At 71.2% G+C, this 55,874-nt stretch carries 48 protein-coding genes and 10 pseudogenes (1 of these 58 running past the window's edge); 21 read left to right on the plus strand and 37 right to left on the minus strand.

Annotated features, from left to right (window positions below; genetic code table 11):
• From K4G64_RS09115 to K4G64_RS09130, 4 genes are all read right to left on the minus strand, one after another.
• Window positions 1–1,101 (minus strand): hypothetical protein (locus K4G64_RS09115; RefSeq protein ID WP_260460222.1); only part of this gene is annotated, 1,101 nt, incomplete at its 3' end.
• Window positions 1,098–1,979: a branched-chain amino acid ABC transporter permease gene (locus K4G64_RS09120; protein WP_308122292.1), complete on the minus strand. Its 882-nt coding sequence runs from the start codon at window positions 1,977–1,979 to the stop codon at window positions 1,098–1,100. The genes K4G64_RS09120 and K4G64_RS09115, both read right to left, overlap by 4 nt.
• Window positions 1,976–2,794, minus strand: a complete 819-nt coding sequence (locus K4G64_RS09125; RefSeq protein WP_221755518.1) for an ABC transporter ATP-binding protein — start codon at window positions 2,792–2,794, stop codon at window positions 1,976–1,978. Before K4G64_RS09125 ends, K4G64_RS09120 begins: the two co-directional genes overlap by 4 nt.
• Window positions 2,791–3,549: an ABC transporter ATP-binding protein gene (locus K4G64_RS09130; RefSeq protein ID WP_260460223.1), complete on the minus strand. Its 759-nt coding sequence runs from the start codon at window positions 3,547–3,549 to the stop codon at window positions 2,791–2,793. Before K4G64_RS09130 ends, K4G64_RS09125 begins: the two co-directional genes overlap by 4 nt.
• A gap of 188 nt (window positions 3,550–3,737) precedes the next feature.
• On the opposite strand from K4G64_RS09130, the gene K4G64_RS09135 reads away from it, so the two are divergent.
• Window positions 3,738–5,033 carry a CdaR family transcriptional regulator gene (locus K4G64_RS09135; RefSeq protein ID WP_221755520.1) on the plus strand — a complete coding sequence of 432 codons (1,296 nt, stop codon included), beginning with the start codon at window positions 3,738–3,740 and terminating at the stop codon, window positions 5,031–5,033.
• On the plus strand, window positions 5,030–5,650 hold the full coding sequence (locus K4G64_RS09140) for a TetR/AcrR family transcriptional regulator (protein ID WP_221755521.1): 621 nt from the start codon (window positions 5,030–5,032) through the stop codon (window positions 5,648–5,650). Before K4G64_RS09135 ends, K4G64_RS09140 begins: the two co-directional genes overlap by 4 nt.
• A gap of 94 nt (window positions 5,651–5,744) precedes the next feature.
• Here the strand turns inward: K4G64_RS09140 and K4G64_RS09145 are convergent, their stop codons facing one another.
• The 11 genes from K4G64_RS09145 to K4G64_RS09195 all read right to left on the minus strand — a co-directional run bounded on the left by K4G64_RS09145 (window position 5,745) and on the right by K4G64_RS09195 (window position 15,254).
• Entirely contained in the window at window positions 5,745–6,629 is an 885-nt protein-coding gene (locus tag K4G64_RS09145; RefSeq protein ID WP_221755522.1) for an acyl-CoA thioesterase II, read from the minus strand.
• Between the two features lie 20 nt (window positions 6,630–6,649).
• Window positions 6,650–6,832: a hypothetical protein gene (locus K4G64_RS09150; RefSeq protein ID WP_221755523.1), complete on the minus strand. Its 183-nt coding sequence runs from the start codon at window positions 6,830–6,832 to the stop codon at window positions 6,650–6,652.
• Between the two features lie 39 nt (window positions 6,833–6,871).
• A complete protein-coding gene (locus K4G64_RS09155) occupies window positions 6,872–7,669 on the minus strand; it encodes an SDR family oxidoreductase (RefSeq protein WP_221755524.1) in 798 nt (265 codons plus the stop codon).
• Between the two features lie 132 nt (window positions 7,670–7,801).
• Window positions 7,802–8,836 carry a phosphotransferase family protein gene (locus K4G64_RS09160; protein WP_221755525.1) on the minus strand — a complete coding sequence of 345 codons (1,035 nt, stop codon included), beginning with the start codon at window positions 8,834–8,836 and terminating at the stop codon, window positions 7,802–7,804.
• Window positions 8,829–9,611, minus strand: coding sequence for an SDR family oxidoreductase (locus K4G64_RS09165; RefSeq protein ID WP_221755526.1), 783 nt, complete (start codon window positions 9,609–9,611; stop codon window positions 8,829–8,831). The genes K4G64_RS09160 and K4G64_RS09165 overlap by 8 nt, the downstream gene beginning before the upstream one ends.
• Before the next feature lie 2 nt (window positions 9,612–9,613).
• Complete coding sequence (locus K4G64_RS09170; protein ID WP_221755527.1) at window positions 9,614–10,837, minus strand: acyl-CoA dehydrogenase family protein; 1,224 nt, start codon at window positions 10,835–10,837, stop codon at window positions 9,614–9,616.
• The gene (locus tag K4G64_RS09175; RefSeq protein WP_221755528.1) at window positions 10,824–11,636 is read right to left on the minus strand and encodes an enoyl-CoA hydratase-related protein; all 813 of its coding nucleotides are present in this window, start codon (window positions 11,634–11,636) and stop codon (window positions 10,824–10,826) included. Before K4G64_RS09175 ends, K4G64_RS09170 begins: the two co-directional genes overlap by 14 nt.
• A complete protein-coding gene (locus K4G64_RS09180; RefSeq protein WP_221755529.1) occupies window positions 11,633–12,451 on the minus strand; it encodes an SDR family oxidoreductase in 819 nt (272 codons plus the stop codon). The genes K4G64_RS09175 and K4G64_RS09180 overlap by 4 nt, the downstream gene beginning before the upstream one ends.
• Before the next feature lie 142 nt (window positions 12,452–12,593).
• Window positions 12,594–13,286, minus strand: a complete 693-nt coding sequence (locus tag K4G64_RS09185) for a TetR/AcrR family transcriptional regulator (RefSeq protein ID WP_221755530.1) — start codon at window positions 13,284–13,286, stop codon at window positions 12,594–12,596.
• A gap of 118 nt (window positions 13,287–13,404) precedes the next feature.
• Window positions 13,405–14,052, minus strand: a complete 648-nt coding sequence (locus K4G64_RS09190; protein WP_221755531.1) for an HAD family phosphatase — start codon at window positions 14,050–14,052, stop codon at window positions 13,405–13,407.
• A 2-nt stretch (window positions 14,053–14,054) separates the two neighbouring features.
• Entirely contained in the window at window positions 14,055–15,254 is a 1,200-nt protein-coding gene (locus K4G64_RS09195) for an acetyl-CoA C-acyltransferase (protein WP_221755532.1), read from the minus strand.
• Between the two features lie 138 nt (window positions 15,255–15,392).
• Here K4G64_RS09195 and K4G64_RS09200 point away from each other — a divergent pair, with 138 nt between their 5' ends.
• A complete protein-coding gene (locus tag K4G64_RS09200) occupies window positions 15,393–16,274 on the plus strand; it encodes an alpha/beta hydrolase (RefSeq protein WP_308122294.1) in 882 nt (293 codons plus the stop codon).
• Here the strand turns inward: K4G64_RS09200 and K4G64_RS41000 are convergent.
• On the minus strand, window positions 16,262–16,765 hold the full coding sequence (locus tag K4G64_RS41000) for a universal stress protein (RefSeq protein ID WP_308122295.1): 504 nt from the start codon (window positions 16,763–16,765) through the stop codon (window positions 16,262–16,264). The genes K4G64_RS09200 and K4G64_RS41000 overlap by 13 nt on opposite strands.
• Before the next feature lie 206 nt (window positions 16,766–16,971).
• Between K4G64_RS41000 and K4G64_RS09210 the strand changes: the two are divergent.
• Window positions 16,972–17,180: pseudogene (locus K4G64_RS09210) on the plus strand (hypothetical protein); the annotation flags it as partial.
• Window positions 17,181–17,371: 191 nt separating this feature from the next.
• Here K4G64_RS09210 and K4G64_RS09215 read toward each other — a convergent pair.
• Window positions 17,372–18,292 (minus strand): universal stress protein, encoded by a 921-nt coding sequence (locus K4G64_RS09215; RefSeq protein ID WP_221755533.1) that lies wholly within the window; start codon window positions 18,290–18,292, stop codon window positions 17,372–17,374.
• A gap of 338 nt (window positions 18,293–18,630) precedes the next feature.
• Here K4G64_RS09215 and K4G64_RS09220 point away from each other — a divergent pair, with 338 nt between their 5' ends.
• The 3 genes and pseudogenes from K4G64_RS09220 to K4G64_RS41005 all read left to right on the plus strand — a co-directional run.
• Window positions 18,631–20,313 carry an NAD(P)H-dependent oxidoreductase subunit E gene (locus K4G64_RS09220; RefSeq protein WP_221755534.1) on the plus strand — a complete coding sequence of 561 codons (1,683 nt, stop codon included), beginning with the start codon at window positions 18,631–18,633 and terminating at the stop codon, window positions 20,311–20,313.
• Entirely contained in the window at window positions 20,310–22,997 is a 2,688-nt protein-coding gene (gene fdhF / locus K4G64_RS09225; RefSeq protein WP_221755535.1) for a formate dehydrogenase subunit alpha, read from the plus strand. The genes K4G64_RS09220 and fdhF overlap by 4 nt, the downstream gene beginning before the upstream one ends.
• 104 nt (window positions 22,998–23,101) lie before the next feature.
• Window positions 23,102–23,242 (plus strand): annotated as a pseudogene (locus K4G64_RS41005) (cation-transporting P-type ATPase); the annotation flags it as partial.
• An 80-nt stretch (window positions 23,243–23,322) separates the two neighbouring features.
• Here the strand turns inward: K4G64_RS41005 and K4G64_RS41345 are convergent.
• From K4G64_RS41345 to K4G64_RS09250, 5 genes and pseudogenes are all read right to left on the minus strand, one after another.
• Window positions 23,323–23,787: a hypothetical protein gene (locus K4G64_RS41345; protein ID WP_374206390.1), complete on the minus strand. Its 465-nt coding sequence runs from the start codon at window positions 23,785–23,787 to the stop codon at window positions 23,323–23,325.
• A gap of 165 nt (window positions 23,788–23,952) precedes the next feature.
• Window positions 23,953–24,071: pseudogene (locus tag K4G64_RS41350) on the minus strand (cation-transporting P-type ATPase); the annotation flags it as partial.
• Window positions 24,072–24,358: 287 nt separating this feature from the next.
• Window positions 24,359–25,084, minus strand: a complete 726-nt coding sequence (locus K4G64_RS09240) for a hypothetical protein (RefSeq protein ID WP_221755536.1) — start codon at window positions 25,082–25,084, stop codon at window positions 24,359–24,361.
• Between the two features lie 65 nt (window positions 25,085–25,149).
• Window positions 25,150–27,532, minus strand: a pseudogene (locus tag K4G64_RS09245) (glycoside hydrolase family 65 protein).
• Between the two features lie 62 nt (window positions 27,533–27,594).
• Complete coding sequence (locus K4G64_RS09250) at window positions 27,595–28,470, minus strand: universal stress protein (RefSeq protein ID WP_221755537.1); 876 nt, start codon at window positions 28,468–28,470, stop codon at window positions 27,595–27,597.
• A gap of 248 nt (window positions 28,471–28,718) precedes the next feature.
• Here K4G64_RS09250 and K4G64_RS09255 point away from each other — a divergent pair, with 248 nt between their 5' ends.
• Window positions 28,719–29,177, plus strand: coding sequence for a Crp/Fnr family transcriptional regulator (locus tag K4G64_RS09255; RefSeq protein WP_031105774.1), 459 nt, complete (start codon window positions 28,719–28,721; stop codon window positions 29,175–29,177).
• On the opposite strand, the pseudogene K4G64_RS09260 reads toward K4G64_RS09255, so the two are convergent.
• The 3 genes and pseudogenes from K4G64_RS09260 to K4G64_RS09270 form a co-directional block, all read right to left on the minus strand.
• Window positions 29,113–30,387 (minus strand): annotated as a pseudogene (locus tag K4G64_RS09260) (nicotinate phosphoribosyltransferase). The gene K4G64_RS09255 and the pseudogene K4G64_RS09260 sit on opposite strands and share 65 nt — an antisense overlap.
• A 52-nt stretch (window positions 30,388–30,439) precedes the next feature.
• On the minus strand, window positions 30,440–30,955 hold the full coding sequence (locus K4G64_RS09265) for a hypothetical protein (protein ID WP_308122297.1): 516 nt from the start codon (window positions 30,953–30,955) through the stop codon (window positions 30,440–30,442).
• Window positions 30,956–31,203: 248 nt separating this feature from the next.
• On the minus strand, window positions 31,204–32,022 hold the full coding sequence (locus K4G64_RS09270) for a universal stress protein (protein ID WP_221755539.1): 819 nt from the start codon (window positions 32,020–32,022) through the stop codon (window positions 31,204–31,206).
• A gap of 182 nt (window positions 32,023–32,204) precedes the next feature.
• Between K4G64_RS09270 and K4G64_RS09275 the strand changes: the two genes are divergently transcribed.
• Both K4G64_RS09275 and K4G64_RS09280 read left to right on the plus strand, forming a co-directional pair.
• Complete coding sequence (locus K4G64_RS09275; RefSeq protein WP_221755540.1) at window positions 32,205–33,080, plus strand: universal stress protein; 876 nt, start codon at window positions 32,205–32,207, stop codon at window positions 33,078–33,080.
• Window positions 33,081–33,159: 79 nt separating this feature from the next.
• Entirely contained in the window at window positions 33,160–34,635 is a 1,476-nt protein-coding gene (locus tag K4G64_RS09280; protein WP_308122298.1) for an AAA family ATPase, read from the plus strand.
• Here K4G64_RS09280 and K4G64_RS09285 read toward each other — a convergent pair.
• Window positions 34,632–35,087 (minus strand): annotated as a pseudogene (locus tag K4G64_RS09285) (integrase core domain-containing protein); the annotation flags it as partial. The gene K4G64_RS09280 and the pseudogene K4G64_RS09285 overlap by 4 nt on opposite strands.
• Window positions 35,088–35,983: 896 nt before the next feature.
• Here K4G64_RS09285 and K4G64_RS09290 point away from each other — a divergent pair.
• Window positions 35,984–36,283: pseudogene (locus K4G64_RS09290) on the plus strand (hypothetical protein); the annotation flags it as partial.
• Between the two features lie 195 nt (window positions 36,284–36,478).
• Here the strand turns inward: K4G64_RS09290 and K4G64_RS09295 are convergent.
• The gene (locus K4G64_RS09295; RefSeq protein WP_221755542.1) at window positions 36,479–36,745 is read right to left on the minus strand and encodes a hypothetical protein; all 267 of its coding nucleotides are present in this window, start codon (window positions 36,743–36,745) and stop codon (window positions 36,479–36,481) included.
• A 278-nt stretch (window positions 36,746–37,023) separates the two neighbouring features.
• Between K4G64_RS09295 and K4G64_RS09300 the strand changes: the two genes are divergently transcribed.
• Entirely contained in the window at window positions 37,024–37,230 is a 207-nt protein-coding gene (locus K4G64_RS09300) for a DUF5133 domain-containing protein (RefSeq protein WP_221755543.1), read from the plus strand.
• Between the two features lie 204 nt (window positions 37,231–37,434).
• On the opposite strand, the gene K4G64_RS09305 is transcribed toward K4G64_RS09300, so the two are convergent.
• The 3 genes from K4G64_RS09305 to K4G64_RS09315 all read right to left on the minus strand — a co-directional run bounded on the left by K4G64_RS09305 (window position 37,435) and on the right by K4G64_RS09315 (window position 39,864).
• Window positions 37,435–38,853, minus strand: a complete 1,419-nt coding sequence (locus K4G64_RS09305; protein ID WP_221755544.1) for a DUF2252 domain-containing protein — start codon at window positions 38,851–38,853, stop codon at window positions 37,435–37,437.
• Between the two features lie 153 nt (window positions 38,854–39,006).
• Window positions 39,007–39,420 carry an SHOCT domain-containing protein gene (locus tag K4G64_RS09310; RefSeq protein ID WP_221755545.1) on the minus strand — a complete coding sequence of 138 codons (414 nt, stop codon included), beginning with the start codon at window positions 39,418–39,420 and terminating at the stop codon, window positions 39,007–39,009.
• 99 nt (window positions 39,421–39,519) lie between these two features.
• Window positions 39,520–39,864, minus strand: a complete 345-nt coding sequence (locus K4G64_RS09315) for a carboxymuconolactone decarboxylase family protein (RefSeq protein ID WP_221755546.1) — start codon at window positions 39,862–39,864, stop codon at window positions 39,520–39,522.
• Between the two features lie 189 nt (window positions 39,865–40,053).
• On the opposite strand from K4G64_RS09315, the pseudogene K4G64_RS09320 reads away from it, so the two are divergent.
• From K4G64_RS09320 to K4G64_RS09330, 3 genes and pseudogenes are all read left to right on the plus strand, one after another.
• Window positions 40,054–41,306: pseudogene (locus K4G64_RS09320) on the plus strand (diacylglycerol kinase family protein).
• Entirely contained in the window at window positions 41,303–41,833 is a 531-nt protein-coding gene (locus K4G64_RS09325; protein WP_221755547.1) for a potassium channel family protein, read from the plus strand. The pseudogene K4G64_RS09320 and the gene K4G64_RS09325 overlap by 4 nt, the downstream one beginning before the upstream one ends.
• 149 nt (window positions 41,834–41,982) lie before the next feature.
• A pseudogene (locus K4G64_RS09330) lies at window positions 41,983–42,624 on the plus strand (class II glutamine amidotransferase); the annotation flags it as partial.
• Window positions 42,625–42,860: 236 nt separating this feature from the next.
• Here the strand turns inward: K4G64_RS09330 and K4G64_RS09335 are convergent.
• Both K4G64_RS09335 and K4G64_RS09340 read right to left on the minus strand, forming a co-directional pair.
• The gene (locus K4G64_RS09335) at window positions 42,861–44,477 is read right to left on the minus strand and encodes an MFS transporter (RefSeq protein ID WP_221755548.1); all 1,617 of its coding nucleotides are present in this window, start codon (window positions 44,475–44,477) and stop codon (window positions 42,861–42,863) included.
• Window positions 44,478–44,963: 486 nt separating this feature from the next.
• Window positions 44,964–45,929 (minus strand): pirin family protein, encoded by a 966-nt coding sequence (locus tag K4G64_RS09340; RefSeq protein WP_221755549.1) that lies wholly within the window; start codon window positions 45,927–45,929, stop codon window positions 44,964–44,966.
• A 157-nt stretch (window positions 45,930–46,086) separates the two neighbouring features.
• Between K4G64_RS09340 and K4G64_RS09345 the strand changes: the two genes are divergently transcribed.
• From K4G64_RS09345 to K4G64_RS09355, 3 genes are all read left to right on the plus strand, one after another.
• Window positions 46,087–46,569: a MarR family winged helix-turn-helix transcriptional regulator gene (locus tag K4G64_RS09345; RefSeq protein WP_221755550.1), complete on the plus strand. Its 483-nt coding sequence runs from the start codon at window positions 46,087–46,089 to the stop codon at window positions 46,567–46,569.
• Window positions 46,566–47,012 carry a MarR family winged helix-turn-helix transcriptional regulator gene (locus K4G64_RS09350; RefSeq protein ID WP_221755551.1) on the plus strand — a complete coding sequence of 149 codons (447 nt, stop codon included), beginning with the start codon at window positions 46,566–46,568 and terminating at the stop codon, window positions 47,010–47,012. The genes K4G64_RS09345 and K4G64_RS09350 overlap by 4 nt, the downstream gene beginning before the upstream one ends.
• A gap of 98 nt (window positions 47,013–47,110) precedes the next feature.
• A complete protein-coding gene (locus K4G64_RS09355; protein ID WP_308122299.1) occupies window positions 47,111–47,470 on the plus strand; it encodes a tetratricopeptide repeat protein in 360 nt (119 codons plus the stop codon).
• Window positions 47,471–47,534: 64 nt separating this feature from the next.
• Here the strand turns inward: K4G64_RS09355 and K4G64_RS09360 are convergent, their stop codons facing one another.
• Entirely contained in the window at window positions 47,535–48,938 is a 1,404-nt protein-coding gene (locus K4G64_RS09360) for a PepSY domain-containing protein (protein ID WP_221755552.1), read from the minus strand.
• A 153-nt stretch (window positions 48,939–49,091) separates the two neighbouring features.
• On the opposite strand from K4G64_RS09360, the gene K4G64_RS09365 reads away from it, so the two are divergent.
• Window positions 49,092–49,736, plus strand: a complete 645-nt coding sequence (locus K4G64_RS09365) for a peptide deformylase (RefSeq protein ID WP_221755553.1) — start codon at window positions 49,092–49,094, stop codon at window positions 49,734–49,736.
• Between the two features lie 27 nt (window positions 49,737–49,763).
• Window positions 49,764–50,235: pseudogene (locus K4G64_RS09370) on the plus strand (ATP-binding cassette domain-containing protein); the annotation flags it as partial.
• 44 nt (window positions 50,236–50,279) lie between these two features.
• Here K4G64_RS09370 and K4G64_RS09375 read toward each other — a convergent pair.
• Window positions 50,280–51,710, minus strand: a complete 1,431-nt coding sequence (locus tag K4G64_RS09375; protein ID WP_221755554.1) for an NAD(P)/FAD-dependent oxidoreductase — start codon at window positions 51,708–51,710, stop codon at window positions 50,280–50,282.
• 119 nt (window positions 51,711–51,829) lie between these two features.
• Here K4G64_RS09375 and trxA point away from each other — a divergent pair, with 119 nt between their 5' ends.
• Entirely contained in the window at window positions 51,830–52,210 is a 381-nt protein-coding gene (trxA, locus tag K4G64_RS09380) for a thioredoxin (protein WP_221755555.1), read from the plus strand.
• A 65-nt stretch (window positions 52,211–52,275) separates the two neighbouring features.
• On the opposite strand, the gene K4G64_RS09385 is transcribed toward trxA, so the two are convergent.
• The 3 genes from K4G64_RS09385 to K4G64_RS09395 all read right to left on the minus strand — a co-directional run.
• Window positions 52,276–53,712 (minus strand): benzaldehyde dehydrogenase, encoded by a 1,437-nt coding sequence (locus K4G64_RS09385; RefSeq protein ID WP_221755556.1) that lies wholly within the window; start codon window positions 53,710–53,712, stop codon window positions 52,276–52,278.
• A gap of 508 nt (window positions 53,713–54,220) precedes the next feature.
• On the minus strand, window positions 54,221–55,258 hold the full coding sequence (locus K4G64_RS09390) for a LacI family DNA-binding transcriptional regulator (RefSeq protein WP_221755557.1): 1,038 nt from the start codon (window positions 55,256–55,258) through the stop codon (window positions 54,221–54,223).
• Window positions 55,259–55,349: 91 nt separating this feature from the next.
• A protein-coding gene (locus K4G64_RS09395; RefSeq protein WP_221755558.1) for a TetR/AcrR family transcriptional regulator crosses the window boundary here: on the minus strand, window positions 55,350–55,874 show its 3' portion. The gene runs 147 nt beyond the window's last position; the window shows 525 of its 672 coding nt (coding positions 148–672); the start codon falls outside the window, past its right edge — the gene reads right to left on this strand; the stop codon is at window positions 55,350–55,352.

The raw sequence follows: 55,874 nt of genomic DNA on the forward strand, positions 1-55,874 counted from the left end.
GTGCATGGTCGGGATCTCGACACCGCCCACGGTGTTCGCGGTGTTCGCCAGCACCATGCCGATCACGGCGATCGACACCGAGATGCCGATGGAACGCATCAGGGTGTTGAGGCCGTTGGCCGCGCCCGTCTCCGACGCCGGGACCGCGCGCACGATCAGCGCGGGCAGCGAGGAGTACGCGAGGCCGCTGCCCGCGATGATCAGCAGGCCGAACACCACACCGGGTGCCGCCTCGCTGATGTCCTGGGCGACGCTCGGGACGTACATCACGAAGGCCGCTCCCAGCAGCGGTCCGTACAGCGAGGCGAGCCCTCCGACCACCAGGCCGGCCAGCAGGGTGATGGACAGGACGAAGCTGAACGAGTCGGGTGAGACGAAGCCGATCACCCAGGTGTAGACGCACCCGGCGACACCCGCGAACAGCGCGCTCCATGCGAAGGCGAGGGTCTTGTGCAGCGACAGCCGTACGCCCATGACCTCCGCGGCGCTCTCGTTGTCCCGCACGGCGAGCAGTGCCCGGCCGACCCGGGACCGCAGCAGGTTGCGGGCGAGCAGCAGGGACACCGCTGTGACCGCGAGGACGACGAAGTACGTCCACTGGTCCTCGGCCATCCCGCTCCACGCGGGCGGTTGCAGTTTGTCCACGGTCAGACCCATGGAGCCGCCCGTCACCGGTTCGAGCCGTTTGAGCAGCGGCGGCAGGAACACCGCGAACGCGAGGGTGACGAGCGCCAGGTACAGTCCGCGCAGTCGCAGGGCGGGCACGCCGAAACCGAGGCCCAGCAGGAAGCATCCGGCGGCCGCGGCCGGCAGCGTGGCCAGGTGACCGGTGTCGTACCGGTCGAGCATGACCGCCGCCGTGTAGGCCCCTGCCGCGAAGAACGCGCCGTGCCCGAGCGAGATCTGCCCGCCGAATCCGACCAGCAGGTTCAGTCCGGCCAGCGCCACCGCGTACAGCAGCACCATGGTCAGCTGGAAGACCTGGAAGGGGGCGAAGTAGAACGGTGCGGTGACGGCGACGGCCGCCACGAGCAGCGCGGTGAGCGCGGCCCGCAGACGCCGGGCGCGGTCGGTGGCGAGTGTCGCGACGATCGTGCTCATGCGCGTTCCACCGCCGCCCGTCCGAACAGGCCCTGGGGCCGCACCAACAGCACCGCCAGGATGATCACCAGGGGTACGCCCACCTTCAGATCGGCGCCGACGACGTCCACGTACGCCCCGGCCAGCGTCTCGGCGACGCCCACGCACAGGCCGCCGACGACCGCGCCGACCGGGCTGTCGAAGCCTCCGAGGGTGGCCGCGGCGAACGCGTAGATCAGCACCCCGCCCATCATGTTGGGCTCGAGGAAAAGCAGCGGGGCGACGAGCACGCCCGACACGGCGCCGACTGTCGCGGCCAGCCCCCAGCCGAGCATCAGCACCCGGCCCACCCTGATGCCCGACAGCCGGGCGGATGCGGGGTTGCAGGCGACCGCCCGCATCACCAGACCGCTGGAGGTGTGCTGGAACAGCAGGTACAGCAGCCCCATCACGCCGGCCACCACCGCGATGATCCCGAGTGTCGACCAGTCCACGCGTACCCCGGCCAGGTCGATCCCGCCGTCGGGGAACGGCTGCGGGAAGTCCTTCACGGTGAACGACCAGATGAGACCGGCCATCGCGTTGACGAAGATGAACAGGCCCACGGTGACGATGACCGTCGTCAGTTCGGGCGCATTCTGCACGGGACGGATGACGATCCGCTCGACCAGCATGCCGCCGGCGAACGACACCGCCAGGGTGACCGGCAGCGCGAGCCAGAAGGACATCCCGGACGCCACGAGCTGCCACGCCACGTACGTGGAGATCATGGCGAGCTCGCCCTGGGCGAAGTTCACGATGCCGGTGAACCGGTGGATCAGCACCAGGGCCAGCGCCAGGCTGGCATAGACAGCGCCGGAGCCGACCCCTTCCACCACTTGCTGGAGCAGTTCGGTCACGGCGCTTCCCCGTCCTTCGCGGAGCGGACGGAGACACCGAGGTAGACCTCGGCGACCTGCCCGTCCTCGCGGATCTCCCGGGACGGCCCGGACAGCAACAGGCGGCCGGCCTCCAGTACGTGCGCCCGGTGCGCGACATCCAGCGCGAGCTGGGCGTTCTGTTCGACGACGACCACGGTGGTGCGTTCCTCCTCGTTGACGGCACGGACGATTTCGAACAGCTCGCGCGTGACCAGCGGCGCGAGCCCCAGCGACGGCTCGTCCAGGAGCAGCAGGGCGGGCCGCAGCATCAGCGCCCTGCCGATGGCGAGCATCTGCTGTTCGCCGCCGCTGAGGCTGCCGGCGGCCTGGCGGGACCGCTGGCGAAGCTTGGGGAAGTAGCCGTAGATCCGTTCCAGGTCGGCCGCCACGGCCACGCGTTCGGCGCTGCCCCGCCGCCACTGGCCGGTGCGCACGTGGGCGCCGATGCGCAGGTTCTCCTCGACGGTCAGGTCGTTGAAGGTGCCCCGGCCCTCGGGCACGTGCGCCACGCCGAGACGGGCGGTCTGCTCGGGCGAGCGGCCCAGCAGCTCCGTGCCGTTCAACGTCACCGAGCCGCGTCCGCGGACCATGCCGCACAGGGCCCGCAGTGTCGTTGTCTTGCCCGCGCCGTTGGGGCCGAGGATCGCGCACACCTCGCCGCGTGCGACGGAGAAGTCAAGCCCCTGGAGCACGCGGACCTGACCGTATCCGGCATGCAGCCCGGTGACCTTCAGGAAGTCCGGCTCCGCGTTCACCTGTCCGGCTTCGGTGCTGTCGGTGGTGGGTTCCGTCATGCCGCCACCCCCAGGTACGCCTCGATGACCGCCGGGTCGCGCTGGATCTCCTCCGGTGAGCCTTCGGCGATCTTGCGCCCGAAGTCGAGGCAGACCACCTTGTCGCACAGGCCCATCACGAACCCCATGTGGTGTTCGACCACCAGGAGCGTCAGGTCGAAGTCCTCGCGCACCGAGCGGACCAGATCCGCGAACTGGTCCACCTCGCCGTGGCTGAGCCCGTTGACGGGTTCGTCGAGCAACAGCAGCCGGGGCCGTACCGCGAGCGCCCGGGCGAGTTCGACGCGTTTGAGCGTGCCGAACGGCAGCCCGGAGGCGGGGTGGTCGGCGACCTCCGCCAGGCTGAGACGCCGTAGCAAGTCGTCCGCCCGGTCACGTAGTTCCCTCTCCTCCCGCCGGACGCGGGGCAGCCGGAGCGCCGCGGCGAGGTGTCCCGTGCGCCCCTGGCCGTGGGCGCCGACCATGACGTTCTCCCGGACCGTGAGCAGCGGGAACAGACCCAGGTTCTGGAAGGTGCGGGCGATGCCGCGCCCGGCCACGGAGTGCGGCGGGAGGGCGAGCAGGTCCTCGTCCTCGAATCGCACCGTCCCCGCATCGGGGGTGCAGCGCCTGGTGAGGCAGTTGAACAAGGTGGTCTTGCCGGCTCCGTTCGGTCCGATGAGCCCCACGGCGGTGCCCGGCTCGACGGCGAACGCGACACCGTCCAGTGCCGTGATCCCGCCGAAGCGCACGCTGATACCGTCGACCGCGAGCATGAGTGACGCCCCTTCCGAGGTGCTGGGGGGTGGGCGAACGTCACAGTAGGTGGGGGCCTTCCGAGCGCACATTGGGTACGAGCACCCAAGTTCGTGGCCACCGACTTGTGCGCCGCGCCCAGCTCCCCCGGTAGGCCGCCCGCCGGGCCTGTTGACGGGACACGAGGAGGGCAGCGACGATCGGCGCCATGTCTCGCGGACCCGCACTGGGCGCCCCCGCACTCTCCGACCCGCTCAGCCGGGAGCGGCACCGGATCCTGCACGCCGTCCAGGACCGGCTCGAGGAGGTGGCGAAGACCGCTGTCGCGGTCATGCGCACGGAGATCCCGTCGTACGCGCTGCAGGACGAGCGGTTCTTCGACGACGTACGGGACCAGGTCCTCACGCACTACCGGATGCAGCTGGCGGCACTGGCCGGCGGCCGGGACATCGCCCCCGAGGACCTGGTCTTCAGCCGCGCGGCGGCCATGCGCAGAGCACGCGCGGGGTTCGCCCTCGAGGACTGGATCAGTGCCTTCCGGGTCGGCCGGCAGGTGTTGTGGGACGTGCTGCTGGACTGCGCGGGCACGTCTGCAGAGGCACAGCAGGCCGCGCTGTCCCTCGTCACACCGCTGATGCGGTACGTCGACTTCGCCAGCACGCATGCCGCGCAGGCCTATGTCGAGTACCAGCAACACGTGGTCGCCGACGCGGACCGGGAGCGCCGGGACCTCCTGGACCAGCTCCTGGCCGGCGCGGCACCGGCGCGCGGTCCGCTGCTCGCCGCGGCGCAGGCGTACGGCATAGGGCCGCACTCGCCGATGATGGCGGTCGTGGCGGTGTGCGTCGACGACACCCGCACCGGCGACCTCACCTCGGCCGAGCACGGATACGCGACCAGCGCGTCCATCGGTATCGCCGGGCCCTGGGCCGGCCGGACCCTGGTCGTCGTGCGCCACGGCGAGGTGGTGGCCGTGCCGGTGGTCCGCACCGGCATGGACGCGGAGGACATCTGCAGCCACTTCGAGGCGGTGCAGCGGCGGCTCGCGCGCGAGGGAACCATGCTCTCCATGGGCATCAGCACGGTCGCCGAGGGCGCCGGCGAACTGCCACGCGCCTACGAGGAGGCACGCGCCGCCCTCGACCTCGTACCGAGCGGGGGCGGGGTGGCGGCACTGCCGCGCCTGTCCCCCTTCGACTACCTGGCGCTGCGCGCCGACGACCTCGCCCGCCAGCTGGTCGATCCCCGCGTGCGTGCGCTGCTGGAGGACGACCGCAGACGTGGCGACACGCTGGCGGCCACCGTACAGGCCTTCGCGGAGGCCGACCTCAACCTGCGGCTGGCCGCCGACCGGCTGCGGATACACCACAACACGGCGCACTACCGGTTGCGCCGGATCGAGGAACGCACCGGGCGCAATCCGCGCCGGATCGCCGACCTCCTGGAACTGCTGGTCGCCCTCGCCATCCGCGACGGGGCCGGGGAAGGTGGGGATCACCAGTGAGCGGCATCATGGAGTTCGCGGGGACCGAGGAGGCACCCACCGGGCAGAACCGAACGGTCCGGAGTGCGCTTCTGGACGCCGCGCTGGCGGTGTTCACCGAGCGCGGCTATGCCGACGCCGGTCTCGCCGAGATCGCGGCGCGCTCCGGCATGCCGGTGGGCAGCCTCTTCCAGCACTACGGCGGAAAGCGAGGGCTCTACCTCGCTCTGTGGGAGGAGTTCCGGGAGGCACAGGAGCGCCGGACCGCGGCCACGCTGACCGCCGAGCGAGGCCGCGGCGTGGACGACCCCATCGCCCTTTTCGTGGCGGGAGCCAGGGCGTACCTGGAGGGCGCCTGGGACAACCGGCGGTTCGGCAGACTCCTCGTGGAGGATGACGGCCCCACGGGCTTCGACGCGCTGCGCCGCCAGTGGGACCGCGCGTGGGTACGGCGCAACGCCCGGCTGCTGGAGGTGGACGAGAAGCGACGCGCCGGCCGGGTGCGGGTGAGAGTGCTCACCACCGTGATCGGCGGGGCGGCACGCGAGCTGGGCGACTGCGGTGACGAGACGGAGGCCCAGGAGATCGTCGACGAGGTGTGCGGCATCCTGATCCATCTGTCGGCACCGCCCGGCTGAAACGCGTGGCGCCTGCGTGCCGCGGTGCGAGCCCCGTCGCCGCGCCGGGCACCGCGCCCGCCACGGCGACAGCCGTTGCTTGACGAATCGGTGGTCAACGCGGGTCGGGGACAGCTGAAGCAGGGGGTGACAGGGAGATTTCCCTGTCACCGCCCTTCGTCGGACGTGGCCGGTCGAAGCGCATGAGTCCCTCCTGCGCGACGGCGGCCACCAGACGCCCGCCCGTATCGAACAGCCTTCCGCGGGTGAGCGCCCGTCCGTGCTCGGCCGAAGGGGAGACCTGGTCGTACAGCAGCCACTCGTCCGCGCGGAAGGGACGCAGGAACCACAGCGAATGGTCCAACGACGCACCCTGTACGGCGGTTGGGGGATGCGGCAGCCGCGCGGAGCCCAGCAGCGCCATGTCGCTGAGGTAGGTCAGTGCGCAGGCGTGGACGGCACCGTCGTCCGGCAGCGGGCGTCCGTACCGGATCCACACCCGCTGGCAGGCCGGCGCCCCCGGGGCGTGGCCCCTCTCGCCCCCCGGCACCCAGCGCATCTCCCAGTGGCTCCACTCCGCGGGCCGTGGCATGCCCCAGCCGTTGATGCGGTCGGACTCCGGGATGTCGTCCGGCGCCGGCACGGCCGGCATGTCCACCTGGTGGGAGAACCCTTCGTCCCCGCGATGGAACGACGCCGTCACCGTGAAGATCGCCTCCCCCGCCTGGACCGCGGTCACCCGGCGGGTGCAGAAGCTGCCGCCGTCGCGGAGCCGCTCGACCAGATGGACGGTCGGCTCGTGCGGACGGCCGGGCCGCAGGAAGTACCCGTGCAGCGAGTGGGCCGAGTACGACCGGTCGAGGGTGCGCGCCGCGGCCATCAGCGACTGGGCGGCGATCTGCCCACCGAACGTCCGCGCCCACTCGCTGGGGATGGGGTCCGACCGGAACCGGTCCGGCCCGGTCTCGTCGAGGGCCAGGACCTCTGGCAGACCGACCATGCTTCGGCTCCTCTCACTCGTCACGCGGACGTCCTCCCGCGCAGTTCGCGGCGCAGGATCTCGCCGCTGGTGGTCTTGGGCAGCTCGTCCCGGATGCTGACGGTCCGAGGGTCCTTGCAGGCGGCCAGGTGCTCACGGCGGTGGGCGACCAGCTTTTCGGGCCCGAGGGATCCTCGGGGCCTCAGGCTGACAAAGGCCGCCACCGTCGAGGTAGCTGATGGACCACTTCACCTGCTTACCGGTCAGCGCGTCCCGGAGATCCCGCCGTCCACGGGAATCACCGTGCCGGTCAGGTAGGCGCCCGCGCGGGAGGCGAGGAAGATCGCGGGACTCGCGATGTCCTCGGGAGTGCCGACGCGGCCGAGGGGCACCCGCTCGACCACGGCGTCCCGCGACTCGGGGTCGTCCAGGGCGTGCGCCATCATCTTGGTCGGGAACGGGCCCGGCGCAAGAGCGTTGACAGTGATGTGATCACTGGCCAGCGCGGCGGCCGTCTTGCGGGTCAGCATGTGCACCGCCGCCTTGCTCGCGACGTAGGAGAAGTTGTCGGACGCGGAGACCACGAGTCCGTCGATCGACCCGATGTTGATCACTCGCGCGGGGTCCTCCGCGGTGGCGGCCGCCCGCAATTGCGGCAGCAGGCGTTGGGTCAGCGAGAAGACGGCTTTGACGTTGACGTTCAGCACCTTGTCGAAGCCCGAGTCGGGGAACTCGCCGAGCGGCGCACCCCAGGCGGCTCCCGCATTGTTGACCAGGACGTTCAGCCGCGGCGCGACCTCGGCGACCCGCTCGGCCAGGCTCTCCAGGCCCTCGGTGGTGGACAGGTCCGCCGGGTGCGCCAGACAGGTTCCGGCGCCGGCGGACGTCAGTGCGTTCAACTCCGCTGCCGCCTTCTCGCACGCTTCGGCCTTGCGGGAACTGATGATCACCGTGGCCCCGGCCGCCACGAAACCGTGCGCGATCATCAGCCCGATTCCGCGTGAACCGCCGGTCACCACCACGGTCTTTCCGCTGACGTCGAACAGCGCGGCGGGGTTCACGACACCACCCCGATCAGCTCTGCCGCACCCATGCGCGCCCCACCGATCGGCGTACGCGCGAAGACTGCTCGGCTCATCACCGCTCCTTTCCTGTGTACCTGAGTGTCGAAGTCCCGTGTGCGGGCGATCGGTTCAGACACCTGCGGTGTCCGCGACTTCGTGGGCCTTCGCCACCAGTGCGTCGATGCGCTCCGCGGTCGGCGTCCCGGACGCGGCCTTGTTCCGCGGTTCGTCCATCGCGCGGCGCATGACGCCCTCCGCGATGATCGCGACCTTCCACAGTCCCAAGGCGTGCCAGTAGCCCAGCGCCGTCAGGTCGCGTCCCGACGCCGCCGAGTACGCCGCCACGAGTTCCTCACGGGTCGGGAAGCCGTCGAGAGCGGTCGCGGCGAAGTCGCCCGAGGTGTTCTCGCCCTTCGCCGGCCAGTAGGCCAGCAGGCTGCCCAGGTCCGCGAGCGGGTCCCCCAGCGTCGACAGTTCCCAGTCGAGCACCGCGGTCACCTCCCCGGTGTCGTAGGAGGTGATGACGTTGCGCAGATGGAAGTCGCCGTGCACGAGGGTCAGTTCGCGCTGCTCGGGGACTGCCGCGACGAGGCGCCGGGTGAGGTCCTCCAGGGCGGGCAGCTCGCGGGTCCTGGACCTCTCCCACTGGGCCGGCCAGCGCTTGAGCTGACGCCGCGCGTACGGCTTGTGGCCGGCGAGACCGGTCAGCCCGGTCACCTGGAGATCCAGCGCGTGGATCTTCGCCAGAGTCCGCGGCAACGACATCCCGATCGCCCGGCGACGCTCGGGCGTCAACGACCGCGCGATCGACATCGTGTCGACGACCTGGCCGTCCACGAACTCCATGAGCAGCAGCGGGACGTCGGTCACGGCGGGATCGTCGGTCAGCCCGAGCACCCGCGGAGTCGGGACGGCGGTGTTCTCCAGGGCGGTCAGAATCCGCGCCTCGCGGGCCACGTCGTGCGCCGACGCCAGCAGGTGACCCAGCGGTGGGCGCCTCAGCACCCATCCGTGGCCGTCCTGATCCTTTACGAGATACGTCAGGTTCGACTGGCCCAGCCCGGTCCGCTCGAAGGCCAGGGGTCCGGCGAAGCCGACGCCGAGGGAGGCGAACCAGCGGCCCACCGCCCCGGCGTCGATTCCGACGATGTCCGCGCTAGACACCGATTCCGGCTCCTTGCCTGAACGCGAGCGCATCACCGAGCAGTTGGCCGCCGTCGATCACCATCGTCTCGCCGGTGATCCAGCTCGCGGCGTCCGAGACGAGGAAGGCGACCGCGGACGCGATGTCGGCAGGCTCCCCGATGCGACCCAGCGCCACCGAGGCGGACACCTCCTCCTCGTGCTCCTTCCACAGAGCCTCGGCCAGCTTTGTGCGCACCACCCCGGGTGCCACGGCGTTGACGCGGACCTTCGGCGAGAGTTCCAGGGCCAGTTGCCTGGTGAGATGGATCAGCGCGGCCTTCGAGGCGTTGTACAGCCCGATGTTCGCCTCGGAGGCCAGGCCGCCCACCGACGCGGTGTTGACGACCGCACCGCCGTGCTCCCCCATCCAGGCTCGCGTGGCCAGACCCGTCCACAGGACGGGCGCCCACAGGTTCACGTCGAAGGTCTTCGCGAACCGGCCGTGGTCCTGGTCGATGACCGGCCCGAAGGCCGGGTTGGTCCCCGCGTTGTTGACGAGGATGTCCAGACTGCCGAAGCGCTCGAGCGTCAGATCCACACAGCGCCGGGCCGCCTCTTCGTCGACCGCATGCGCTCCCACGCCGACCGCTGTGCCCTTGACCTGGGCCGCGGCGGCCTCCGCCGCCTCCTGGGTCCGGGAGGTGAGGACGACGTTTGCGCCGGCCTCGGCGATGGACTGGGCTATCGCCAGCCCGATACCGCGCGAGGCCCCGGTGACGACGGCTGTACGACCGGTGAGGTCGAGTCCTGCCATCTTCAGTTCACCGCCGCCGCGTCGCGGTACTTCCGCAGTTCCTGCTTGGCGATGGCCCGCTTGTGAACCTCGTCGGGACCGTCCGCCAGCCGCAGCGTCCGCAGATGCGCGTACATCATCGCCAAGGGGAAGTCGTCGGTCACTCCCGCTCCCCCGTGCACCTGGATCGCGCGGTCGACGATCTTCAACGCGATGTCGGGGGCCGCCACCTTGATGGCCGCGATCTCGGTGCGCGCTTCCTTGTTCCCGACCGTGTCCATCAGATACGCGGCCTTGAGCGTGAGCAGGCGGATCATCTCGATGTCGATCCGCGCTTCCGCGATCCAGTCCTGGATGTTCGACCGTTCGGCGACCGGGCTGCCGAAGGTCACCCGTGACTGTGCGCGCCGGCACATCAGTTCCAGTGCCCGCTCGGCCGCGCCGATGGCCCGCATGCAGTGGTGTATGCGGCCGGGCCCGAGCCGGGCCTGGCTGATGGCGAAACCCTCGCCCTCGCCCTTGAGGAGGTCCTTGGCCGGCACCCGGACGTTCTCGAAGATGATCTCCGCATGGCCCTCGCGGTCCGCGTACCCGAACACCGGGAGGTTGCGGACCACGGTGACGCCGGGGGCGTCCACGGGTACGACCATCATCGACTGCTGGCGATGCGGCGCCGCCGTGGGGTCGGTCTTGCCCATCACGATGAGCACCTTGCAGTTCTTGTGCATCGCGTTCGAGGCGAACCACTTGCGGCCGTTGAGCACGTACTCGTCGCCGTCGCGTTCCATCCGCAGCTCGATGTTGGTGGCATCGGAGCTGGCGACACGCGGCTCGGTCATCGCGAAGGCCGAGGCCATCGTCCCGTCGAGCAGCGGCTTGAGGTACTTCCCCTTGTGCTCGTCGGTGCCGAAGAGGGTGAGCACCTCCATGTTGCCGGTGTCGGGCGCGTTGCAGTTGCACGCCTCGGAGGCGATGTGACTGCGGCCCATGATCTCCGCCAGTGGCGCGTACTCGAGGTTCGTCAGGCCGGGGCCCCACTCCGGGTGCGGGTGGAACAGGTTCCACAGTCCGCGCCTGCGCGCCTCCGCCTTGAGCTCCTCGAGGATCGGCGGGTGGAAGTGCGGGTCGCCCGACGCGCGCATCTGCTCGTCGTACACCGCCTCGGCGGGGTAGATGTGCTCATCCATGAACTCGAGCAGATCCGCCCGGTACTTCTTGGCACGGTCCGACGTCTCAAACAGGGACATCCGAACTCCTTACGGGTAGGGAGGGAAAGTCGGGCGAGCGCTTGTCCAGGTGACTGGCCACGCCTTCGACGACATCGGCCCCGCGGAAGGCCTGGAGCATCAGGCCCTCCGCCCGGGTCACGGAATCGGCGTAGGTGCCGTCCGCGTCGTTGCTCAGCTGACTCTTGATGGTGGCCATGGATGCCGGGGAGCAGCGCTCCGCCAGATCGGCGGCGTACGCGACAGCGGCATCGACCACGCTGCCGGTGGTGACCAGGTGGTCGAGGAGTCCGATACGGAAGGCCTCCTCGGCATCCACCATGCGACTCGACAGCAGCAGGTCCGCTGCTCGGCTGTGCCCCACCAGCCGGGGCAACAGCCAGGAGATCCCGTACTCGGCGATCAGCCCACGCTGCGCGAATGCCGTGGTGAAGCGGGCCGAGGGCGAGCCGAAGCGAAGGTCGCAGTAGAGCGCCTCCACCATGCCGAGGCCGGCGGCCACTCCGTTGACCGCTCCGATCAGCGGCTTGCGCAGGGTTCGTGGAAGGTCCCGGGGGCGGCGGAGGGCCCGGGCCGCCTCGGAGACCTCGCCGACCGCCTGCAGCCGTTGCAGGTCGGCTCCGGCGCAGAATCCGCGTCCCGCGCCGGTGACCACGACGGCACGTACGTCCGGATCGTCCTCGGCGGCGTCGAGCAGGGCGAAATAGCGGTCCTCGAGTTCGTCGGTCCAGGCGTTCAGTTTGGCGGGCCGGTTGAACGTGACCAGCAGTACCTGCCCGCGGCGTTCGGCGAGGACGAGCTCGCCCGGCGCGCCGGTCATGCCTGCGCCAGCAGGGAGCTCTGGTAGCGGCGCATCCCGCGTACCCAGCGGTCGTAGTCCGAGCCCTTCTGCCGGTACATCTCGAGAACGTCTTCGTGCGGCAGGACGAGGAAGCGCTCGTCCTTGATGGCGGCCAGGACGGCATCGGCGACTTCGGCCGGCTCCAGGACGTCACCAGCGGAGGTGACGGCCCGCGTCGCGGCTCTTCCCAGCGCGTCCCCGGAGTCCTCCCCGGCGGTCAGCATCCTGGTGTTCACGCCCATCGGGCACAGACAGCTGACCCGAACCCCGCGGTCGCCGTAGGTGACACTCAGCCACTCGGCAAAGGCGACGGCCGCGTGCTTGGTGACGGCGTACGTGGCGGAGCCGATCTGGGTGAGCAGTCCGGCCGCCGAGGCCGTGCTGACGAAGTAGCCCTCACCACGTTCGAGCCACCGGGGCACCAGCAGCTTTGCCGCACGGATGTGGGCTCGCAGGTTGACGTCGATCGAGCGATCCCAGTCCTGCTCGCTCACGTCGAGGCCGAGCGCGCCGCCGATGCCCGCGTTCGCGAAGTAGAGGTCGACCGGGCCGAAGGCGCTCTCCGCCAGGTCGATCAACTGCTGGATCTGCTCGCTGTCCGACACGTCCGCGCCGGCGCTGACGGTGGTGCCCGGATGGTCGGCGTCGACTGTCTCCGACACCGCCCGCGCGGCCTCCGCGTCGAGGTCCGCGACGACGACCCGGGCGCCCTCGCGAGCGAGCCGTGCGACCAGCGCGCTGCCGATGCCGCCGCCCCCACCGGTGACGATGGCGACTCTTTCTGCAAGGTTCACGGCGACCCTCTCCGTCGACGGGGCGTGCGATGCGTCCGACCTGTATAATTGAATCCGACGTCAAGTTCAATAGTTGACCGCGCGGAACCGACGAAGAAGGCCGCCCAACCCCGTGGGTGTGAGCGGCTGCGAGGCGGGCGGATCAGCGGTGGCCGGGGAACCGCAGGGCGTTCGCCCACAGGCGGGTGACCGTGGACACGAGCTCCTCGAAGTCCACCGGCGCATCTTCTTCTTGCTCTTCACTGCGCACGAAGGCGTTGTAAGCCATGACACTGACCATGCCGGACAGCGCACGGGACGCCATCATCGGATCGACCTCACGGTCTGCGACACCCCGCGCCTGCAGGTCGGCGATACCACGGGCGTTGCGGCGGATGAACGCGTCCCCGCGCCGCCTTCGGAACTCACGGAACTCCGGCTCCACTTGGGCGACCTGCTCGAGCAGTGCCATCAGCTTCGCGTTCCGCTTGTACGCCGCGAGATAGGCGCGGTTGCTCGCCTCGAGTACCGCATAGGGATCGTCGGTGCCCTGCACCCGGCCCATGCCGGGGTGCATCATGTCCTCCTGCGCCTCCAGGAGGACGGCGGCAAGCACCTGCTCCTTGTTGGCGAAGTAGGTGTAGAAGGATCCCGCCGCGCACCGGGCCTCTTTGGTGATGTCGGTCAGGCGGGTGTCGAGGTAACCGTCCCGTTCGAACACCTTGCGCGCGGCCTTCACCAGAGCGGCCCGGGTCCGCGCTCCGCGCTGTGTCGTGGGCGGCTCGCGAAGCTGCGAGAAGGGCGCCACGGGCGGCGCCTGCTCGCTGTCGGTCTCCTCGGGCGCAGTGGTGTCCATCCCCGGGACTTTACTTGAATCCGACGCCATAGTCATAAATCCCCAAGGGCAGACGGAAAGGCTTATGCCCCCGTCGGCCCCCCTCAGCGCGTCCGGTCGGTCAGTCGACGAGTATCGGTCAGGCAGTGATCCCGAAGCGTTCGGCGAGTTGGCGGCGGGTGTCGGCGGCGCTGGTGTGCAGTACGCCCTCGATTCCGATCCGTGCCGCACCGTCGAGGTTCTGCCGCAGATCGTCGATCATGACCGCCTCCTCGGGGTCGATGCCGAGGCGTTCACACGCGATCGCGTAGATCCGCCGGGAAGGCTTGCGGATGCCGACCTCGGACGAAATGACGACCGCATCGGCGACGGCCGTGAGGTCGACGCCGTCGTAGGTCCCGGTGCCGAACGCATTGGACACCAGCGCAACAGGATGACCGGCGGCTCGCACCTCACCGAGCAGCACGAGCATGTCCCGGTCGATCGACATTCCCGCTTGCATCCGGGCCGTGAGCCCCTCGGCCGACACCTCCGCGCCATGGACGCGGAGGCGCTCGGCGAATCCCCGCTCGAAGGCCGCGGCATCGATACGGCCGCACTCGTGGTCGGCCAGCAGGGTGCGTGAGGGCTCGTCCCGGCTCAGGAGGTCCAGCGGAAGGCGCGGGTCGCCGCCGAGCGAGGCGCCGAATTCGGTGAAGGCCCGCAACACACTGGAGGTGATGACACCGCCGAAGTCCACCAGGACCGCGTTTCGGGCCTTTTCCACCACGTTCGACAACGTATCCATGCTCAGACGACCTCGAACAGTCCGGCCGCGCCCATTCCGCCGCCGACGCACATGGAGATCACCACATACCGAACGCCGCGGCGCTTGCCCTCGATGAGGGCATGCCCCACCAGTCGGGCACCGGTCATGCCGTACGGGTGGCCGACCGAGATCGCGCCGCCGTCGACGTTGAACCGCTCCGGGTCGATGTGCAGTTCGTCGCGGCAGTACAGCGCCTGGGAGGCGAAGGCCTCGTTGAGTTCCCACAGGCCGATGTCGTCGATGGTGAGATTGTGCTGCTTCAGCAGCTTCGGGATGGCGAAGACCGGGCCGATGCCCATCTCGTCCGGCGCGCACCCGGCGACGGTCATACCCCGGTAGACGCCCAGCGGTTCCAGGCCGCGGCGCTCGGCCTCCTTCGCCTCCATCAGCACCGAGGCCGATGCTCCGTCCGACAACTGCGAGGAGTTGCCCGCCGTCACGCTGGAGTGCGCGCTCACCTGACCGTCGGGCAGCACCGGCGCCAGGCCGGCCAGGCCGTCGAGGGTGGTCGACGCGCGGTTGCCCTCGTCCCGGGTCAGGGTGACCTCCTCGGCCCGCACTTCCCCGGATTGCTTGTCGAGGACCTTCTTGACGCTGCTGAGCGCGACGATCTCCTGGTCGAACCGGCCGGCCTCCTGCGCCGCCGCGGTGCGCTGCTGTGACAGCAGCGCGAACTCGTCCTGGCGCTCCCGGCTCACGCCGTAGCGCTCGGCGACGATCTCCGCCGTCTGCAGCATCGGCAGGTAGATGCCCGGCTTGTGCTCGACGAGCCAGGGATCCGTCATGCGGTGGGTGTTCATGTGGTCGTTCTGGACCAGGGAGATCGACTCGACACCGCCGCCGACGGCGACCTGCATGCCGTCCGTGACGATCTGTTTGGCGGCCGTCGCCATGGCCATCAGACCCGACGAGCACTGCCGGTCGATCGACATCCCCGACACGGTGTCCGGAAGTCCGGCCCTCAGAGCGGCCTGACGCGCCACGTTGAACCCGGAGGACCCTTGCTGCACGGCGCAGCCGAAGACGACGTCCTCGACCTCGCCTCCCTCGAGACCGGCGCGCCGCACCGCGTGCGAAAGGGCGTGGGCGGCGAGTTCCTGCGCCTGGGTGTCGTTGAACGCGCCGCGGTAGGCCTTTCCGATCGGCGTCCGTGCCGTCGAAACGATGACTGCTTCCCTCATGTCGCCTCGCTGTTTCCTGTCGGGTCCGCTTCCGACCGGTTATATTTGAATTCGACGTCAGGTTCAACCTCCGCGCGCTCTTGACAGCCCCTCCCCTTGCCGCAAGGGTACCGACCAGTCGGTACGAAGGGGTGGATCGTGACTCAGCTGAGCATCTCCACGCATGCGGGCGTGTTCGACGCGATCGCGGCCGGTCCCGCCGGGGGCCGCCCGGTGCTCTTGCTGCACGGATTCCCGCAGACGGGGGTGGTGTGGCGACGGCAGATCGAGGCGTTGGCCGCGCACGGCTTCCGGGTGGTGGCACCCGACCAGCGTGGGTACTCCCCCGGGGCCCGTCCCCGGCGGCCCGAGGACTATCGGATCAGCCATCTCGTCGACGACGTCGTGGCGATCACGGAGGAACTGGGCTGGGCGACGTTCGACCTGGTCGGCCACGACTGGGGCGGCGCGGTGGCCTGGTGGACGGCTGACGCCCACCCCGGCCGCGTGCGCACCCTCGCGGTCGTCTCGACCCCGCACCCCGGCGCCCTGGCCACCACCCTGCGCACGGATGAGGACCAGCGCAGTCGCTCGCACTACATGATCGACTGGCGCGAAACGCCCACGACCGAAGAGCGCATGCTGGCCCACGACGCCCAAGAGCTTCGCGATTTCTACGCCGGAAAGGTCCCGCAGGACAGTGCGGACACCTATGTGCGTCACCTGTCGAAGCCCGGCGCCCTCACCGCTGCGCTGAACTGGTACCGCGCCGGCCGCCCCGACGGCGCGATCGGCGTCATCGACGTTCCCACGCTGTACGTCTGGAGCACGGACGACAGCGCGTTCGGCCCGGCAGCCGCGCAGGAGACCGAGCGATGGGTCAAGGGGCCGTACCGATTCGAGATCCTCCAAGGCGTCAGCCACTGGATCCCCGAGGAAGCGCCCGAGCCGCTGAGCCACCTGCTGCTCGACCATCTCCGGGCGCACGGCGAGTACGCGAACCGCAGCGAAGACGCTGTCGTCGACCCTCAGAAAAGGTGACCCCCATGGAAACTGCGCGTGCGGCCTGGCACCGCCTCGAGCCCGTACACGCCACTGCTTCGCCCCTGAGGCAAGGCGACGGTACGCGGAGCTCGGCCTGAGCGGACGCGTCGGCTACTTCGCCCTCCGCAGCGCCACCTTCGGCCGAGGCTGCGTACTGCCTCGTGCAGGGCCTGTTCGTGCCAGTCGCGCTCGGTGCTGTCGATGGGGATGCAGGGCGCGGGACGGGGATGGTGGCGCCAGACGTGGATCACGCTGAGCCCGGTTCCCCGCCGCTGAGCCTCCCGGGCCGCCCAGTGCGCGGCGGCGAGTCCTTCGGCCGATCCGTCGACTCCCACCACGATATCGTGAACATGACATGCCCCTCCCTGGTCGCTGACTTTCGATGGCTTCGAGCTTCCTCCCGGCCGTACCGGTGTTCCACGGGCCGTACAGCCCCCGGCCTGCCTCCGATGGTCCCTCCGTGATGGTGCGGCACACCCCGCCCCCACCGGTGCGCGAACCGTGAGCGCGGCGGGGGGCGACGCCGTGCTGCGGCTCGACCCGGCCGGGGCCGACGGTCCCGGCCGGTTCGGGGCCGGGACGGACGCGCGAGGGGCCCTTCGGCGCCTGCTGACGCGCCGGGCCCGGCGGGAGAGTGGGGTGAGGGAGGGGCGCCGATCCCCCGCGGTGCCTCTCCCGTCCCGAGCCAACCCGGCTGATCTTGGCGTTCCACCCCTCCGCCCAAGGTGCAGCGCCGAAGCGGCCCGCGTCGTGAGGGATGCTGCGGTGTCGGCGGGCGCGCCGGACAACTGCGTGCAGTGGATCGAGGCCCCGTCCGTCGAGACCACCCGCAGCCTCATGCGCCACCCCGGCGTCTCGCTGATCCTCGCCACCGGCGGCAACGCCATGGTCAAGGCCGCCTATTAACATGCTGGGTTCCCTTGCGGATCGAGGATTCGGGCCGACGGAGGTTCCTGCCGGATTCGCGTCCCACCCTCCCCCGTTCACCGGGTGCACGACAGGGCCGAACGGGCCCTGTCGTGCACCCGTGTCGGACACGCGAGAGGAAGCCGGCACAGGGCGGGATCACGCCGACGAAAGTCCACTCCTTCCGGTCAGTCGTGCGAGATCACCGCTACGGGAGCGACGGCATGGTGCAGCAGTGCCTGGGTCACCGGCCCGATATGAGCGCCGACCGCCGCCCGACGGATCTGCCGGCCCACCACCACGAGAGCGGCATCGTGGGAGGCGTCGATCAGGTGTCGCCCCGCACCACCGACCGTGGCCTGCGCGCGGACTTCCACGGCGGAGTACCTCTCCTGCCACGGTCGCAGGAGGTCGCAGAGTTCGCGCCGCACCTGCTGGACCATGTCCTCCCTCAGGTCGGGCATGAGCTCGCCGCCGTACGAGTAGGGCGACGGCGTCCAACCGTGAATGATCCGCAAGGGTGCGCCACGCCGTGAAGCCGCGTCGAACGCGAAGTCGATCACTGCGTCGTCGTGCCTGTGCAGTTCGAGGCCGAGGACGACCTCACGGTGGTCGGTGACGGCGGGGACTTCGCGCGCCGAGGGCTCCGGCAGCACCGCCTCCTCGCCATGCTCGGCAGCACGGACCAGGACGACGGGCCGCTCGCACGAGGCCAGGACGGCATGGGAGACGGAACCGAGCAGAAACCCCGCCGTCTTGCTCAGTCCGCGGGAGCCCAGTGCCAGCAGCTCGGCGGCCTCGGCGGCCTTCAGCAGAGCCGGGACGGGCAGACCGGGGATCTCGTCCGCGTCGATGCGCAGCCCGGGACGGGCTGCGCCGACGCGGGACCGCGCATGGGCCAGCAGGCGCTGTGCCGATGCGCGCCGGAGGTCACTCGGCGGCACCGGCACACCGAGTCCGGTCGCCGGTGCGAAGGCGGGGGCCTGCCACTCCCACGCGGTCACAAGCCTCAAGGGCAGGTCCCTGAGCTGTGCCTCACGCGCGGCCCAGTCCGCGGCAGCCAGGCTCGCCGGCGAGCCGTCCAGTCCGACGGTGATGGTGCGGGTCATGGAAACCTCCTTCAGGCTGCTTGAAGTGTTGGTCCCGACAGGCGGTGGCATCAGGGGCCGGTGGTCCCCGGTCGGAAGCCGACCGTCCCGGCACCGGCCTCTCCGGTTGCTGTCCGCTGTCTGTCGTCCGAGGGCGAGTTCGGGTCGTACAAGCGTCCCGGACGTTGCGTGAGCGATGGCGTGTGCGGCAACGCGGGGTCCGATCGCGGCCGGGCCACTGGTCGGTTCCACAAGGCCACCGGTCGCTTCCACGAGGCTGACGGCGAGGCGGGCCGAAGTCGGCCAGGAGGGCAGGCGGCCGGGATGCGCCCTCGTCCCGCTCCCGCCACGATGAAGACATGGTTCCCGTCGGTCCTGCCGACCGTTTCGATGCGTTCCGGGCCCGGGCCGCACGGCGCGGGCGCCCGGGAGACAGATTGATCGAGTCCCTGGCCGAGGCCAGGGCGGGAACAGCGAACGCTCCCGAAGCCTGGGCTCCGGCTGTCGCCACCCGAGCCGGACTGGCGGCTGCCGCCGCCCTCGGACCCGCGAGTTACTACGCGGACCTCGCCACCCCGCACGGCCGCCGTCATGTCCGGGTGTGCGCGGCCACTGCCTGCTTCGCGGCCCGGGCCGGACGGCATCTCTCAGACGTCGAGGACGCGCTGGGCGCCGGCCCCGGCACGGTATCGCCGGACGGTGACGTGTCGGTGCAGGAGGTCCGATGTCTGGGCTACTGCTACGCAGGGCCCGCCGCGCTCGACGGCGACACCCCCTGCACGGGTCCGACGCTCGTCTCGCAGCTCACCGGGCGGGAGCCACCGTCGGCACCTGCGATCCCCGCGTCCGACGACACCGGTGACCCCGTTCTGCTGAGTGGTGTGCTCTCAGGTGAACCCTCCTGGCAGGTGTGGCCGGCGGCGGTGACGGGCGCCCCGGACGAGGTCCTCCGCGAGGTCGCGGCCTCCGGGCTACGAGGGCGTGGCGGCGCGGGTTTCCGGGTGGCGGCGAAGTGGGAAGCGGCCGGCCGCGCCCCCGGGACGGTGGTCGTGGCCAACGGCGACGAAGGGGATCCCGGCTCGTACGCCGACAGGCTGCTGATGGAGGCCGATCCGGCGCGGGTGCTGGAGGGACTGGCCCTGGCCTGTTTCGCCTGCGGGGCTCGCGAAGGCGTGGTTCTGGTGCGCTCCGAGTACCCGGCCGCTCTGGCACGGATGCGGGATGCCGTGGGGCGCGCTCATGCCGACGGCCATCTCGGCCCGTCCGTGCACGGTACGGCCACGGCGCTCGACATCCGGCTCGTCGAAGGCGCCGGGTCCTACGTCGCCGGTGAGGAGACCGCACTCGTCGCGGGGCTGGAGGGCGGCCGGGGATGTGCCCGGCCGCGCCCGCCGTACCCGACCGAGCGGGGACTGTGGGACGCGCCGACGGTGGTCAACAACGTGGAGACCCTGGCGGCCGTGCCGTGGATCGTCCGGCGAGGCGGCGCGGCCTACGCCCGGCGTGGCACGCCCGCCGAGCCGGGGACCAAGCTGGTGTGTCTCTCCGAACGGTTCGCCCGGCCGGGGTGTCACGAGGTCGAGATCGGCACGCCCGTGCGGCGGATCGTCACGGAACTGGGCGGTGGCCTGAAGGACGGTGCCGAGCTCGCCGCTCTCCAGGTCGGCGGGCCACTGGGCGGCTTCCTCACCGCCGATGCCCTGGACGTACCTCTGTCGGAGGCCGGCCTGTCGGCTCGGGGCGCCGCCCTCGGCCATGCCGGTCTGGTGGCCTTCGACCGGCGCGTGGCGCCGCAGGACGTGTTGCGGCACGTCTGGGAGTTCGCCGCGGCCGAGAGCTGCGGGGCGTGTTCGCCCTGCCGGGTCGGCTCGCGCCGCGGCCTGGAGCTGGCGTACGGCGGGAGTCCGCCGGGCCGGGAGTGGGAGCGGCTGTCGCGTGTCCTGGCCGAGGCCAGTCTGTGCGCCTTCGGACGGCGGATCCCCCCGGCCGTGCGGAGCCTCGCCCGTGTCTACGGGGATCGACTGGCGGGGTGGGGCCTATGACAGGAATCGTGGTCGAGGTCGACGGGACCGGCGTGGCGGTGCCCGAGGGCGCTTCACTGCTCGCGGCGGTGCGGGCGGCCGGGGTCGAGCTGCCCGCGCTCTGCTCCGACGACCGGCTCAGTCCTGCCGGGTCGTGCCGTACGTGCCTGGTACGGGCGGATGGGCGCATCGCAGCCGCATGTGTCACCCCGTCGTCCCCTGGCACCCGCGTCGACACCGCGACGGAGGACCTTGTACAACTGCGCAGGGATGCGGTGGAGGTCATCGTCTCCGCTCTGCCGGCCCGGGCGCTCGCCGACGGCGATTTCAGTGAACTGGCCCAGGTCTGCCGGTCGATGGGCGTCGGTCCCGAGACGGCGCAGGCTTCCGGGGGCCGGGGCGGGGACGACTCCCACCCGTACGTGCACCTCGACCGGGATCTGTGCATCGCCTGCGGCCGGTGTGTGCGGATGTGCTCGGAGGTGCAGGGGACCTTCGCCCTCACTCTGGTCGGCAGAGGCGCGGACACGGTGGTGGCACCGGGTACCGGCGGACCCTGGGCCGAGTCGGACTGCGTGGCCTGCGGAGGCTGCGTCGACACCTGCCCCACGGGCGCGATCACCCAGCCCGGGCCGGCGCGCGGCATCACGTCCGCGTCCCCAGCCACGGCTCGGACGCGCACCACCTGCGGCTACTGCGGTGTGGGCTGCGCCCTGGACGTGGTCGCCCAGGACGGTGACGTCGCGGCGGTCCTGCCGGCCCGGGACGGCCCGGTCAACCACGGGCACGCGTGTGTGAAGGGCCGCTTCGCCCACGGCTTCCGCACCTCCCCCGAGCGGCTCACCCGGCCCCTGCTCCGTCGCGGCGGCACGCTGGAGCCGGTCGGCTGGGACGAGGCGCTCGGCCATGTGGCCCGGGGCCTGCGTGCCGCCGTCGACGCCGGGGGCCCGGACGCCGTGGCGGCGATCTCCTCGGCCCGCGCCACCAACGAGGACAACTACCTCGTCCAGAAGTTCATGCGGGTCGTCATCGGCACGAACAACGTCGACAACTGCTCCCGGCTCTGTCACTCCCCCTCCGCCACCGGCTTGACGGCGTCCTTCGGGCTCTCCGGTGGCACCGACACCTTCGACGACGTCGAGCGGGCCGACTGTCTGCTGGTGGTCGGCGCCAACCCCGTCGAGGCCCACCCGGTGGTCGGAGCGCGGCTGCTGCGGCGCGTGCTGCACGGGGCTGGGCTGGTCGTCGCCGACCCCCGTGCGGTCGGGCTCGCCCTGCACGCCGACGTCCACCTGCGGCCCCGCCCGGGCACCAACGTCGCGCTGTTCCACGGACTTTCCCACGTCCTGCTCGCCGAGGGGCTGATCGACGAGGATTTCCTGCACGAGCGGGCGACCGGGCTTGTGGAGCTCACCGGGCTGCTGGCCGACTACTCGCCCGACCGGGTCGCGGGCATCACCGGCGTGCCCGCCACGGACCTGGTCGCCGCCGCTCGTCTGTACGGCGGGGCCGAGCGGCCGGCCATCGTCTACGGCCTGGGCGTCACCGAGCACCTCCACGGCACCGACGGGGTGCGGTCGCTGGCCAACCTGGCGATCCTGCGCGGCGCCGTGGGAACCGACCGGGGCTACGGGGTCAACCCGTTGCGCGGCCAGAACAACGTGCAGGGCGCCTCCGACATGGGCGCGCTGCCGGACCTGCTGCCCGGGTACGGCAAGGTCACCGACCCGGCGGTCCGCGCACGGGCGGAGGACGTCTGGGGCGTACCGGTTCCCGCACGGCTCGGTCTGCGGATCCCGGACATGTTCGCCGCCGCACGGGCGGGAGATCTGCGGGCCCTGTGGGTCATCGGCGAGGACGTCTGCGCCACCGATCCCGACGCCAACCGGGTGGCCCAGGCCCTGGACGCCTGCCCGTTCGTCGTGTGCAACGAACTGTTCCTGTCCGAGACGGCCCGGCACGCCGACATCGTCCTGCCCGTCGCCTCCTGGCTGGAGAAGGACGGGACCTTCGTCAACTTCGACCGCCGGTTCCAGCGGGTCCGCCCCGCCGTTGCCCCGCCGGGAGAGAGCCGGACCGACTTCGACATCGTCCGGGCCGTGGCCACCACAATGGGGGTCAGCCTGGGCTGCGCGACACCCGCCGACGCCCTCGCCGAGTGCGCCCGGCTCGCACCCGTATTCGCCGGGCTCTCCCATGACCGGCTGGACCGCGAGGGCGCCGTCCCCTGGCCCTGCCGCGCCCCCGGCCGGCCGGGAGAGGCCAAGCTGTACCTCGAGCGGTTCGCCACGCTGGACGGTCGGGCCCACCTCGCCGCCGCGCCGTACCTGCCTCCCGGCGAACAGCCCGACGACCGCTATCCGCTGGTCCTGGTCACCGGGCGGCGCTGGGCGCACTACAACTCCGGCAGCATGACCCGGCGGGGCGGCAATCTCGCTCTCGATCCGGTCGACTTCCTCGATCTCCACCCCGACGACGCCGCCCGGCATGAGCTGCGGGACGGCGAGCGGGTCACCGTGGAGAGCCGGCACGGCCGGGCCCGGCTGATCGCCCGCGTCAGTGAACAGACAGCTCCCGGCCAGGTCTTCTGCTCCTTCCACTTTCCCGCGAGCGGCGTGAACAGGCTGACCTCCGACCACGCGGACACCGTCACGTCCTGCCCCGAATACAAGGTCACGGCGGTCCGCGTGGCCGCCACGCCGTAAGGCGACGGTCCGAGGCACTCGGCCATGGGCACTCGAACTCCCGTACGGGCACCGGGAGACGGGGGGACCGACAGACGGCCCCGAACGGGACGCGCGGCCCCGCGGTGCAGAAGGTCGCGATCGGGGAGGTCTTCGCCGCGCTGGACACCCCGCCGCGGGGACTGGCCGCGGCGGACGCGGCAGCACGGTGCGACCGGTACGGCCCCAACGCACTCCCGCCCGCTGGGCGGCGGGGAGTGTGGCGCGAGCTGGTCGGCCAGTTCACCGACCTCTTCGCCGTCGTGCTGCTCGTCCCGTCGGCGATCACCTTCCTGGCGTACTGGCTTCAGGAGCCCCGGGACGTGGGGGACCCTGCAACTGGCCGTGGCGATCCTCGGTGTGGTGGTGCTGAACGCGGGCATCGGCTTCGCGCAGGAGTACTCCGCCGAGCGGACGGCAGAGTCGCTGAAGGCCATGGTGCCGCACACCTGCCGGGTGATCCGCGACGGCGAGCGGCGGGAGGTGCCCGCACGCGAACTGGTGTCCGGGGACATCGTGCGGTGCCCGCCGACACCGTGCCACGCGACCCGTCCGAGTCGGGAGACTTCTCCACCAGAACGGACTCACCCGTCAGCGAGGACTCGTCCGCCGGCAGCGACGCGGCCGCCAGGACGTCTCCGTCAGCGGGCACGATGTCGCCCTCGGCCACCAGGACCAGATCACCGGGCACCACATCAGCGACCGGGATGGAGCGCTCCTCTCCGTCACGCACCACCCGGGCCGCGGGGGCGCTCATCGCGGACAGGGCCATGACCGCCTGCTCCGCCCGCACCTTCTGCGCCACGCCGACCACGGTGTTCACCGTGATCACGAGAAGGATCACGGCGGCGTCGGAAAGATCGCCGGTGGTGATCGTCAGAGCGGCGGCCACCAAGAGCACGAGGATCAGCGGGTCGCGCACCTGCTGGAGGACGCGCCGCCACACGGTGCCGTCGGCTCCGACGGGATCTCGTTGGGCCCGAAGCTCGCCAGCCGGCGCGCGGCCTCGGCCGACGACAGCCCGTCGGTGGAACGTGTCGCGTCCGGGGCCTTCACCCGCCATCAGCCACTCCTGTCGTCCGGGGATCCACGGTTGCGGCGGTCAGGGGTGTGGGGCCGGGTAGTCGAGCGCGCCGGTCGGCACGTCGCCGGAGAGACACACGTCCGGCCCCCGGCGGTCTGCCCGCGCCGGGGAGATCGGTGGCACAGCCCATAGTGGCCGCGATCATGGGCACAGCCCATGGTGGCCGCGATCATGGCGCCCCACATCCCCACCACGGTCACGGTGGCGAGCGGAGCTACGAGCCCGGCCCTCGCGGTGAGAGCCTCCGATGGTCTCAGGCTCACTCGGACTGCAGCTCGCGAACCCGCGCTCGGAACATGCGCCAGCGCCTTTCGTTGTCCTGCACGAGCGTCGCTGACTGGGCCATCAGGTCGGCAGCCCGGTCGAACAGCTCGGAAGCCGAATAGAGATAGGCGGGGGCTTTCCGCCCGCTGCGCAGGTCGGCTCGAAGCGCCGCGGGAGAGAAGTCGACCCTGGCCAGCAGGTCCAGTGCGCGCCGCAGGAGCCGCGCCACCAAGAGCTGCAGGCCGGCCGACTGCCAGTCGTTGGCGATGATCCGGTGCCGCTCTCCCAGCAGGTCCGCGAGCGCCGGGTGAGCGGCCAGACCGCCGGCGATCTCCCAGGCCTGCTCCATCGCCCGGGCCAGCCATACGCCACCCTGCTCGGTCTCGTCGGCGACCAGGCCGACTTCACGCTTCAGCCTCCGCAGCTCGGCGGGTTCGTCCTCCCCCTCCATGAAGAGGATCCCCGACTCCGCCACGAGCCCCGGAGCGTTCAGATCCTCCGCCCCGGCGAACGGGACCGGCGACGTCCGCTCACCGACCTCGACCACGCTCCACCGGTCGGCCAGCGCCTTCAGCGCCCGAGACCGCGCCTGGAGTTCACCGGCCTGCCGCAAGGGGGCCTGTGCGTAGTATTCCTCATGCTCTCGATGGAACCGTGCGAGGTTGTCGATCACCTGCAGCAGCGACTCGGGAGGGGACGGATGCGACTGCTCCTCGGGCATGCTGAAAGTCTGCGACACGTCTCACGCCGCGGCATCAGGGTGCACCCGTCAGCGCGCCGGACGGATCAGTCCTGCGCGAGGTGAAGCGTGCAGGTCTCTCCCGGCGCGACGGTCACGGCCCGGTCGGGCAGCACCACACGGATCGGTGACTCCTCCGAGTCGGGCACGCCGAGCCGCAGCTGGCCGCGCTGCAGCCGTACGCCGACGCCCCAGTGGCCGCGGTAGCGCAGCGAGAACCCGTACTCGGACAGCGCCGGAAGGGGCACCGGGTCCAGCCGGAGGGCGTCCTCGCGGGGCTCCAGTCCGGTCAGGCCGCGCTGGACCAGGTCCAGGGTGCCGGCCATGGCACCGAGGTGGATGCCTTCGCCGGTCGTACCGCCCTGGAGGTCGGCGACATCCTGTTCCAGGGCTTCCGGGCAGTACGTCCACGCCTCGGCCTGTCTGGCGCGCGCGAGGACCCAGGCGTGGACGAGGCCGCTGAGCGTGGATCCGTGGCTCGTGCGCTTGAGGTAGTAGTCGACGGTCCTGCGCCAGATCTCGTCGTCCATGGCGTAGCCGAGGCGGCGGAACAGGTCCCGCAGTTCGGCGGCCGGGAAGAGGTATCCGAGCATCAGCACGTCGGCCTGCTTGGAGGCCTGGTACCGGTTGACGGTGTCACCCTCGGCCTCCAGGATCCGGTCCAGCCGCCGGATGCTGGGGTAGCGCGCCCGGTACGCCTCCCGGTCCAGCTCGTCGAGGTCGCCGTACCCGTCGAACTGGCTGATGACGCCGTCGTGGAACGGAACCCGCAACCGCCGGGAGATCTCTTCCCATTGCGGGAGTTCGCCGCTGTACAGCCGGATGCGTTCGAACAGCTCCTCCCGACGCCATGAGGGCAGGCGCTGTACGAGGTCGAGGGCACGGCTGAGGACCCAGGCGGCGGTGACGTTGGTGTACGCGTTGTCGTCCAGCCCGGGCCGGGCGGCGTCCGGGTAGCCGTCGTGGTACTCGTCGGGGCCGAGCACGCCGCGGATGCGGTAGCGGTCGTGGTCGAACTCCGCGCTGTCCGCCCAGAAACGCGCGATCTGCACCAGCATTTCCGCGCCCTTGGTGTGCAGGTACTCGGTGTCGCCAGTGGCTTCGCAGTACTGCCACACGTTGTAGGCGATGGCGGAGCCGACGTGGTGCTGGAGCCGGGAGTTGTCGGGCAGCCAGCGGCCCGAGCGAGGATTGAGGTGCAGCTCCTGCGTCTCCTCTCGTCCGTCGCTGCCGCTCTGCCAGGGGTACATGGCCCCGCTACGGCCCGCCGCCCGCGCGGCACGACAGGCCTGCGGAAGGCGCCGGTGACGGTAGTTCAGCAGTGCCCGCGAGACCTCCGGAAGGTGCAGGTTCAGATACGGCAGGACCAACAGCTCGTCCCAGAAGACGTGGCCCCGGTACGCCTCGCCGTGCAACCCGCGGGCCGGCACGCCCACGTCCAGTTCCGCGGTGTGCGGCGACAGTGTCTGCTGCACGTGGAACAGGTGCAGGCGCAGGACGCGGCCCGCGTCCCCGGGCACCTGGATGTCCGCGCGGCGCCACAACCGCGCCCACGCCCCGACGTGGGAGGCCAGAACCGCCGGGTGGTCCCCGGCCCCGGTCACGCGGTCGAGTGCCGCGACGAGCGGGTCACCGATCGCCGGGTCACGTGAGGTGAACAGGGCCGCGGTCTTCTCGACCACGGCGGGTCATCCCGGAGCGATCGGGACCACGAGCCGGTGCACGGCCCGGTGGCGGGACGGGCGAAGCTCCGACGATGTGGGCGACTGCCCGACGACGACCGTACGGGCCGCCATGCTGATACCGATGTCGGAATTGCTGGTCCGGCACTGCAGCCAGGTCGTGTCCGTGCCTGCCGCTCCCGTCCGTACCCGGGTCAGGTGTTGTCCGTTGAGCGACCGGTAGCGGTGGACGTTGCTGTTGGTCACATCGCCGTCGAGGACCGACTCGACCTCGACCTCGCCCGACCACTCCTCGGCCGTGAAGACGGTCCGCAGCGCGCACAGGTGGGGATCCGCCATGTCCACCAGGCGACTCCGCTCCACGCCCAGCATGCCCGCCTCCTGGTCCCGGTACCGGAAGGTACGGGTCAGTGTGCCCCGGCGCAGATCCAGGGTGTGCCGGTAGCCGGACAGCCGGTGGGTGTCGGGAGAGAGCCAAGGGCCCGTCCCTCACCCGGCGGGGCGGAGACGGAAGCGCAGGAGCAGCCAGTTGGGGAGGTTCACGAGGTCCTCGTTGACGACCCGGCGTCCTGCGACGGTCGACTCCAGGCCGTTGTAGATCCCGGCGGCGTAGGTGGCCGGGTAGTGCACCAGGCCCGCCCTGCGCTCCGGCACGGCGCCGCGGGTGGCGAAGTAGCCGTTGCCGAGCGTGCACAAACCTCTCGGCATCAGGGTCGTACCCCTCGTGCTCCCAGACCCACTCCGGCATGCGTCGCCCTCCCCTTCTCCCCGCCTGCGATCTGCGGGAGCGTCAGCCCCGTTCGGCGGCGCTCAGGCTCGCTGCGGGACGACGGCGACCGGGCAGTCGGCGTGATGCAGCAGAGCGTGGGCGGTCCTGCCGAGTTGCAGGCCGAAGTGCCCCTGCCGCCGCAGCGCACCCACGACCACCAGGTCGGCACCGGTCGAGGCGTCCAGGAGGACCTTGTGGGCGGGGCCTTCGACCGCTTGGCGCCGCACGCCGACCTGCGGATGGTCCCCTGCGGCGTCGCGCAGTGCTTCGGTGAGGAGAGCGGAGGCCCGTTCGTCCCCTGACGCGGTGGCGTCGTCCGCGATCAAAGGGCTGTCCGTGTGCTCATGCGCGCGGTGGCGCCAGGCACGGACGACGTGCAGGGCGCAGCCGCGTGCCTCGGCCTCGCGGATGGCGAATCGCACGGCGGCCGAGCCGTCGGTCGTGTCACCGACGCCGACCACCACCGCGCCGGGGGAACCCTGCTCGCCGTGCCTGCGGCCTCGGACCACGACGACCGGGCACACGGCATGGGCGGCCACGGTGAGGCTGACGGACCCCAGCAGCATCCCGGCGATCTCGCCGCGTCCGCGGGAGCCCGTGACCAGGGCGAAGGATTCATGAGCCGTGCGCAGCAGCGCGGACGCGGGGTCTTCGGGCAACACCTCGGTCGACACCTTCACCTCCGGGTTGCGCAACCGGGCGCGTTCCGCGCAGGACTCCGTGATGTGCTCGGCCATGGCCTTGTCGGCCGTGCGGTCGGTGCTGAAGGACGGGCGGACTCCCTCGTAGCGCTCCCACAGTGAGGCGAAGACCAGCCGCAGGGACAGTCCGTGACGCGCCGCCTCGTCCACCGCCCAGTCCACCGCCTCCAGGCTGGAATCCGATCCGTCGACGCCCACGACCAGCGGGAGTTCCATGGTTCCTACCGCCTTCCTGCGTGGCCCTGCGGGAATCCCCTGTGAATACCGTCCCACCGCCCCGGGCTCGTCGCTACACGTGGGCGGGCTCTCTGCGGGACGTCCCGGCCCGGTTGCACCCCGCTCGATTGCGACGATCGTGGAGTCATGCGGCCCGGAGCACAGCGCGGGGCGCCACTCGGCATCGCCGTCGGCCTTCGCATACGAACCCCGCTCCGCTTCCAGGTCACGGAGAAGGGAAGTCCCTGATGGTTGCCAGGACCGGCGTCTTCGGCGCCATGACCAAGGAGCATCGCGAGCAGCTCATGGCCCTCGCCCGCGAGGTGTCGTTCGCGATGGGTGAGCGCATCTTCGAGGAGGGCGGCAGGGCCGACCGCTTCTGGATCATCCACACGGGCACGGTCGACCTCGACCTCCACGTGCCCGGCCGGCATGCGGCGGTCATCGAGACCCTGGGCGCCGGACGGCTGCTCGGCTGGTCCTGGCTGCTCCCTCCCCACCACTGGCATCTGGGCGCGGAGGCCAGCAGCCCGGTACGCGCCTACGAGTTCGACGCGGCGGCGGTCCGTGAGTTGTGCGCCGCCAGCCCGGAGCTGGAACACGAACTCAGCCACTACATGCTCGGCGTGCTGGCGCGTCGGCTCAGGTCCGCCCGGGTGCGGCTGCTCGACCTGTACGGTCCACACGGGGCGGGCGAGGTGCCCTGACGAGGCGAGACGAGCACCCCCGTGCCGGGGGGCTCATGAGCACAGTGCGTTCAGCGGCGACGCGCCGCCCCTGCATCACCGTCTCCAGCATCGGTACGCCGTCCCCGGGCGGCCGCTCGTCACGGAGTCCGATCACGTCGGCGTACCCGGGGCTGCGGAACACCTGCTTCTGCCCGGGTGCGGTCACCTTGGCCGAGGAGAGCTTCATGACCGGCCGTCCGTCGTACTCGACCAGTTTGTACGCGGAGTCCAGGAACGGGGCGTCGACCGAGACCCCCACGCGGGTTCCGACGGCGTAGACGTCGATCGGCACTCCGGAGCGGACGAGTTCGTCCACGCCGTACTCGTCGAGACCACCGCTGGCGACGATCCGCACGCACGTCCGGCAGTCCCGCCGCGTCGAGGAGGGGGCGTGCCCGCAGTGCGAGGGCTCCCAGATCACCGCTGTCCAGCCGTACGGCCGAGCCGGGCCCTCGGTCCAGGTCCCGCAGCACACGGGATGCGACCCGGACCCCCTCCTCGGTGTCGTAGGTGTCCACCAGAAACGTCACGGGGCCGGGGTGGGCGCGGGCGAAGGCCCGGAAGGCCGCCTCCTCGGTGCCGAACGCCTCGATGTACGAGTGGGCCATGGTGCCGACGGCAGGCAGCCCTTCGGCGGTGGCCGCGGCCACGTTGCTCGTTCCGGCGAAGCCGACCATGGCGCTCAGGCGGGCGGCCTGGTGACCGGCTTCGGGGCCGTGGGTACGGCGGAGCGAGAAGTCCACAACCGGGTGTCCCGCCGCGGCCAGGACGCAACGAGCGGCCTTCGAGGCGATCGTCGTCTGGTGGTTGACCTGGTTGAGGACGTACGTCTCGACGAGCTGGGCCTGCGGAAGCGGAGCAGTCACCTACAGCAGTGGCTCGCCCGCCAGGACGATCCGCCCCTCCGGCACCGCCCGGACCCGGCCGGTGAACTCCGTACCGAGCAACGGCTCCAGATCACGCGGGGAGCGATGCAGGACCGGGGCGAAGGCGTCGACGTCCTCCGGGCCGACCCGGAAGCCGGACAGGAAGTCCAGTGACGACTCCAGCCCGGCGGCCACCAGGAAGCCACGGTCGGGCGGCAGGTCACGGGCGAACAGCTGAACGTCGCCGTGCGGGTCATCCCCTCCCGGAGGTACGACATCGCCATCGTGACCTCGTACAGGTCGGTGGTCGTCACCTCGGACATGAGCATCACCTCCTCGTCGACAACCCTGCAACCGGGGCCTGCCCGTGGCCCGTCACCTGTGGAACCGCGCGGACCACAGCGGCTCCACCCGGTCCCATTCGGCGTCCCACTGCGCGTACCTTCTGCGGTCCAGCGCCAGGCGAACGCCTTTGCGCGTCGCGAGAAAGCCGGCGTAGACACCGGCCGCCGTCATGCCGCCCATGAGCCAGCCGGAGGCCTGTGCGTTGCTCGCGGCCATCGGTGGCTCCGTGACCTGTCCGTCGCGATCGACCCAGATCCGTACGGTCGAACCCACCGTCTCGTCCGGTGACACCCGGGCGGTTCCCGTCCGTTGCCGGCCGCTTTCATCGGTCCAACTGAGCTGGACCTTCTGCTTCTCGTTCGCGGAACTGCCCGGTGCCGCGTCCGGGGCCGAGGTCACCTGTGCGGTGACCTGGGACCGCTCCGCGGCCTGGGCTCGGACCGTCCTCGTCGTCGACTCGTGGACCGCCGTTCCCGCGCTCACCGCAGCCGCGGGCAGCCCGAGGACGAGCACGGCCAGCAGGAAACGGGAGCACCAGGTCTCCACCAGATCGGACCTGCGCGTCAGAGGGTTCGCGGCCGCGGGTGAATGCTTGTGCTGGTGTGGTCCGGGACCGGACCCCTGCGGCGGATCCTGTGTGCTCATGGTCTCGCCTCGCCTCCAGCTGTCGCTGGTGCTTCCCCGCCCCCGTCTGTCTCCCTCACCACCCTGCACCGTCGGCGCCGCCCCATCACGGGGCCGAAGGTCCCTGCAACCGGCCACACGGCCCAGCGTGCTCGTCGCCCGTCGCCGGTTCAGATCTGGGGAACGACCACGATCGGACACGGCGCGTGATGCAACACCGCGTGGTTGACCAGACCGAGCTGCAGCCCGACGCGCCCGTGACGCCTGCGGGCCCCGACGACGAGCAGGTCGGCATCGGAGGCGGCCTCCAGGAGGGCCTGCCGCGCCGAGCCCTCGACCACCTCGCTGCTCACCGGCACGTCCTGGTACCGCTCCGCGCTGCCGCGCAGCGCGTCGTCGAGCACCTGTGCCGGTGGGCGTTCCATGGCCTGCAGAGCGTATCCGGACAGTCCCGGGGGCCCCGGGTTTCCCACCGGGACGCTCCAGGCGTGCACGGCGACCAGACCACAGCCCCGCACATGGGCCTCGCGGAACGCGAACTGCACGGCCGTACCGCTGCCCTCCCCCTCCTCGACGCCGACGACGACACGTCCGAACCGGCCGGCGCGGTGTTCCGCCCCACCGCGCACGACGACGACCGGGCAGTCGGCGTGAGCAGCCACGGACAGGCCGACCGAGCCCAGGAGCAGCCCGGCGAGATCTCCCAGCCCCCTCGAACCGACCACCAGCGCGAAAGCGTTGCGCCCCCTGTCGACGAGGGCGTGCGTCGCGTCGTCGTGCACGACCTCGCTGGACAGCTTCACCGCGGAAGAGTTCCTGTTCGCTCGCTCCGAGGCCACAGCGACCGGGTCGCCTGCCCCGTCCTCCGTCGCGGCCACGTGCACGAGATGGAGCGGCACGTCGTGCCGGACCGCCTCGTCCACGGCCCAGTCCACCGCCTCCAGGCTCGCCTCGGACCCGTCGATGCCGACCACCAGAGGAACCGCCACTGCTCCCACCTGCCTTTTCCGGACTTCGCGCTCGTGCGGGCGCCGTCTGCCGGGACCACATGCGCCGCGAGGAGATCTGAGGTAGTCCTCGATGTAGAAGCGCCGTGTTCTGTGGGGCGGCAGTCCTGGCGGTCACCACGCTCACCGTCCTTCCAGCTTCGTACGAGACGGAGGCAGTCGCCATGGAACGAGTCCTCACCGTGGGCCTCGACGGCTCACCCGAGAGCCTCGCCGCCGCCCGCTGGGCCGCCGACGAGGCCGAGCGGCGCAATCTCACGCTGCGCCTGCTGCACGCGTGGCCCATGCTCGCGCCCGAGCCGACCCACACCCCCGCGGAAGTCGATCAGAACTACTGGGCGAATCGGCTCGTGCACAACGCCCAGGCGGAGCTCCAGGAGCGGCACCCGGGTCTCACCGTCGTCGCCAGCCTGGTCGCCGACGACGCCCAGGACGCGCTGCTCCACGCCGCGTCGGAGGCCGAGATGCTCGTGCTCGGGTCGCAGAGCCTGGCGCCCGCGGAGAGCTACTTCCTCGGCGCCATCAGCCTGGCCGTCGTCGCGCGAGCCGAGCGGCCCGTCGTCCTGGTGCGTGCCGAGCGGCAGGAGGAGGAGCACAGGTCCCTGTCCGGCGCCCCGGGCGACGTCGTGGTGGCCCTGAAACTGCCCGGCCCGTGCGACGACCTGCTCGAATTCGCCTTCACCACCGCCGCGGCACGAGGGGTACCGGTGCGCGCCCTCCACGGCCGCAGCATGCCGCTGCACGCGTACACGCCCTGGGGCGTGGACCACACCGTGATCCAGGGGGAGCAACACGAGGCGCACCAAGGCCTGCGGCAGCTCCTGCGCCCCTGGCGCGAGAAGTTCCCTGGCGTCACCGTGTCCGACAGTATCCGCATGAGCAGCCCCGCCAAGGCCGTCGTGGCAGCCACCGCGGGCGCCCAGTTGCTGGTCGTGGGCAGGCGCAAGCACCACCGTCCCCTGGCACCGCGCCTGGGCCCGGTGGCGCAGGCGGCCGCGCACCACGCACCCTGCCCGGTGGCCGTCGTTCCCCATGACTGAGCCGGGCCAAGCCGGGGAGCCGGCGGCATCAGGGCGGCGGGAGGACACTCCCCAGTCCCCGTCACGTGCGCGCGCAGAGGTGCGCGAGACCCACACCGCGGTGGTGCTCTTCATCGGGGACCGCGCCTACAAGGTGAAGAAGCCGGTCGACCTGACGTTCCTGGACCACACCACGGTGGCCGCACGGCGGGCCGCATGTGAGCGGGAAGTCCTCCTCAACCGCCGGTTCGCCCCGGACGTCTACCTCGGCGTCGGCGCGTTCAGCAGCCCGGACACCGATGTGCCCGAACCCGTCGTGGTGATGCGCCGCATGCCCGACGAGCGCCGTCTCTCCCGGCTCGTGCGGGAAGGCGCCGCCGTCGACGACGCGCTACGGGCCGTCGCGCGACTGCTCGCCACCCACCACGCGAGCGCACCCCGCGGCCGGGAGGTGGACGAGCAGGGGACGCGCGACGCCCTGTCGTCGCGCTGGGAGGCGAGCTTCGCCCAGGTCCGAGCCCTGTCCGACGACGGCACCGTGCCTGGCGGCGTGGTGGAGATCGAGCATCTGGTGCGCCGTTACCTCGCCGGCCGGGAGCCCTTGTTCCTCCGGCGGATCGCGCAGCAGCGGGTGATCGACGGCCACGGAGACCTGCTCGCCGAGGACATCTTCTGCCTCGACGACGGTCCGCGCGTCCTGGACTGCCTGGAGTTCGACGACCACCTCCGTTTCGTCGACGGCATCGACGACGCCGCCTTCCTCGCCATGGATCTGGAGCAACTCGGCGCCCCGGGAGCCGCGGCGTTCTTCCTCGCCGAGTACGGCGAGTACTCCGGCGACCCGGCGCCTCCCTCCCTGCGCCACCACTTCGTCGCGTACCGCGCGTTCGTCCGGGCCAAGGTCTCCCTGATCCAGGCACGCCAGGGCACGCCCGGCACGCAGGCGGCGGCGCGCCGGCTGATCACCACGACCCTGCGGCATCTGCGCCTCTCCGCCGTCGGGCTGACCCTCGTCGGAGGGCTCCCGGGCAGCGGCAAGTCCACGCTCTCCGGGGCGCTCGCCGATCGTCTCGGCGTCACCCTGCTCAGCAGCGACCGCCTCCGCAAGGAACTGGCGGGCATCCCGGCGGAGCAGCCGGCCGGCGCCGCCTACGGCGAGGGCCTGTACTCCTCCGAATGGACCACCAGGACGTACGCGGCCCTCCTCGACCGCGCGTCGACCCTGCTGTCCCAGGGCGAGTCCGTCGTCCTGGACGCCACCTGGCACGACGCGGGGCAGCGTGAAGCCGCCTTGTCCGTGGCCGAGCGTGCCCACGCCGACCTCGTCGCCCTGCACTGCCGCGTCCCCGGCGAGGTGACCGCGGCCCGCCTCGCCACGCGTGCGCCCGGTGCGTCCGACGCCGACGCCGACGTGGCCGCCGCCATGGCCGCAACGCAGCAGCCGTGGCCCGAGGCCGTCGAGGTGGACACGAGCGGCTCCCTGGAGGCCGCGGTGGTCCGGGCACTGGCAGCGATCCGCCCGCACGCCGACAGCCAGGCCCCGGTCTTCCGCCGCCCCTACATGGAGCCCGGCTAGGTGTATTGACCCGGAGCGTTGTTCACGCGGCTGATCGGTGGGTGGCCGCCGAGTGCGGTGTGGCAGCGGTGGTGGTTGTAGGTGTGCAGGAAGTCTGCCAGGACGTCGGTTCGGTCGTGGTTGCTGATGTAGGGGCGGACGTAGGCCCATTCGTCGAGCAGGGTGCGGTTGAAGCGTTCGACTTTGCCGTTCGTCTGCGGCCGGTAGGCGCGGGTGAGCTTGCCGGCCGCGCCGAGGTCGGCCAGGGCCTGCTGCCAGGCGAAGCTCTTGCGGTAGGGCCAGGCGTTGTCGGTCAGGACCCGCTCGATGCGGCCGATGCCGTGTGCGGTGAAGAAGGCGGCGGCCCTGCGCAGGAAGGCAGCGCAAGTCGCGGCCTTCTCGTCTGGGTGGATTTCGCTGTAGGCGGGGCGGGTGTGGTCGTCGACGGCGGAGTGGACATAGTCGAAACCGACGCTGCTCCGCCTGGCGCGGCCCTGACCTGGCAGACTCGCCCTGGTCGGCACCCGCCTCGGCCGCCTGGCGTCCTGTTCGTCGGCTGGTTCGGACCACGCGGCCTGGCATCCATCGTCTTCGCATTCCTCGCCCTCGAAGACCTCAACGGGCCCGCGGCCCGGCCCGCAATCAGCGTCATCGCCTTCACCGTTCTGCTCAGCGTCCTCGCCCACGGGCTCACCGCAGACCCCCTGGCCAAACGCTTCGGCGCCCGCCTTGCCCCACCACAGGAAACTCCCGCACCAGCCACCCCCGCAGACATCCCCGAGAGACGCCTCATCCGCGGCGCCCAGGCCCACCACCCACCCAAGGGGTAGGCACCACTTCGTAAAGCCCCTGAGGCAACGAGCTCGGGCGCCTGGCAACAGGTGTGCTGCCAGGCGCCTTCACCATGCGCCGTGGCACGGCACCACCCACGCTGTGGATACCGCGGTTGCCGGTGCTGTTGTCGTCGGGAGGGTGCGTGGTGACGGGCGGGATGCCGTACTCGTCGTTCTCACAGGTGTGGCTCAAGAATCTGCGGCGGCGCAGCCGTACTCGACCACGCGGGGCACAGCACCCTTCGGGCTGACAGGCGCACTCGTCCGACGGGGTGCTCTCCGTATTGATCAGAAGCGAGTCCCAGCGCGTCATCCATGGCCGACGGGTGCCATGGATGATGGTTGTCCACGCCGGGTTGGCGTGGGAGTCCGCTGCCGTCACACGCTGCGTGGGCTGCTCTTTGCCGCCCCTGAGCTCTACCGCCGACCCGGCCCTCGGTCCAGTCGGCTCCCCGTCTCGCCGGAGTTACGAGTGAAGGACCTCGCAGACCCTGGCGGGCCATGAGGCCGGCGGCGTGGGACCTCGTCATCTGCCCCTGGCGGGCGCGCTGCCCGTGTACCGCCGCGTAGCCGAGGAGAGCCCCCACAGCGAGGGCTCGACCTAGATGCTGGAGCGCCTGCTGTCCTTCTGGAAGGGCAAGCTCTTCGTCCTGACCCTGCTGGGCTTCGCCGCCACCGACTTCCTGATCACCATCACCCTGTCGGCGGCCGACGCCTCGACCCACCCGAATCTCGCCCTGGGCATGTCCGACTTCGAGACCGGCGTCGCGGTGATGCCGCATCTGCAGGGCGCCCCGGGAGACACCGAGGAGAACCCGAAGGGCCGTATCAGGGAGGCAGGCCCTGCTCGCCGGCTCGTCCGGCCGGTGAAGGAACACTGGACGTCGGGGCTATGCCGATCTGCCGGGTGTGGCCAGGGAGGCAAGCACGGCGTTGGCGCACACGGGAACGGGAGGCGGTGGCGGCGGCACCCGACGCACGGACGGTACCGCGGGTGCTGGGGCGGCTGCGTCGGAGCCGGCGGGGGGTGATCAGTTGTGGGCGTCGGACGTGGAGTGCCACGCCTCCATGCCCGCTCGGGATGCCTCCTTTGCCTGCCGCAACTTCATGGCCGCCTGCTGGGCCGGGGGCACGTCCATCTCGCGGATCATGCGCCGGCCTGCCGCGACCACGGCGGAGGCCGCGATGGCCATGCCGGCCCATGCCACCATGGCACCGGCTGCGGTGAGCACGACACCGGTGGTCACAAGCCGGGTGTTGATCTCGATCGTCCGTGGGGAGTGGTGGTGATGGTTCATGACTCCACCCTCCAACGGGGGGAACCACATCGCATCCCGGCCGGCGGTTCAGGCTCCGGAGCGGGACCCGCACGCGCCGGGTGGTGGCATGTACAGCCGGGCAGGTCCCGCCAGGCGGTGATCGTCTGCACCGGATGCGAACGGCGTGCTCTCGCTGTTGGGCGTCGGCGGGTGACTGGCCCCCGGGCCCCGTGGTCCCGCGGTGCAGCGGGCGCCGGCGGCTGCGACCGTATGAGTGATGCGCTGACCAATTCCACGGTTCGGCATTGGAGGTGGCCATGACGGTGACGGCACACCCTTCGCTTCTGCGGGAGCTGATCGAGCGGTGCGAGACGCTCAGGCGGCACGCAGGGTCCGATGGCGGCCCGGAGGTCGCGCGCCGGCTGGAGGATGCGACGTACACGCTGGGTGTAGTCACCGGCACCCGCCAGTTGGATGTGGCACTGTCCGTGGCGCGTCGGCAGTTGGCCGATGTGACGTCATGACACGACAGCAGCCCCTTCAGCACTGAATCCAGACGGATCGTGTGGGCGGGACCTCGGGCACGCGTGTCCGGTCCGCGGGCCCAGGAGGGTGTCGCCTGTTCTGTAATCGTGCATGACGGGTCTCGGCGCACCACCAGCCAGGGGTTGCTTCGCCTGCTGAACGCTCCTGGTCGAACGGAGCACCAACCGATGACACACCGCGCGTCAGGAAGCATCTGCCAGGATTCGGCCCGCTCGGATGGCGTCGACCAGGGCTTGGTGGTCCTTCTCGTTCTGGTCGGCGTAGAGCTCGGCGAAGGTCACCAGTGCGCGGTCGAAGGTGTCGCCGCCGCCCAGGTAGGCGCCGATCGCGATCCGGTCCCCGGAGCGGGCGTGGGCGCGGGCCAGTGTGGCACCGCAGAGCCGGCCGAACAGGGTCATCCGCTTGGGCGACATGTTCTCGGCCACGGCGATGCCCTTCCAGTCCCGCAACTGGCGCAGGTAGAAGTCCCGCCTCTCGCCGTCCATGCCCTGGACGCGTTCCCAGCCCAGGAAGATGTCGCTGGTGGCCTGCATGAGCCGCTGGCCGGCGACGACGCGTTCGCCCTGCGTGCGGAGGGCGCTGCCGCCGACATAGGGCGCCAGAACCGACTCGTCGGCCTCCTTGGCCTGGAGGAACAGAGGATCCTCGTCGTCCTTGCCGAGCAACAGGATGATCCAGCAGCGGGTCCCCACACTGCCCACGCCGACCACCTTGCGGGCGATGTCCGCGAGGCGGTACTGCTCCAGCAGGAACCGGCGGTCCGTCTGCAGGGTGCGGCCGTAGCGCTCGATCAGGTGGTTGATCTCCCTCTCCAGGTCGCCGCGTTCCCTGTCCGGCAACAGGTCCTGGAGCCGCACCAGCAGCGGTGGATCGGATGCGATCTGGCGCCTTCCGTCGATGACGTGCGTGAGCTTGTCGAAGACCTGCAGCGTGTCATGAGCCCGGGCTTGCTTCTCCGTGTGTGCCAAGCGGTCGCGCTGCCCAGCGCTCAGCATCGGGGTGAACTGCTTTTGCAGCTCGTCCATGTCGAAGCGGGTGTACCAGACGTCGAGATTGCCCATTCCGGCGAAGGCCCGCATGCGCTCGCGGTAGGACCGCACGGTCGCCCGCACCACGGACGCCCGCTCCTTGGCGCTGAAGCCGTTCGCCCGGCCCGCGATGACGAAGCTGGCCGACAGCCGTTTCACGTCCCATTCCCACGGCCCGGGCAGTGTCTCGTCGAAGTCGTTGATGTCGAACATCAGGTGGCGTTCCGGCGAGGCCAGCAACCGGAAGTTCAGCATGTGCGCGTCGCCGCAGCACTGCACCCGGAAACCGCTGACCGGTGTCTCCGCGAGATCGGCGGCCATGATGGCGGCGGCCCCGCGGTAGAAACGGAACGGCGCCTCGCTCATCCTGCCGTAGCGGATCGGCACGAGTTCCGGCACCCGCGTCGCGGACTGCCGCTCGATGATCTCCACCGGGTCCGTGCGCTTCGGCGGGGGCATGAACTCGGCGTGGCTGGACCGGGGTGCGTCGGCGCGTGCGGCCTTGCCGCGGGCGACCCGCTCCTTCGGGGTGAGGCCCCGAGTCGTGACGCCGGAAAGGCGGTTGTCGATCATTGCAGATCCTCTATTGCGGAGCGGGCGGCGTTGTGCGGGGCTCCACGAGGCCGCCGGGCGCCGCACCGCAGGTACCGCGCGGTAGCCGGTCGTCTGCCGACCGATCCGAGGCGGCGCCCACGGTGTCCCGCGCCCGTGACGGACACGCACGGGTCAGTGGAGGACCTTCTCCTTGGCCCGGCGGTACTCGTCGTCGGTGATGTCGCCCCGGGCACGGATCTCGGAGAGCTTGGCGAGTTCGTCCGCCTCGCTGGTGTCCGCGCTGCCCACGGTCTCGCGGATGTACCGCTCCGTCTCCTCCTGCTGGACTCTGGCGTGGCGCTGCTCGCGCCGCCCCATGTTCTTGCCCCGGGCGATGACGTAGACGAAGACGCCCAGGAAGGGGAGGACGATCGTGAAGACGAGCCAACCGGTCTTGGCCCATCCGCTCAGGTCGTCGTCACGGAAGATGTCCACGACGACGCGGAACAACAGGACGAACCACATGATCCACAGGAAGACCCACATGATGGCCCAGAAAGCCCCCAGAACCGGAAAGTCGTAGGCCAGGTTCACGCTGCTGCTCATTGCTTCTCCTCCGGGTGTCGTCTGCGGGGGCTCAGGTGGCCCCCGTGCGTCCCACCGGCATGCGGACGGAGCACACGCGCGGTCCCAGGCGTCCCGCTGCTATTGGTCCTCGGTGCTGATGTCCAGCCCGAAGGCTTCGCCGATGCTGCGGGCCGCGGACACCACCCGGGCGCTCCCCACCACGGGGGCGACCGCCACGAGCGTTCCCTGGATCTTCTCCAGTGGCACGCCGGCTTCAGCGGCGGTGCCGATGTTGAGGAGATAGGAGGGGGCGGAGGCATCCATGGCCACCAGGGCGGCGATGCGTGCCAACAGGTATGTCTCCTCGTCCAGCCCGGAACGTTCGAACGTGTCGAGGGTCATCTGGACGAGCGTCTCGAACACGGGGGCGTCCGCTTCGGCGAGGGCGGTGACACCCTCGGCGCCTGTCTCTTTCTGGGCCATGGTTCACGTTTCCTTCCTGAGCGTCATGCGGTGCACCTTCATAAGAGCTCGGCCCGGCCGAACACCGCCTCACCCGGAACGGGTGATCACCGGTCCTCTGATCACCGGTCGCCTGATCGGCGGCGGCCGGGTGCCGCTTCGTCTGCGGGCGCGATGGGCGGTCCGTCTGAATAACCCCTTAAGCGGGTAATGTCGGTTTGGATCGGGGCCCGGTGGCAGGAACCGAGCGCCTCCCGCCTGTGGGAGGTCAACTTGTCCGGTAGCCGTTTCGCGCTTGCCCCACGGTGGGCCGCACGGGTGGCCGTGACCGCGGGCCTCGACGCGATCATCGTGCCGCTGCTCTTCGCCGGGCTCGACGGTCTTCTGCTCGTCCTCGTGGGCGCCGCCGGGCCGGTGGTGACGGCAGCGGGCGTGTGGTGGGCGCTTGTCCACACCGGCGTGGTCAGGGTGCTGGCCATACTGCTGGCCTTCGCCGCCTCAGCCGCTGTCGTCGTCCTCTACGTGGCGTCCGGACTGCTGTGGGTGGTACTCGTCTCGTTCGCGCTGTGGATACTGGCCGTCTTCTGCGGCCGGGTCGCGCTGGCAGGCGCCGGGACGGCCCCGGCACGGACCCCGCACGGCACACCGGCGCCGCCACGGCGCCCGTACCTGATCATGAATCCGCGCGCGGGTGGCGGCAAGGTCGGCCGATTCCGGCTACGGGAGAAGGCCGAGGCACTCGGTGCCGAGGTCTGCGTCCTGGACGTGACGCGTCGGCAGGACGTGGCCGCGCTCGCGCGCCGGGCGGCCGACGCGGGCGCCGACCTGCTCGGCGTTGCGGGAGGTGACGGCACCCAGGCCCTCGTCGCCGCCGTGGCCGCGGAACGCGACCTGCCCTTCCTGGCGATCTCCGCCGGCACCCGCAACCACTTCGCCCTGGACCTCGGACTGGACGGGGACGATCCGTCGACATGTCTCGACGCGCTCACCGACGGCGTCGAACTCCGTATCGACCTGGGCGTCGTCAACGACCGGGTGTTCGTCAACAACGCGTCATTCGGCGCCTATGCGGCCGTCGTGCAGAGCCCCGCCTACCACGACGACAAGGCCCGCACCACCCTGCAGATGCTTCCGGATCTGCTCACACACCACCACGGACCACGCCTCGCCGTGCACGCCGAAAGCGGCGCAGGCGGTGGGGATGCTCCGCGGCCGCAGGGCGTCCGGGCTCGCGCAGTGGGCAGCCCGTGAGGTCGTCGTCGAGGCGGACGTCGACGATCGCGGTCGGCGTGGACGGTGAGGCCCTCACCCTGCAGACCCCCGTCCGGTGCCGGATCCGTCCACGGGCCCTGCGCGTGCGGGTTCCGCGCGACCGCCCCAGCGTGCCGCACGGCAAACCCCCGATGGACTGGCGCCGGGTGCGGCGACTGGCCCTGACGAGGACCCGGTGGGCGGCGACATGACGGACGACCTCGCACGGCCCGGCCGCCGCGCGGCCCTGTCGGCGGTGGCGCGCTCGCTCGTCGTGTCGTCAGGGCTGGTCCTCGCGTACTACCTGCTGCCCATGGACACACCCCTCAACGGCGGCACGGTGACCGGTCTCGTCCTCGGTCTGCTCGCGGTGACGGCACTGTTCCTCTGGCAGGTTCGCACGATCGCCCGGTCCCCGAACCCCGAACTGCGGGCGGTGGAGTCGCTCGCCGCCGTCCTCCCCTTGTTCGTGCTGCTCTTCGCCACCTCGTATTTCCTGCTGGAGCGGAGCACCCCCGGCAGCTTCACCGAGCCCCTCACCCGTACCGACGCGCTGTACTTCACGCTGACCGTGGTCAGCACCGTCGGCTTCGGCGACATCACCGCGGCCACCGAGACGGCGCGCGTCATGACGATGATCCAGATCGTCGGCGGGATTCTGCTCGTCGGGATCGCGGCCCGGGTGGTGGTCAGGGCCGTCGAGGCCGGCCGGCACCGACGGGACTCGGAGAGCGGGTGAGAGTGCTCCGGGGCTGACGCTGCGAGCTTCCGCGGCCGCGACGGCGTGACGGACCACGAAGCACCCTGCGTACGCCCCGTGAGACCTGGTTCCGTGGCGGCCCGCATCACCGCCTCGCGCCGCCGGCGGCGTCTCGTCCACATGGCCTACCTGCAAGCAACCGCAATCTGCGGGAAATCGCCGACCATGTCAGCTCCCCGCTGTTCTTCGCCCACATCCGGGCCTCGACCGGTACCCCGGTGCAGCAGTCCAACTGCCACCCGTTCCGCCACGGCCGCTGGATGTGGATGCACAACGGCGGTATCACCGACTTCCACCAGGTACGGCGTGATCTCGCCCTGGCGGTCGATCCGGATCTCTTCCTCGATATCGAGGGGTCGACGGACTCCGAGATGATGTTCTACCTGGCCCTCACCTTCGGCCTGGAGCAAGACCCCCCGGGTGCCGTGGCCCGCATGGTCGGCATGGTGGAACGGACCGGCCATGAGCACGGGGTGGAGTTCCCCCTGCAGATGACGGTCGCCGTGACCGACGGCCGGCAGGTGTGGGCGTTCCGCTACTCCAGCCAGGGGGCTTCCCGCTCGCTGTTCTACAGCACCCGGGTCGAGGCACTGCGAGCGCTCCACCCGGATGTGCCGTTCCTGCAGGAGGTGTCCGACGAGACCCGCCTCATCGTGTCCGAGCCGCTGGGCGATCTGCCCGGCGTCTGGAACGAGGTCCCCGAGAGCAGCTACGGCATCGTGCAGCCCGAAGGCGACAACCTGATCCCCTTCGCCCCACAGCCCGTGTAGGGCCCAGAGCCCTTTCCGTCAAATGGCGTTCCGGCGCCCGGGTGTCCCGTCCGGCCGGGATCGGCGGCCGTGTCGGTCGTACGCCACCTGCGCGCACCGTCCACCGCGATGGCCGCGCCGGCTCCGGTGCGGCGCAGGGACTACCCGGGCCGCGACGTCGGCCCTTCCTGAGCACTCGGCGCCCCCGGTCCGTCGGAGCGATGGAACGAGGACGGCCGGATCCATCCGCCCTGCGGCTATGGCTTCGTTGAACTGGGCTGGGTCTTCGGGATCCGTGAGGTGAAGAACATCGCGAGGAGCGCGGCGAAGGCGAGGATGGCGACTGCGGCGCGCAGACCGTCGATCCTGGCATCTTCGTTGGCGTCGAGTGCTGCCTGCGCCACCTCTTCGCTCGTGCCCGCTTCGTCGAGAGCGGATTCGAGCTCGGCGTCCGACAAGAACGGTACGCCGCTTTCGAGTTCGACGGTCGCCTGGCTCTTGACCTCGGCCGGGATCGCCGGATTCTGCTCCACGTTGGAGAGGAAGGACGTTGTCATCGCGGCGATCAGGATCGACCCGGCGAGGGCCGTACCGATCGAGGCGCCCAGGTTGGTGACGGAGTTCTGGACGCCGCCGACTTCCGCACTCTCCGCTTCCGGCACCGCGGACACGGTGACCGACCCGAGCTGGGACGCCAGCGCGCCCATGCCCAGCCCGATCAACAGCATGGGGATGGTGACGATCTCCGCACCGGCGTCCACGTCCAGCGCGGCCATCAGGACCACCGCCCCCGCGAACAACGCGAGGACCCCGAGCCGCACCACCCGCCGGGGCGAGACGTCCGGAAGGTAGCGGGGGATCAGAACGGCGGCCGCCAGCAGCGTCAAGGAGAGCGGCAGGAGACGGGCACCGGTCTTGAGCGCGGACAGGCCCAGAGCGACCGACAGGTAGAGCGGTACGACGAAGAAGACACCCATCTGGACGAGGTACTGGAAGAAGAACATCGTCAGTCCGCCGGTGAGCTGCTTGTTCTGCAGCAGGGCCGGGTCGACGAGCGGCTCCCTGCGCCGCCCCGCCATGCGGGCTGCCCAGCGGAAGAAGAGCCAGACCAGCACAAGACCGGCCAGCATCAGCCACACGACCAGCGAGACCCCGAGCCACGAGGGCGCGTCGGGTTTCGGCTTGAACCAGCCCCATTCGTCGGAGCGGAGCACACCGTAGACGAAGAGCCCGAGCCCGAGCGCGGACAGCACGGCACCGACGTAATCGATGCGAGCGCCTTCGCCGACCGGCGCGTCGGCGATGCGGCGGCCGAGCACCAGGATGCCGAGCACCACCAGGACCTCTCCGGCGAAGACCCACCGCCAGGAGAAGTAGGTCGTCGCGACACCCCCGATGAGCGGCCCGACCGCGATCGCCACGGCCCCCGCGGCCGCGACCAGACCGTAGGCGGCGGGACGGCGTTCCGTGACGAAGTTGCCGGCCACGAGCGCGACGATCGCGGGCAGGATGAGTGCCGCCCCGATTCCCTCCAGGAACGACCAGCCGATCAGCAGCACCGTCAGGTTCGGTGAGAGCGCCGTGGTCAGGGAGCCGCAGCCGTAGATGACACAGCCGATCATGAATGCGCGTTTGCGGCCGATCAGCTCCCCCACCTTGCCCCCGGGGATCATGAACATCGCCATCACGAGGGTGTAGGCCGTGATGGCGCCCTGGACACCCGTCACCGTCGTGCCCACGTCTTCGGCCACCGTCGCGATCGAGACGTTCATGACCGAGCTGTCCAGCGCCATCAGGAACTGACCAGCCGCGAGAGTCAGCAGGACGATGCGCGCCTTTGGGGGACTCTCGGCAGTTCTTGTCCTAGGTGCCATGCGGGCATCGTCCCAGCCGCCCCGGGGCGCGGATCCCGACTCGCCTCGGAGGTCGACTGGTTGGCGGAGCCACCAGGCGTGGGTCCGCACGGCCTCAGTGGGATGAGAGAGGCTGCCTGGTACCCCCGGGGGACGTGCTTGCCGTCGTTCGTCCGCCTGCGGGCCACGGGCGAAACCCACCTCATCGGCTGCCCGCGCCGGCTCCTCTGGGCCGTCTCGCCGTCCATGGACAGCCGCACCCGCGACCGGCGACTCCCTCCCGGTCGCTCAGCCGGTGGGCCGAGGCCGCTGAGTCCCGTCGTAACCGTCCGCAGCGCGCCCTGTCCTACGCAGACCCGCTCTGTACTGCTCACAAACGCTGTCGACCGGACTCCCGAGCTGCGGGGAGGCCCCGAATGGTTCGAGGATGGAAGTAGCTCGACCGGCCGAACGCGAACGCTCGGTTGCACAGGTACTGCAAACGAAACGCTGACGCGTTTCCCCAGGTCAGCGCACCCTTCCCCGCGGTTTCAACGGCACGGGCGGCAGTTCCGGCGCGGGCAGCGGAGCCCCGTCGTACCCCTTCACCTCCCCGAACCGGGAGCCTTCCATCCAGTCCTGACGGGCCTGTACGATCTCTTCCTGAGATCGCCCGATCCAGTTCCAGAACATGATCAGTTCCTCCTCGAACGGTTCGCCGCCCAGGAGCATCAGGCCCGCGTCCGACTCCGCCCGCAGGGGCAGTTCGGTGCGGCCGCAGCCGAGGTAGAGCATGGAGCCGGGGAGGACGGGGACGCCGTCGACGTGGGCCTCGCCGGACATGGACAGGACGGCGTACTCGAAGTCCGGTTCCAGGGGGAGGCGTACGTCCGCGCCCCGGGTCACCGCGAGGTCGGCGCCGACGATGGGGGTGTAGGCCGTACCGGGTGACGTCGCGCCGTCGAGGTCGCCGAGGATCAGCGTCGCCGTGACGCCGGGTGCGGTGACGACCGGCAGGTCGGCGTGGTGCTCGAAGCGCGGGTCGGTGTGGCGGTGGCCGTCGGGGAGCGCGACCCACAGCTGCGCGCCGTGCAGCAAGCGGGCGTGCGGGCGCGGGCTCTCCTCCGAGTGGCTGATGGCCCGGCCGGAGGTCATCAGGCCGAGTTCGCGCGGGCGGATCGTCTGGAGGCTGCCGGTGGAGTCGCGGTGCAGCACCTCCCCCTCGTGCAGCCAGCTCACGGTCTGCAGACCCATGTGGGGGTGCGGCGGCACCTGCATGCCGGGCTCGTCGGCGATGTCGTCGGGGCCGTAGTGGTCGACGAAGCACCAGGCTCCGACCATGCGGCGGCCGAGATTGGGCAGCAGCCGGCGGACCTCGCTGGACTCACCCAGCTTCACCCGGCGAGGGCTGAGGAGTTCACGCACCGGCTCCGCCACCACGAAGCCACGGCCACCGCACAGGGAGGGGACCGCCTCGCGCTCAAGATTGCTCATGGCCACAACCTAGTCCGGCGCGGGGGCCTGCGTCAGCGTCAGGTTCGGGCCGCGCCGCGGGCGTCTCGTCGATGTCCCGTCTCCTCCCGTCGGCGGCCCGCCTGCGCCCCGAACAAAATAGTAGCCATGTACATAGTAGCTATGTACTGTATCTGTCATGAGCAACGGTTCCGAGGGCGCGACGCCCGGCTTCCTGGTGTGGCGGCTGTCGATGAAGTGGCGGGTCGCGGTCGACCGTGCGGTGGCCCCGCTCGGGCTCACCCACGCGCAGTACTCGCTGGTCGCGTCGCTCTACGGCATGCAGGGCTCCGGCGAACGGCCGAGCCAGCGCCGCCTCGCCGACCACACCGGCCTCGAGCCGCTCTATGTGTCGAAGCTGGCCCGTGCCCTGGAGACCGCCGGCCTCCTGGAGCGCACCAAGGACCCCCGCGACCCGCGCGCGGTGCAGCTCGCCCTCACCGAGCGGGGCAGCGAGGTCACCCGGCGGGCGATCGAGGTCGTCCACGGGCTCCTCCAGCAGCTCCTCGACCCGCTGGGCGGCCTCGACAGCCCGCGCACCCGGGAGTTCAAGCGCGAACTGACGGCCCTGCTTGACGCACCTCTTGATCCCTTCAGCGAGCACGAGACGGAGCAGTCATGACCACCACCACTCCCCTGGTCAACCCCCGTGACATCGCCCTGGCCCACTACGCCGGCCGCGCCGTCCTGGAGACGGTGCTGGCCCGGCACGGCATCACCTTCCAGCAGTCCGTCACCCTCCGGCTCGCCGCCGTCGCCGACGGCCCGGTCGGCCGCGAGCAGCTGGTCGGCGGTGTCACCGACGCCCTGAAGATCGACGCGGCCGAGGTGCACGGCCTGGTGGACGAGCTGATCGCCGCGCAGCTGGTGACCGCGGACGGCGCGTCCGACGTGCGGATTACGGATGCCGGGCGCGAGCTGTACGCCACCACCTCGGGCGAGACGGCGCCCATCACCGCCCGGATCTACGACGGCATACCGGCGGAGGACCTGGCCGTGACGGGCAGGGTGCTGCGTCTGATCACGGAGCGGGCCGGTGCCGAGCTGACGGCGCTGCGCCGGTGAGTCCGGTCAGTCCGGTCAGTCCGGTCTCCGGTGAGTCCGACGACGTAGTGGAATATTGAACCAACGGGTTCGGTTGTCGGCCTCGAAGGAGGCCACACGTGAACATCACCCAGGACACGACGTACTACGCCCAGGGAACTCCGGCCGAGCGCTGGGAGCGCGCGCAGCTGCTCTTCCAGGCCAAGGACTACGCCGCCGCCGCGCGCGTCCTGGTCGGGCTGGTCGAGGAGGTGCCCGAGCAGACCGGGCCCCGGCTGCTCCTGGCACGTTCCTACTACCACTCGGCGCAACTGCGTCGTGCCGAGGCCGAATTGCGGACGATCGTCGAGCGGGATCCCGTGGAGCACTACGCCCGGCTGATGCTCGGCCGCACCCTGCAGCGGCAGAGCCGGCACGAGGAGGCGGAGTCGCATCTGCGGATCGCCTCGGCGCTGGCGGGTGACTTCGAGCAGGTCTGACCTGCGCCGCACATGAGGATGCCCGGCTCCCACGGAGCCGGGCATCCGCGCGTCGGAGGGTGTGCTACCCGGCCGGCGTCCCGTACGACCGCCGCCCGCGCCGGTAGGCGATCTCCCCCAGCAGGATGTCGACGGCGAGGAAGGCCGCCAGCGGGATGCCGAACAGGGGCAGGAAGTACCCGAGTACGGCGATGCCCGCCAGCAGTGGCACGAGGATCTGCGGCGGTACCTGCTGCCAGGCGCCGCGCGGGATCGGACGCCCGAAGGCGGTGCCGCGGCCGCGCTGCCACCACATCCGGTAGCCCCAGACGATCAGCAGGACCAGGCAGAGCGCCAGCAGCATCAGGGCGATCTGGTTGGCGAGGCCGAACAGGACGCCGGTGTGCAGGTCGATCCCCCACCGGGTGAGCTTCGCGAGGACCGGGTGGTCCTCGAACCGCAGCACGTCGGTGACCTCGCCACTGGCCGGGTCGATCGCGACGGCGTCCTGCTTGGTGGGCCAGCTGCGCTGCACCTGCTTCACGACGTACGCCGAGGTGGCGTCAGCGGGGGGCACAATCTCCACCGGGTCGCCGAGTCCCTCGGCCCGCGCCGCGGCCAGGACCTTGTCCAGGCCCACACCGTGTGCGGCGTCGCCCGCCTGCCCTGCGGCGGCGCCGTGGCCGGAGTGCTCACCACCCCCGGCGGCCGACACCGACGGGGTGGCCTGGCCCAGCGAGGTCCGCAGCTCGTCGATGTTGGCCCCGGCGTAGGCCGACCAGGTCAGACCGGTCGCCGAGAGGAAGAAGAACCCGGCCGCCGCCCAGACGCCGACACTGCCGTGCAGCCCGAGGGTGCGGCGCCGCCCCTTCGTTCCCCGCACCTTGCGCAGGGCGCGGCGGCGGGAGAACCACAGCGCCAGGCCGCCCGCCGAGATGACCCACAGCCAGCTGGCCGCGAGCTCGCTGTACAGCCGTCCCGTCTCCCCCAGGTGCAGGTCACGGTGGAACTCGTCGATCCAGGTGCGCAGCGGCAGCGCGCCGGTGGAGCCGTACTGTTCGAGCGAGCCGCGCACCTTCGCGGTGTACGGGTCGACGAACACGGCGAGCGTGTGGCCCTCCCCGACGCCCGGGACGCCGGACAGCATCACCCTGGTCGTCGCGTCGGCCTCCGGCGAGGGGCGTACGGCCGAGACGGTGCCCTCGGGGTGCGCCTTGCGGGCGGCGGTCACCTGCTCGCCGATCGGCAGCTTCCGCTCCCCCACGGGGACGGTCATCTCGTGGTCGTAGACGAGCTTCTCGGCCTGGAAGGAGCCGGCGTACAGCAGGCCGGTGACGGCGGCGACGAGGAGGAACGGCGCCACCAGCACCCCGGCGTAGAAGTGCAGGCGGAGAATCAGCGGGCGCAGTGGGGCCCAGCTGCTCTTCGACGGTGCCGGGGCGGCTGGTTGCGGGGCCTCGTCCGTGGTGGTCGAGGGAGCGGTGGTCATCGGCGGGCTTCTCCGGGGACGTCATCAGGGCCGGTGCGGTGTGGGCGGTGGCCGTTGCGGTGCAGTAGTCGGGGCGGCTGGGGGTTCAGTTCCCGGGGAGAGAGCGTGACGTGCGTCACGCAGGGCTGGGGGGTGCCGTGTCATCCTGACGCGATGGGAACCCCGAACGATCACGCGCCCTTGGCCGAGCGGGTCGAGCAACTCCTCGACGGGGGCCTCCCGTTGGCCATCGTCGCGGCCGGCGACCCGGTGCTGCGGCGGGGCACCGAGCCGTACGACGGCCAGTTGGAGCCCGCGCTGCTGGCCCGGTTCGTCGAGGCCCTGCGGGTCACCATGCGCGCGGCGCCCGGGGTCGGTCTGGCCGCGCCGCAGGTCGGTGTGGAACTCAGGATCGCGGTGATCGAGGATCCGGCGCCGGTGCCGGAGGAGGTGCGGCTCACCCGCGGGCGGGTGCCGCAGCCGTTCCGCGTGCTGGTCAATCCCGCCTACGAGCCCCTCGGAGACGCGCGGGCCGCGTTCTTCGAGGGCTGCCTCAGCGTGCCGGGCTGGCAGGCGGTGGTGGCACGGCCAGCGCAGGTGCGGCTGACCGGGCAGGACGAGCACGGGCAGGCCCTGGACGAGGTGTTCGAGGGCTGGCCGGCCCGGATCGTGCAGCACGAGACGGACCATCTCGACGGTGTCCTGTACCTCGACCGCGCCGAATCGCGTTCGCTGTCGTCCAATCTGGCCATGGCGGAACGCTGGACCCAGCCGACACCGGAGGAGGCGGCGCGGGCCCTCGGCTTCTCGCTGCCGTAGCGCGCGGAGCCACCGCGCCGAATTTCGGAGGCGCCCGACAGCGGCCGGGTGGTCCACGGGCACGGTCTGCGCCTGGGCTACTTCGCGCAGGAGCACGACACCCTGGACGCGGAGTCGACGGTCCGCGAGCACCTGGCCGCAGCCGCGCCGCACCTCACCGACGGGGAGGTGCGGCGGGTGCTGGGCGCGTTCCTGTTCACCGGCGACGACACCGGCAAGCCGGTCGGTGTCCTGTCCGGCGGCGAGAAGACCCGGCTCGCCCTCGCGGGTCTCACTCGGGCGCGAACGTCCTGCTCCTGGACGAGCCCACCAACAACCTGGACCCGGCCTCCCGTGCCGAGGTCCTGGCCGCGGGGGCACCTACCCGGGCGCGATCGTCATGGTCACGCACGACGAGGGCGCCGTCGACGCGCTGCGGCCGGACCGGGTGCTGCCGGAGGCGGAGGAGGACCTGTGGGACGACGACTTCCGGGAACTGGTGGTGCCCGCGCACCGGTGACCCCGGCCGGGCCGTCCGGCGCGGGGCGCCGGACGAGCCACGGGTCAGGCGTCGCGGTACGCCTCCAGCAACCGCAGCCACACCTCGCTGATCGTGGGGTACGACGGGACGGCGTGCCACAGGCGGCTGATCGGGACCTGGCCGGCGACCGCGATGGTCGCGGAGTGGATCAGTTCGCCGACGCCGGGGCCGACGAGGGTAACGCCGCGCAGGATCTCGGCCTCGAGGTCGACGACCATGCGGGCGCGGCCCTGGTAGCCGTCGGCGTACAGGCCGGCCCCGGCGACGGTGGACAGATCCACGTCGACGGCCTTCACCCGGTGCCCCGCCTGTTCCGCCTCGGCCAGGGACAGGCCCACGGCCGCGGCTTCCGGGTCGGTGAAGACGACCTGCGGGACGGCGGCGTGGTCGGCGGTCGCGGCGTGGGCGCCCCAGGGCTCGGCCACCAGGGTCTCCCCGGTGGCGCGGGCGGTGATGGCGGCGCCCGCGATGCGGGCCTGGTACTTGCCCTGGTGGGTGAGGAGGGCGCGGTGATTGACGTCGCCGACCGCGTACAGCCAGTCGTGGCCGTCCACGCGGAGGCTGTCGTCGACCGGCAGCCAGGTGCCGGGGTCGAGGCCGATCGTCTCCAGGCCGATGTCGTCGGTACGCGGGGCGCGGCCGGTGGCGAAGAGGATCTCGTCGGCCTCGATGCGGTCGCCCGTGTCGGTGACGGCCACGACCGTCCCGTTCTCCCGGGTCACCGACTCCACCGAGGTGCCCGTACGGACGTCCGCGCCGGCCTCCGCGAGCGCCTCGGCGATCAGCTCCCCGGCGAACGGCTCCATGCGCGGCAGCAGGCCCTTGCCGCGGACCAGCAGGGTGACCTGCGAGCCGAGGGCCTGCCAGACCGTGGCCATCTCGGTGGCGACCACGCCGCCGCCGATCACGATCAGCCGCCCGGGCACGGTCTTGGAACTGGTGGCCTCCCGGCTGGTCCATGGCTTGACGGCGTCGAGCCCGGGCAGGGCGGGCACGGCGGCGCGGCTGCCGGTGCAGACGGCGACGGCCTGCCGGGCGGTCAGGACGCGCTCGCCGCCGTCCGGGCCGGTGACCGTCACCCTGCGGGGGCCGGTGAGGCGCCCGTGGCCGCGGTACAGGGCGGCGCCGATGGAGTCGAGCCAGCGGACCTGGCCGTCGTCCTTCCAGTTCGAGGTGTAGTAGTCCCGGTGAGCGAGGACCGCGGAGGCGTCGAGGGGGCCCTGCACGGACTGGCTCAGGCCCGGGACGCGGCGGGCGTCCGCGCGGGCGATGACCGGCCTCAGCAGGGCCTTGCTGGGCATGCACGCCCAGTATGAGCATTCGCCGCCGACCAGTTCGCTCTCCACGACCGCGGTGGTCAGTCCGGCGGCGCGGGTGCGGTCGGCGACGTTCTCCCCCACGGGCCCGGCACCGAGTACCACGACGTCGTACGTGTTGGTTTCCGTTTCCGTCATGGGGTCAGTCTGGTGGGTGGTGTGCGCCCTGGCCACATGGGTAGGGGCGCGGAATACGTGTCCGGTCGGCCGTGTTGTGCCGACGGTTTGACCCCACACCAGGAAGAGGGATGTACGCCATGAGCAGCACCGTGGAGCTCACCAAAGAGAACTTCGACCAGATGGTCACGGACAACGAGTTCGTCCTGATCGATTTCTGGGCCGACTGGTGCGGGCCGTGCAAGCAGTTCGCCCCGGTGTACGAGAAGGCGGCGGAGGCCAACCCCGACCTGGTGTTCGGCAAGGTGGACACCGAGGCGCAGCCCGAGCTGGCCGCGGCCTTCGGTATCCAGTCCATCCCCACGCTGATGATCGTCCGTGACCAGGTCGCGGTGTTCGCCCAGCCCGGCGCCCTGCCCGAGGCCGCCCTGACGGACGTCATCGGGCAGGCCCGCAACCTCGACATGGACGAGGTGCGCAAGTCGATCGCCGAGCAGCAGGCCCAGCAGCCGACCGAGTAACGGGTCCCCGGGCTCGACGCCCGTAGGGCCGGGTCCTGGAAGGGTAGGGGGCCGACGTCTCCGTCCTAGAAGGGGTACGGAGCGACGTCTCCGCGTACCGTCGTCCAGCGCAGTTCTGTGAAGGCCTCCAGATTGGCCTCACCGCCGAAGCGGGCGCCGGTGCCGGAGGCGGCGACTCCGCCGAAGGGCGCCACGGCCTCGTCGTTCACCGTCTGGTCGTTGATGTGGACGATGCCGGTCGGGATGCGGTCGGCGAGGTCCAGGCCGCGGGCCGGGTCCCTGGTGACGATGCCCAGGGAGAGGCCGTACGGGCTCTGCGCGGCCAGCGCCGCCGCCTCGTCGGTGGTGGTGAAGGGGCGGACGGGCGCCACCGGGCCGAAGACCTCCTCCGTGTACGCGGGGGTGCGGTCGTCCACATTGGCGAGGACCGTCGGCCGGTAGAAGAGCCGGTCGTGGGTGCCGCCGGCGGCGAGCTTGGCACCGGCGGCCGTACTGGCCTCGACCAGACCGCTGATCTTGCCGAGCTGGCCCGAGTCGATGATGGGACCCAGGTGTACCTGGTCCCGGTGCGGGTCTCCGACCGCGAGTGAGTCCGCCTTGGCGGCCAGCCGCTCGACGTACTCGTCGTAGAGGGACGCGTGCACCAGATGCCGTCCGGTGGTCATGCAGATCTGGCCCTGGTGGAAGAACGAGCCCCAGGCGGCCGTGGAGATGACCGCGTCGAGGTCGGCGTCCTCCAGCACGATCATGGCCGAGTTGCCGCCCAGCTCCAGGTGGGCCCGCGTGAGGTGACGGCCGGCGGCCTCGCCCACGGCCCGTCCGGCGGCGGTGGAGCCGGTGAAGGAGATGACGGGCACGCGCGGGTCGGCGACCAGGGCCTGTCCGGCGTCGGCGCCACCGGGGAGCACGTGCAGCAGGTCTTCCGGCAGGCCCGCGGCGGCGAAGACCGCGGCGAGGGACAGCCCTCCGCAGACGGCCGTGCGGGGATCCGGCTTGAGCAGGACCGCGTTGCCCAGCGCCAGGGCCGGAGCGACGGAGCGGATCGAGAGGATCAGCGGGGCGTTGAACGGTGAGATCACGCCGACCACACCGGCCGGGACGCGACGCGTGTACGACAGGCGCGGCGCCTCGCTGGGCAGGACCTGGCCGGCCGGGCGGGAGGCGAGCGCGGCGGCCTCGTAGCACTCCTGGGCGGCCACGTGCAGTTCGAAGTCGGCCTTGCCCGGGACGGAGCCCGATTCGCGGACGAGCCACTCGCGCAGTTCGGCGGCGTGCTCGGCGAACAGGTCGCCGGCCTTGCGGAGCACGGCGGCGCGGGCGAAATGCGGGGTGCGTGCCCAGGCGCGCTGGGCGTCGGCGGCCCGCTCCGAGGCGGTTTCGACGTCCTCGGCGGTGGCGAGGGCGAGGGTGCCGAGGGCTTGGCCGGTGGCGGGCTCGGTGACGGTGTACCCGGCCCCCGCGAGGCGGCGGGGCTGCCAGGTCCTGGTGTCGAGCAACGGCATGACGGCTCTCCGATCGATCGGTCACCGGCTGCCGGGGGTGGGAACAACTCCCGTACGTGCGCGGCCGGTTCGGCGGTCACATGGCGGGACGCGCCGAGCGGGCGCGGCGGTGCGCCGCGGCCCGTGCGGAACACGTCCCCGTTTTGTTGAGCATGCAACATCCTAGCCATGCCTCGGCACGAAAGCGGGGCCGCGGGGCGCCTGTTGGCCTGGCGATGCCGGCCGGTCGTGCGCGAAGGATCATGCGAGGCCGGTCGCGCGCAGCCGGTCGGCCGACCGATTATGCGAGGCCGGTCGTGCCGCCACCGGCCATGCGCGGCCGACCACGCGCAGCCAGCCGAGCCAACCGATCATTCGCGGCCGACCACGCGCAGCCGGTAATGCCGCCACCCATTGCGCGCGGCCGACCGCACGCAACCGGACATGCCACCACCCATCGTGCGCAGCCGACCACGCGCAACCGGACATGCCGCCACCGACCATGCGAAACCTGTCGTGCCGCGCCGGGTCAACTCGATTCGCGGTGCAGCACCGTTGCTCCCAGGACCTTGTGCGTCTCGGGCTCGGTGGTGGGCTTGCGCACCGCGCGGTCGACCAGTTCGGCGAGTTCACGGCCGCAGGGCAGCTTCAGGTGGACCGTGCTCAGCCGGGGCCGCAGCAGCCGCCCGAGCATCAGGTCGTCCGCGCCGATCACGGCGGTCTCCTCCGGGATGCGGATTCCCTCGTCCAACAGGGCACGCATCAGCAGCATCGCGTACTCGTCGTTGTAGGTGAACACGGCGTCCAGGCCGAGGGTGCGCCAGCGGGCGGCCAGGCGCGCAGCGTCCTGCTCGTCGTAGGCGAGGGGCAGTTCGGTCACCGTGGCGTCCGTGCCGCGCACCGACTGGCGCACGCCGTCGAGGCGGGGTGCGGAGAACGCCTCGAGGCCGGGTTCCTGCGGGACGACGACGCCGATCCGGCGCCGGCCGCGGTCGTAGAGGTGGGCGCCCGCGCTGTGGCCGACGACGTCGTGGTCCATGAGCAGCGCGTGCGCGCCCTCGATGGTCTCGGGGCCGAGGGTGACCACGGCCCGGGCTCCCGAGCGCTTGAGCACCGCCACTCCGCGCGGGCCGAGACCGGAGCCGGGCACGAGCACGGCCACGGGCCTCAACTCGGCCCAGGCGCGGGCCGCTTCGTCGCCGTGCGGGCCGCCGGTGCCGTACTGCACGACGGTGTAGTCCAGGCTGCCGAGCGATCCCTGGAGGTCGGTGAGGAACCGGTTGTAGAGCGGGCCGACGGGGAAGGTCGGCGCGGGGATGAGGACCATCCGGCTGTGCCCGGCGCGCAGACTGCGGGCCGCGGCGTGCGGTACGTATCCGAGCTCCCTCGCGGCCTCGCGCACACGGCGGCGGGTGGGTTCGCTGATGCGTACGGCGCTGGTGTTGTTGAGGACGTAGGAGACGGTCGCGCGCGAGACGCCGGCCAGGCGGGCCACATCGGCGCTCGTGGGCACGGAGCGCGACGGTGCGGGGGACGGGGGCGCGGGCGTTTTCGGTATCTGCACCATGACGTACGGCATCTTGGCAGAAGCCCCAATGCGCCCTTCCGGCGGGGGAGTTGTGACGAACCCGTGAGCGCTCACGAGGTGCGGCGGAGGGCTATCGGCGGGCGGCGCCCTCGCCCGTCACCCGATCGACCAGGTCGGTCCACGCGGCCTCCAGACGGGACAGCGGTATGCCGCACTGTCTGGTCAGGTGGTGCACGAGGGCGGGGTCGAGCTGACCCATCAGCGCGTGGGAGAGGAGCTCACAGTCCGCGTCGGGGACCGCCTGTCGCAGCAGCATCTCGATGTGGTGCCGCAGCACACGCCGGGCGGGGGCCACGTAGCGGCGGCTCGCACCGGGCTCGGCGGCCAGCTGCAGCTCGAGCTCGTCGGTCGAGCGGCGCAGCATCGCGCAGCCGAACGCCCGCAGCCGCTCCTCGGGCGCCGCTCCAGGTCCGAGCGGCGGCGGGCCGCCGAGGAACGCGGCCTGGAACTTCTTCTCGGAGTGGTCGAGCAGCGCGGTCAGCAGGCCGGTGCGGTCGCCGAACCTGCGGAAGACCGTGCCCTTGCCGACACAGGCCTCGGCGGCCACCGCCTCCATCGTGACGGCCTCCGCGCCGCGCTCCGCCACCAGCCGCCC

The sequence above is a fragment of the Streptomyces sp. WAC04114 genome (genome assembly GCF_019733245.1).
In the GTDB taxonomy this organism is placed as follows: domain Bacteria; phylum Actinomycetota; class Actinomycetes; order Streptomycetales; family Streptomycetaceae; genus Streptomyces; species Streptomyces massasporeus_A.

What these genes read in the sequence shown, in the direction of transcription:
- K4G64_RS09240 (WP_221755536.1), bottom strand. Translation starts at nt 25,084, where the DNA reads ATGCCCGAGGAGCAGTCGCATCCGTCCCCTCCCGAGTCGCTGCTGCAG.
- K4G64_RS41345 (WP_374206390.1), bottom strand. Translation starts at nt 23,787, where the DNA reads ATGGCCCTGTCCGCGATGAGCGCCCCCGCGGCCCGGGTGGTGCGTGAC.
- K4G64_RS09385 (WP_221755556.1), bottom strand. Translation starts at nt 53,712, where the DNA reads ATGCCGTTGCTCGACACCAGGACCTGGCAGCCCCGCCGCCTCGCGGGG.
- K4G64_RS09295 (WP_221755542.1), bottom strand. Translation starts at nt 36,745, where the DNA reads ATGAACCATCACCACCACTCCCCACGGACGATCGAGATCAACACCCGG.
- K4G64_RS09130 (WP_260460223.1), bottom strand. Translation starts at nt 3,549, where the DNA reads ATGCTCGCGGTCGACGGTATCAGCGTGCGCTTCGGCGGGATCACGGCA.
- K4G64_RS09170 (WP_221755527.1), bottom strand. Translation starts at nt 10,837, where the DNA reads ATGTCCCTGTTTGAGACGTCGGACCGTGCCAAGAAGTACCGGGCGGAT.
- K4G64_RS09325 (WP_221755547.1), top strand. Translation starts at nt 41,303, where the DNA reads ATGACGGACGACCTCGCACGGCCCGGCCGCCGCGCGGCCCTGTCGGCG.
- K4G64_RS09315 (WP_221755546.1), bottom strand. Translation starts at nt 39,864, where the DNA reads ATGGCCCAGAAAGAGACAGGCGCCGAGGGTGTCACCGCCCTCGCCGAA.
- K4G64_RS09125 (WP_221755518.1), bottom strand. Translation starts at nt 2,794, where the DNA reads ATGACGGAACCCACCACCGACAGCACCGAAGCCGGACAGGTGAACGCG.
- K4G64_RS09360 (WP_221755552.1), bottom strand. Translation starts at nt 48,938, where the DNA reads ATGACCACCGCTCCCTCGACCACCACGGACGAGGCCCCGCAACCAGCC.
- trxA (WP_221755555.1), top strand. Translation starts at nt 51,830, where the DNA reads ATGAGCAGCACCGTGGAGCTCACCAAAGAGAACTTCGACCAGATGGTC.
- K4G64_RS09275 (WP_221755540.1), top strand. Translation starts at nt 32,205, where the DNA reads ATGGAACGAGTCCTCACCGTGGGCCTCGACGGCTCACCCGAGAGCCTC.
- K4G64_RS09185 (WP_221755530.1), bottom strand. Translation starts at nt 13,286, where the DNA reads ATGGACACCACTGCGCCCGAGGAGACCGACAGCGAGCAGGCGCCGCCC.
- K4G64_RS09145 (WP_221755522.1), bottom strand. Translation starts at nt 6,629, where the DNA reads ATGGTCGGTCTGCCAGAGGTCCTGGCCCTCGACGAGACCGGGCCGGAC.
- K4G64_RS09335 (WP_221755548.1), bottom strand. Translation starts at nt 44,477, where the DNA reads ATGGCACCTAGGACAAGAACTGCCGAGAGTCCCCCAAAGGCGCGCATC.
- K4G64_RS09300 (WP_221755543.1), top strand. Translation starts at nt 37,024, where the DNA reads ATGACGGTGACGGCACACCCTTCGCTTCTGCGGGAGCTGATCGAGCGG.
- K4G64_RS09220 (WP_221755534.1), top strand. Translation starts at nt 18,631, where the DNA reads ATGGTTCCCGTCGGTCCTGCCGACCGTTTCGATGCGTTCCGGGCCCGG.
- K4G64_RS09175 (WP_221755528.1), bottom strand. Translation starts at nt 11,636, where the DNA reads ATGACCGGCGCGCCGGGCGAGCTCGTCCTCGCCGAACGCCGCGGGCAG.
- K4G64_RS09190 (WP_221755531.1), bottom strand. Translation starts at nt 14,052, where the DNA reads ATGGATACGTTGTCGAACGTGGTGGAAAAGGCCCGAAACGCGGTCCTG.
- K4G64_RS09215 (WP_221755533.1), bottom strand. Translation starts at nt 18,292, where the DNA reads ATGACCCGCACCATCACCGTCGGACTGGACGGCTCGCCGGCGAGCCTG.
- K4G64_RS09310 (WP_221755545.1), bottom strand. Translation starts at nt 39,420, where the DNA reads ATGAGCAGCAGCGTGAACCTGGCCTACGACTTTCCGGTTCTGGGGGCT.
- K4G64_RS09305 (WP_221755544.1), bottom strand. Translation starts at nt 38,853, where the DNA reads ATGATCGACAACCGCCTTTCCGGCGTCACGACTCGGGGCCTCACCCCG.
- K4G64_RS09195 (WP_221755532.1), bottom strand. Translation starts at nt 15,254, where the DNA reads ATGAGGGAAGCAGTCATCGTTTCGACGGCACGGACGCCGATCGGAAAG.
- fdhF (WP_221755535.1), top strand. Translation starts at nt 20,310, where the DNA reads ATGACAGGAATCGTGGTCGAGGTCGACGGGACCGGCGTGGCGGTGCCC.
- K4G64_RS09340 (WP_221755549.1), bottom strand. Translation starts at nt 45,929, where the DNA reads ATGAGCAATCTTGAGCGCGAGGCGGTCCCCTCCCTGTGCGGTGGCCGT.
- K4G64_RS09390 (WP_221755557.1), bottom strand. Translation starts at nt 55,258, where the DNA reads ATGGTGCAGATACCGAAAACGCCCGCGCCCCCGTCCCCCGCACCGTCG.
- K4G64_RS09365 (WP_221755553.1), top strand. Translation starts at nt 49,092, where the DNA reads ATGGGAACCCCGAACGATCACGCGCCCTTGGCCGAGCGGGTCGAGCAA.
- K4G64_RS09345 (WP_221755550.1), top strand. Translation starts at nt 46,087, where the DNA reads ATGAGCAACGGTTCCGAGGGCGCGACGCCCGGCTTCCTGGTGTGGCGG.
- K4G64_RS09135 (WP_221755520.1), top strand. Translation starts at nt 3,738, where the DNA reads ATGTCTCGCGGACCCGCACTGGGCGCCCCCGCACTCTCCGACCCGCTC.
- K4G64_RS09250 (WP_221755537.1), bottom strand. Translation starts at nt 28,470, where the DNA reads ATGGAACTCCCGCTGGTCGTGGGCGTCGACGGATCGGATTCCAGCCTG.
- K4G64_RS09375 (WP_221755554.1), bottom strand. Translation starts at nt 51,710, where the DNA reads ATGACGGAAACGGAAACCAACACGTACGACGTCGTGGTACTCGGTGCC.
- K4G64_RS09165 (WP_221755526.1), bottom strand. Translation starts at nt 9,611, where the DNA reads ATGGCAGGACTCGACCTCACCGGTCGTACAGCCGTCGTCACCGGGGCC.
- K4G64_RS09350 (WP_221755551.1), top strand. Translation starts at nt 46,566, where the DNA reads ATGACCACCACCACTCCCCTGGTCAACCCCCGTGACATCGCCCTGGCC.
- K4G64_RS09255 (WP_031105774.1), top strand. Translation starts at nt 28,719, where the DNA reads ATGGTTGCCAGGACCGGCGTCTTCGGCGCCATGACCAAGGAGCATCGC.